Here is a 57,671-nt window from a genome sequence, read left to right on the forward strand (position 1 = left end):
CATTCACGTCGCGCCAGGTCGCTCCATCGATGCGCCGCCACCAATCTGCCCCCTGAACCCCTTCGGTGGCGCCAAGTTCATCGGGAACCTGCGCAAAGAAGACAAAGGACCACCCCCAGCGCTCCGCCTCTGTTCGGTAACCGGTCTGGTCAACGAATTCGGCGAACTGGGCGTTTGTCACCGCGGTCCGCCCGATCCGAAATGGGTTTACCCTTTGTCGGCGCAAGGGACCTTCCCCATCCATGGGCAGCTCGGGGGTATTCGTTCCCACGAACGCTCTGCCGCCCGGTATCTCGACCGCATCCACCGCCTGTACTGGCTTGGTAGCAGGCGTTTTCACAGCAGATCTGCCCTGATTACGCGGCGGGGTCTGGCAGCATGATTTGGTGTCGTGGGTCATCGCCGCGCAGGCTAGACGGGTTGCGCCCCTGCGTCGAGCGGCTACGGTGGATGCATGCAAAAAGATCAAGCCGGACCTGCGGTTGGAACGAACCCGCCAGTTTGATGTTGGAAGAATCGAAGGCCTCCGCTAAGGCGGCGGCGCTGGTCGACGGGACCTGACACGACCTGACCCTGGGGGACGCCTGTTTGAAACACTCATCCGACGCGCCGCACGCCATTTATGGTGTCGAGAAATGGGGCAAGGGCCTCATCGAGGTAACCGGCGGAGGCGAAATCGGGCTGCGAAACCCACGCGCGCCCGAGGCTGCGGCCATCAGCCTTCCGGGCATCCTGAAGGACCTCGAGGAACGTGGAATCCGTTCGCCAATGGTCCTGCGTGTGGCTTCCTATCTCGAAAGCGAAATCAAGAACATCAACGAAAGCTTCGCATCTGCAATCAAGCGAACGAGCTACCGGGGCAAGTATCGTGGCGTTTTCCCGATCAAGGTGAACCAGCAAGCGCAAGTGATCGACCGCATCGTGGAGTTTGGCAAACCCTACTCCTGCGGTCTTGAAGCAGGGTCCAAGCCCGAGCTCGTCATTGCGCTGGCACATCGCCTGCCACCGGATGCCTTGATTGTCTGCAACGGGGTGAAGGATGCCGAGTTCATCCGGCTTGCCACCCTGTCGCGCAAGCTGGGCTTCAACACCGTTATCGTGCTGGAGAGCCCTAAGGAGGCCGATACCGTAATCGAGGTTTACAAGGAGCTGGGGATCGAGCCGCTCATCGGTGTTCGGGTGAAGCTGACCAACCAGATCAGCGGCAAGTGGGAAGAAAGCTCAGGCGATCGTTCCTCCTTTGGCATGAATACGGACCAGCTGATCCGCGTGGTGGACAAACTGCGCGACGCAGGACTGATTCACTGTCTGAAACTCCAGCATTCGCATCTGGGAAGCCAAGTACCCGATGTGAACGACGTGCGCCGCGCTGTTGGCGAAGCCTGCCGGTATTTCACCGAACTGACGCGCGAAGGCGTCCCCCTTACGCATCTAGATCTCGGTGGCGGCATGGGTGTCGATTACACCGGCGAAAAGAAGGCGACCGAAAATTCGATCAACTACTCGGTTGGAGAATACTGCGACAACGTCGTCGAAACGGTTGCCTACGCGATGGACGAAGCCGGGATGGACCACCCCACCATCGTCACCGAGAGCGGACGGGCCGTCGTCGCCACTTCGTCGATGCTGGTATTCAACGTGCTGGAAAGCACGCTGTACGATGCACCGGATGCTCCCGAGGTAGAGCCGGACGATCACCACATGGTCTCGGACCTTGCCGCCGTGGAAGGCTACCTGACGCCCGCCCGTTTGCAGGAATGCTGGAACGACGCCACTTTCTACCGCAACGAGTTGCGCGCCCTGTTCCGTCGTGGCTATGTCGACCTACGACAGATGGCCCGGGCCGAACGCATTTACCTGCGACTGATGGCGCGGATAAAGGCGCTGGTCGCGGCCGAGGACGAAATCACCGATCTCGACGACCAACTCGAAAAGCTAGCCGACATCTATCATTGCAACTTCTCGCTGTTCCAGTCGCTCCCCGATGTCTGGGCCATCGACCAGCTACATCCGATCGTGCCCTTGCAAATGCTCGATCAGGCCCCCGACCGCCGGGCTGTTCTTTCCGACATCACCTGCGACAGTGACGGAAAGATCGACCGCTTCATCCTTGCCGATGGTACGTCGCCCTCTCTGCCGGTGCATACGCTTCCGGAAGAGGATGAATACTATATGGGGGTCTTCTTTGTCGGCGCCTATCAGGAAACGCTTGGCGACCTGCATAACCTCTTCGGTGACACCAACGTCGTAACCATCGACCTCAAGCCGGATGGCGGGTTCGAGTTGTTGCATGAGCAGGAAGGAGACACCATCTCCGAGGTCATGGCATATGTCGAGTTCGATCCAACCGATTGCGTCGCCGCATTCCGCAAGATGGTGGACGAAGCCATCGCAGGCGGCAGCCTCAAGGCGAACGACCGCAAGACGTTGATGAGCGCGTATCGCGACTCCATCAACGGATACACCTATTACGAATGACCACCCCGACAGGAGGACACCCCATGGGCAAGACACTGGTTGTCGGCGCGGGCGGCGTAAGCCACGCCGCCGTGCACAAGATGGCGATGAACCCCGAAATCTTTACCGAGATCACGCTCGCCAGCCGCACAAAGGCGAAATGCGACGCTATCGCGAAATCGGTCAAGGAACGCGTCGGCGTGGATATCAAAACCGCTGCGCTCGATGCCTATGACGTGGCCGACACGGTCAAGCTCATCAAGGAGACCGGGGCAGAGATCCTCGTGAACCTTGCCCTGCCCTATCAGGACCTCGTGCTGATGGATGCCTGCCTCGAGGCTGGCTGCCACTACCTCGACACCGCGAATTACGAACCCGAGGACGAAGCCAAATTCGAATATCACTGGCAATGGGCTTACCAGGACAAGTTCAAAAAGGCCGGGCTGACCGCGATCCTCGGCTCGGGCTTCGACCCGGGTGTGACCAGTGTGTTCGCCAAATGGCTCAAGAAACACAAGCTGGACACGATCCGTCAGATCGACGTGCTGGACGCAAACGGCGGCTCGAATGACCAAGAATTCGCGACCAACTTCAACCCCGAGATCAACCTGCGCGAAGTGCTGGCCGAAGTGCGCCACTGGGAAAACGGTGAGTGGAAACACTCCCCCGCCATGACCCACAAGGTGGAATTCGATTTCCCCGCCATCGGCCCCAAGAACATGTACCTGATGTATCACGAGGAACTGGAGTCGCTCTCCACCCACTTCCCCGAGATTGAACGCGCGCGGTTCTGGATGACCTTTGGCGACGCCTACATCACCCACGCCAAGGTGCTGGAGAATGTCGGCATGACCCGCATCGACCCGGTAATGCATGACGGTAAAGAGATCATCCCGATCCAGTTTCTGAAAACGCTGCTGCCCGACCCCGGCGATCTGGGCGCGGAAACGAAGGGCAAGGCCTGCATCGGCGACATCGCCACGGGTCAGGCCAAGGACGGCTCGGGCGAGAAGACATACTACATCTACAACATCTGCGACCACGAGGAATGCTATCGCGAGGTCGGCAGCCAGGCCGTCAGCTATACCACTGGCGTGCCCGCCATGATCGGCGCAGCACAAGTGCTGAAGGGCAATTGGACCGAACCGGGCGTCTGGAACATGGAGCAGCTGGACCCCGATGATTTCATGGACATGCTCAACAATCAGGGCCTGCCCTGGCAGGTCCACGAGCTTGACGGCCCGGTAACGTTCTGACGGCGCCAGCCCCCTTCCTCTTGCTCGAAATATCCCGGGGGGTCCGGGGGGCAGCGCCCCCCGGCCTTTCCACCAAACGGAGACCTCTCCAATGGCAGACATGATGGCAACCCAGGCCGGTGATCCCGGCGCGTTCCGCGATTTCGATCTGACGCGCGTTCCGTCCCCGTGTTTCGTCGTGGATGAGAAGGCCGTGGAACGGAACCTGTCCATCCTCAAGGGCATCTCCGATCGCTCGGGCGCACATGTGCTCGCCGCGCTCAAGGCATTCTCGATGTTCTCTGTCGCACCGCTGGTCCGACGGTATCTTGGCGGCACATGCGCAAGCGGAATATTCGAGGCACGCCTTGCGCGAGAAGAATATGGCGGAGAAGTCGCTACCTTCTGCGCCGCCTACAAGGAAAGCGAGATTGACGAGATCGCGGCACTGTCCGACCACGTCATCTTCAACAGTCCCGCTCAAAAAGATCGGTTCGCCCCGCGCGTTCGGTTCGCCGGAAAACAGGTTGGGCTAAGGATCAATCCCGAACATTCGGAAGGGGAAGTCGCGAAATACGATCCCTGTGCTCCCTGCTCGCGACTTGGCACACCCGTGAGCCAACTCGACCGCCATGCGATTGCAGGTGTCGACGGGTTGCACATGCACACGTTGTGCGAACAAGGGCTCGATCCTCTCCTGCGAACATGGGACGCACTGGAACCAAAGATCGCCCCTTACCTGCCGCAGTTGAAATGGATGAACTTCGGCGGAGGTCACCATATCACCCGCGATGACTATGATCGGGACGGTTTGGTCGCGTTCATCAGGCAGGTCCGGGAAAAGTATGGCGTCGATGTTTATCTGGAACCTGGTGAGGCGGTTGCTCTGGATGCCGGTATCCTTGTGGGTGAAGTGCTCGATACTACGCATAACGGGCAGGATCTGGCGATCGTCGATATATCTGCGACATGCCACATGCCGGACGTGATCGAAGCCCCTTACCGACCGGCGATGCTGGGCGAACCGGAGTCGGGCCATACCTATCGCCTCGGCGGGCCGTCCTGCCTCGCCGGTGACGTGATTGGTGATTATGCTTTTCTTCGGCCGCTGACCCCCGGCCAGCGTTTTGCATTTCTCGACCAAGCGCATTACTCGATGGTGAAGACGAATACGTTTAACGGCGTCCCGCTCCCTGCCATCGCGCTTTGGAACAGTGAAACCGACGAACTGAAAATCATTCGTTCGTTCGGGTATGAGGATTTCAAGGAACGTCTCTCATGAACATCTTTCTCGACAGCGAGTTGACCGAAGCAGAACGCGGCCAAGATGCGCTGTTTCGCGTGATCCCCGTACCGCTGGAACGTACCGTTTCTTATGGCTCGGGCACCGCTAAAGGCGCCGAGGCAATCATCGCGGCGTCGAACGAGTTGGAGAGGGGCACAAATGGTGACGAACCTTGCGCCCGGGGCATTCTGACCGAAGCACCAATCGATTGTTCCGGCCCGATGCCGGAGGTGATGGAACGTCTCGCCGCACGCACGGAGGCAGCGGTTCGTGCCGGCCGGGTTCCTGTCACGCTAGGGGGTGAACACTCTTTGAGCTATGGCGCGGTCATCGGTGTGTCGCGAGCCTTGGGTCACCCCGTTGGTATCGTCCAGATCGACGCCCATGCCGATCTGCGCGTGGCCTATCAGGGTGAAAAGCACTCTCACGCTTCGGTCATGCACCTGTTGACACAGGATGGGCACAGGCTCGCACAATTCGGGGTCCGGGCACTGTCGTCAGACGAGTCGGAAAGCCGGGTTCGAAACGAAGTCTTTTTTCGCGACGCCGAAGAGTTGGTGACTGGCAATATTCTGGAAGTGGATTTGCCTGAAGACTTCCCCGAACACGTCTATGTCAGCTTCGATGTCGACGGTTTGGACCCAAGCCAGATGCCAGCGACCGGAACACCCGTGCCGGGCGGCCTCGGCTATTATCAAGCTCTCAGGCTTGTCGAGCACGCGCTCAAAGGGCGCAAGTGCGTTGGTCTGGACGTGGTCGAACTGGCTCCCGATGGCAACGCGGCGTGGGATTTCACCGCGGCGCAGATCACCTACAGGCTGATGGCTGCCTGCCTTTAGGGCTCTATCTCCCCTTTTGACGGGCGATCTCCTGTTCGATCAGGTCCTTGTAAAGACGGCGGATCCGCCGCATCACAGGGCGATCGCCACTACCGATCTGCTTTCCGTCGATCTCGGCCACCGGAGTCTGAGCCCCGAATGTGCCGGTCAGAAAAGCTTCGTCCGCGCCATAGGCTTCGTACAAGCTGAAGTTTTTCTCGTGGACCGGGATGCCGTTGTCGCGGCAGATGTCGATCACCTTTTGCCGCGTGACACCGTTCATGCAATAGTCGCCGGTCGAGGTCCAAACCTCTCCGCGTCGTACGATAAAGAAGTTGCAGGCGTTGGTGGTGTTCACGAACCCATGCGGATCCAGCATCAGTCCTTCGTCCGCCCCGGCCTGTTCGGCCTGCAAACAGGCGATCACACAGTTGAGTTTCGAGTGACTGTTGTACTTTGCGTCTTGGCTCATCGGCAATCCGCGTACCTGCGGTACGGTGGCCAAACGGATCCCTTTCGATTGCAGGACATCTGCCGGCTTTGAATGCTCCATGATAATCACCATGGTCGGGCCCGATTGGCTGAGCTTTGGATGCTGAAACGGCTTAACCTTGACCCCCCGGGTCAACATCAAGCGACAGTGGACGTCAGTCACCATGCCATTGGCCTCAGCGGTGCGGGTCAGAGCCTCCATGATCCCGGCCCGGTCCGTCCCGACATCAAGGCTAACCGCCCGACATGAGTCGAAAAACCGGTCCATATGTTCGTCGAAGAAGGCCCAGACGCCGTCATACAGGCGCATCCCTTCCCACATTCCGTCGCCCAGCATGAACCCGGAATCATAGACCGACACCTTAGCCTCGTCGCGATGCAACAGGTCTCCATTGACGTAGATCAGGATGTCGCGGTTGCGGACATCCTCTTCGGCGTCGTGGGTACTCGGGGCGTTTTGGGGCGTCATTCAGGTCTCCGTACGTGCCGACTGGCCATAGTCCAACTTGGCCGAGAGTCCCCTTTTGAGCGCGAATGTCAAACGACGAATGGCTTAGCCATTCAACCTGTCCAATCGCGCGCGCACCGACAGGCCATGTGCCTCGAGACTCTCGGAACGCGCCAGGGTTTCCGCGGACGGGCCGATGGCACGCAGAGCCTCGGGCGTCATCCGGGCTACGGTCGTGCGTTTGAGGAAATCCATCACCGAAAGCCCCGATGAGAAGCGCGCGGATCGTGCCGTGGGCAGCACATGGTTCGGCCCGCCCACGTAATCGCCGATGGCCTCGGGCGTGTACTGACCCAGGAAAATTGCGCCCGCATGAGTGGTCTTGCGGCTCAGCCCGTCCGGATCGGCAACGCAAAGCTCCAAGTGCTCGGGCGCGATCCGATTTGAAAGCACTGCGGCCTCGTCGAGATCGCGAACGACGATCACGGCTCCAAAATCACGCCAGGACGCGCCGGCGATTTCGCGTCGTTCCAAGGTCTGCAAGCGCGCCTCGACCGCGTCGGCCACTGCGCGCCCAAAATCGGCATCGTCGGTGATGAGGATCGACTGCGCGCTTTCGTCATGTTCGGCCTGGCTCAACAAATCCAATGCGATCCAGTCCGGCTCGTTATCCTTGTCCGCGATCACAAGGATTTCGGACGGGCCAGCGATCATGTCGATGCCGACCTTGCCGAACACACGACGCTTTGCCGCTGCGACGAACGCGTTGCCAGGGCCGGTGATCTTGTCCACTGGCGCGATACTTTCGGTGCCGTAGGCCAAGGCAGCGATGGCCTGCGCGCCGCCAATGCGATAGATCTCGTCCACACCGGCCAGACGTGCAGCCAACAGGACCAAAGGGTTCACAACCCCGTCCGGGGTCGGCACCGCTATGGCAAGCCTGCCAACTCCGGCGACCTTGGCCGGAACCGCGTTCATGAGTACGGAAGACGGGTAAGACGCCAGCCCGCCCGGAACGTAAAGCCCGGCCGCCGCCACTGCCGACCAACGCCAACCAAGGGTCGCGCCTGTCACGTCTGTCCATTCGTCATCCGCAGGCATTTGCCGCTCATGGTAGGCACGAATGCGCTCGGCCGCCAATTCGAGCGCTTGCCGCTCGGCTGCCGGTACTCTGTCAATCGCTTCGTCCACCTCGGAAGGGGAAAACCGCAACCCATCGGGCGTCAACGCGATCCGGTCGAAACGCTCGGTCAGTTCGATCACCGCCACGTCGCCCCGGGTACGGACGTCGGCGATGATAGCGGCGACGACCTCGTCCACGTCAGGACTATCCTCGCGCTTCGCGCTCAACAGCGCCAAAAACGCCTGTTCGAATTCGTGCGCGGTCGTGTCCAGAAACTGCGGCATCCATTGTCCTCCGGAACCTTTTGGCGGGACATAGCCCTAGCACTGTCCGGCCTCAAGCAATCAGTCAGGGTGATGCGGCGTCTTGCCCGACGGCGCGCGGTAAGGGCGCGTAACGTCCTTCAGCCGTGCCTCGATCGCCTCGACCGACAAGCGGATCACGCCGTCACCGGCAAGAACCAGGTGAATGCTGCCGGCCCCTTCCTCATCCGGATCGAAACCGATCGAGAGGAGTGACAGGATCAAGTCCTTGTCAGCCCGGTCAATCCCTTGGCTGGCCACAGCCAGGACGTTGTCGAACACGAGAAGGGATTGCACGCGTTCAGGATCACGAGTACCCCGCTCGGCCGCGGGCAAGTCTTCCCACCGGAAGCGGTTCAGAAGCAAGGCAAACCGCCTCCGGGCCGGCTGCCAAGCGATTTCGGTCACGGGAAAAACCGAATCCTGAACCAATGACGATACGACCTCGAGGTCTTCGGCATCTTCGGCGCCAAGATTTAGTGGCGTTTCCCTTGCGTCTTCGAATTTCGCGTCCGCCATCAGTCCCGTATCCGTTCTATCTTGGCTCCAACGGCCGACAGTTTCTCGACCACGTTCTCGTACCCCCGGTCAAGGTGATAGACGCGGTTCACCCGGGTCTCTCCTTCTGCCGCCATGCCGGCAAGAATAAGCGAGACGCTGGCCCGCAGATCAGTTGCCATGACTGGTGCGCCACGCAATTGCTCGACCCCGGTTACCTTCGCGGTCCCACCATGTACGTCGATTTGTGCACCCATGCGCATCAGTTCAGGGGCATGCATGAACCGATTCTCGAAAATCTTCTCTTCGAGAACCGACGTGCCCTCGGCTGTGCACATCAGCGCCATCATCTGCGCTTGCAAATCCGTGGGGAAGCCGGGAAACGGTTCCGTCACAACGTCGACCGCGCTGACCCGCCCGTTGCGCGGACGGACCTTCAACCCTGCCTCGGTCTCGCTGACTTCGACGCCTGCCTCATCCAGCTTTTCGATGAATGCTTTCAGCAAGTTCATACGCCCACCGATCAATTCGACCTCACCGCCGCAGATCACCGGAGCCAGCATGTAAGTGCCCAGTTCGATCCGGTCAGTGACAACCTGATGCGTTGCACCATGCAGGCGATCCACGCCCTCTACCGTTATCTCCGAGGTTCCATCACCCTCGATCCGTGCACCCATCTTGCGCAGACATTCAGCCAGATCGACAATCTCGGGCTCGCGTGCCGCATTGCGGATGACAGTTGTGCCCTTGGCCAAGGTAGCGGCCATCAACGCATTCTCGGTGGCACCGACGGACACCAAGGGGAACTCGATGACCCCGCCTTTCAATCCGCTTGGAGCCTTGGCATGCACATAACCATCTCGCAGGTCCATCTCCGCTCCCAGTGCCTCGAGCGCGCGCAGATGCAGGTCAACCGGCCTGGCTCCGATGGCACAGCCGCCGGGAAGTGACACGACAGCCTCGCCCGCCCGCGCAAGCAGCGGCCCCAGCACCAGGATAGACGCCCGCATCTTGCGGACGATGTCATAATCGGCCCGCAGATTATTCAAGTCGTGGCTCGACATCGCCAGAACCTTGCCGTCCTGCAGGGCAGACACCTCGGCCCCCAGCGACTGCAACAGGGTCGACATCGTGCGGATGTCGCTGAGCCGTGGTGCGTTGGTCAACGTGAGCGGTTCATCGCTCAAAAGCGTTGCCGGCATCAGCGTCAGGCAGGCGTTTTTAGCCCCGGCAATCGGGATCTGCCCGCTTACAGGCCCATTGCCCGTCACAAGAATCGAATCCATCTGCTCAGCCCTCGTCTTTCTCTTTGTTTTCTTCCGCGGCCGCCCGCGCACGCGCCTGCCCCTTGCGTCTCGCAAGGTTGGCCTTCAATGCCGCCTTTAGACGATCCTCGCGTGTTTGCTCTGCGTTTCCGGATTTCTTCCGGCCTGTGTGCTCTACCATGTCCTTTCTCTACAGGAGGGCAAAAAAAGCGTCCAGATAGGCCTTGCACGCGGATTCGTTTGCGTCTAATCACCCGCCCACGATGCTGCTGTAGCTCAGAGGTAGAGCACTCCCTTGGTAAGGGAGAGGTCGAGAGTTCAATTCTCTCCAGCAGCACCATCCAATCATGAAAACCCCATTGTTCGGCAAGCCATGAAGTGGATGCCTACCTAACAGAGTTGGCGCCGGCGATCATGCCAGCAGGTCAAAGACCTGGCCTGCGGCGATGACATTCAGTTGCGCTTGGGTGTCACCATCCACCAACGCCCAAAGCAGATTGCCTGATGGTACATGCGTGACGAAAACCTCGGCGATCGCGGGATCTCCGGCGTTCGCAGTTACCGCACGCTGGACGAGGAAGTCGTTCTTCGTGGCCGAACCTCCGCCGTAATTCAACAAATCGCCTTCGGCGGCGTCATAGTCCTGGATCCAATCCGAGCCGTGATTGGCGATCCCGAGATGGAAGAAACGGTCCGCCCCGTCCCCACCGTTGAGACGGTCAAAGCCGAATCCTCCGTTGATGAAATCGTCGCCCGCTCCTCCGAAAATGAGGTCGGAGAGCGCTTCACCGGTGATCACGTCGTCTCCGTCACCGCCGAATACACTGTCAGAGCCGAAACCGCCGGTGACAGTGTCGTTACCGGCATCCCCGCGCAATTCGTCATTGCCCAAACCACCGTCTATGAAGTCGTTCCCGTCACCGCCGAAAATTGCATCCCGCTGGTCGGCCTGCGTCAGTGTGAAAGCGGCCGTACTGCCATAGAGGAAATCGTCGCCTTCGCCGCCAATCACGGTGTCAGTGCCACTTCCGGCTTGGATATCGTCATTTCCCGGACCACCCAGAAGGACATCTGCACCGTCGCCACCGGATATGGTGTCGGCACCGTCAAACCCTTCGATCCTGTCATCGCCATCCCTTCCACCGAACCCGTTGTCGGCATCATCCCCGAAAAGCAGATCTGAAAAGGATGTCCCGATCATGCCTTCCATGTTCACAAGGCGATCGGTGGTGGCGGCAACACCGTTACGCAAGTCGGCCACGACTGCAGCACCTTCGCGTTCGTAATCGGCAGTGTCGAAACCGGGGCCGCCATCGAGGAAGTCGAACCCGTCCAGCCCCGACAACAGATCATTGCCCTCGCCGCCGATCAGCCAGTCGGTCGCAGCACTACCCGAAATCGTGTCGTTTCCGCTCAATCCGTCGACGACAGTTCGACCGGGCGCGGCAGAAAGGGAATCATCCTGCCTGGTCCCGTACACATCGACGACCTGTCGCGTCTGGCGAAAAACCTCGAAACTGCTGCTATTCACGTCAGAGGTCCAACCGACGAGAACCTCGTTCCCCCGCGCGGCAAGCGATACATCGAATTGCTCACCATCGAAATCACGATTGACTTGGCGTTCGGGGCCTACGCGGCTGTCGTCGGACGCAAAGCGCTGACCAAAAAGACCGCGCCCGTCGCCATCTCGCGTCCCCTCCGTCCACGCGATATAGTATCCTCCATCGGGAAGCGCCGTTATTGCCGGCTCACGTTGATCTCCCACCGTAGAGGCATTCACGACAAATTCGGTGCCCGGTGCTCCCATAGCGGAATAATGACGGGCAAAGATACCACCCTGATCTCCGTCACGCCCATGCCAGACGACGACAAAGCTACCATCGGTCAGTGTCGCCACGTCGGGCGTAATCTGGTTGCCCTGCGGGCTTGCGTCATTCACGTGGAATTCCGCCCCGGATGCGCGCCCGCTTGCGTCGAATATTCGCCCGTAAATGCCATAGAAATCGCCGTCTTGGCGAAACGACTCCCAGACCACCACGAACCCGCCGCCGGGCAAGGCCGCAATCTCGGGATCCTCTTGACCAAAGGTCGCGTCCTGTTCGACTTCGAATTCGGGTCCGAGTTTCTGGCCGGTCGTATCAAACATCTGCGCAGCGATGCCAAAACCAGCAGGTCCGCCCCGGTCACTGTCGAGCCATGCAACCACGTGACCACCGCCTTCCAGCAACGCGATGGCCGGGTCGCGCTGAACCGTATTGGTCTGAGTGTTTATTCGGAACTCGCCAAGACCGGCACCCGATGCATCAAACCGTTGGCCATAGATGCCCCACTCGGAACCATCCTGCTCAAAGGAAGCCCACGCCGCGAAAAAGCCCCCGTTCGTGTCGGGCGCCACGACCACCTCTTCCTGACTATTGACAGTTTCCACATTGAGCCGCCGCTCGCCCCCGACGGTCGATCCGGCAGAGTCGTAACGTTGCATGTAGGCGCCAAACCCGCTTCCATCCTGGCCTTCGGAGGCCCACACGTAAACGCTGTCCCCATTGCTCAACACTGCGATATCGGTATCGACCTGATCACGAGAGCGTTCGGAATTGACCAAGAGGTCCTGTGTCAATGGGACAGTCATGATTGTGCTCCGGGGTCCTGAAGAAAGAAGCGGCACCTTCAGGCTGGTCCGGAGAGTGCCGCCGCGTCAAGTTTCTCTTTACGCTCTCTTCCGGCTCTATGTTGCACCGGGCTTCTCGCGAACAAACACAAGGACCGGCGGTCAAATCGAGACGAAAAAGGCCAGCGGCGGGATACAGCGCTGGCCAGACAGTTTTCACGACTTCAGCAGATGTCCTAGACGCCCGGCGAGAGCGTGCCCTCGGGTGATTTCATCGGACCTCTGAACCGATGTTCGATCGACCGCATGATCACGTAGAACGCAGGCGTGAACAGCAAGCCGAATACCGTCACTCCCAACATCCCCGAGAACACCGAGACACCCAGAGCCTGGCGCATTTCAGCACCAGCACCGGTCGCCAGCATCAGGGGAACCACACCGAGGATAAAGGCAAGCGACGTCATGACGATCGGACGCAAGCGGGTTCGAGCGGCCTGAACGGCTGCCTGCCAACGGTCGGCGCCCTGTTCTTCTGCCTGTTTCGCGAACTCCACAATCAGGATGGCGTTCTTGGAAGCCAATGCCACCAAAACGACGAAACCGATCTGGACGAGGATGTTGTTGTCCAAGCCGGCGATCCAGACCCCTGTGATCGCGGACAGCAGCACCATCGGAACGATCAGGATGACCGCAGCAGGCAAGGCCCAGCTTTCGTACTGTGCCGCCAGCACGAGGAAGACGAACAACACGGCAAACGCGAAAACCAGTGCCGCAGTGTCATCAGTGTTCTTCTCCTGATAGCTGAGCTCCGTCCATTCATATCCGATCCCTTGCGGCAGGACTTCCGCGGCAATGGCTTCCATGCGCTCCAAGGCCTCGGCAGACGAGACGCCCGGCATGGTTTGCCCCTGTACCGCCGCCGATTGATAAAGGTTGTAGCGCGGCTGGCGCAGCGGCCCCGTCGTATCAGAGAACCTGGTGACAGCGCCCAAGGGAACCATGGCCCCGCTATCAGACCGCACGCGCAGACGCGCAACGTCTTCGGCAGTTTCGCGGAACCGCGCATCGGCCTGTGCGACCACGTTATAGGTACGGCCCAGCAGGTTGAAGTCATTCACGTAAGCCGAACCCAGATAGACCTCCAGCGCTTCGTTGATCCGCGCCACAGGAACGTTCAGCATCTCGGCCTTCTCCCGGTCGATCTCGGCCCAAATCCGCGGGGTAGCGGTGTTGTACTGGGTAAAGACGGCGACGAGACCCGGATCGGCATTCGCTGCCGCGGCCACGGCTTGTGCCGCTTGCTCCAGCGCGACCACGCCCAGATCGCCTCGGTCCTGCAACACCATCTTGAAACCGCCACCCGTGCCGATGCCGGGTACCGGCGGGGGACCGATGACAAAGATCGCGGCCTCGGGGATCGCGGCCATCCGGCTGCGCGCCTCGTCCAGAACCTCGTCGGCATGAATGCCCTTCTCTTCCCGCTCGTGAAAGCCGGTCAGCGTCAGGAAGATCACGCCCATATTGCTTTCGGTCGTTAGCGTCGCGCCGTTGAGCCCCGAAAACACGGCAGTGTTCTCGACACCTTCGATGTCGAGCAAACTGCGCGTTGCTTTGCGGATAACCGCATCCGTTCGGTCAAGCGACGCACCCGAGGGCAGTTGGACGACGGCGATGTAATATCCCTGGTCCTGTTGCGGGATGAACCCTCCCGGAACCTTGGCGAACTGCCTTTCAGACAGCACCATGAGGCCGGCAAAAATCGTCAGCATCACCAGGGGCATCCGCACGAGGCGTTTGGTCAGGGCACCATACCCGTCCGAGGCCCGATCGAACCCGCGGTTGAACTTGCCCAGGGCCCAGACCGCCGGACGCGCCAGCAGGCCGGGTTTGGACGCTCCGTGTGGCTTGAGAAGCATGGCCGCCAGCGCTGGCGTCAGCGTCAGGGAAACCAGAAGCGAAATCGCGGTTGAGGCGGTGATGGTCAGCGCGAACTGACGATAAAACAGCCCCGAGATACCCGCCACCGACGCGGTCGGAATGAACACGGCGGCGAGAACAAGCGCGACGGCCACCAAGGCGCCCGAGACCTCTTCCATCGTTTTTCGAGCCGCGTCACGAGGGGCAAGACCGTTGCGGATGTGTTTCTCGATCCCTTCGACAACGATGATGGCGTCATCGACCACGATGCCGATGGCCAGCACCAAGCCGAACAGAGACAAGTTGTTGATCGAAAATCCCAGGGCCGCCATGATTGCAAAGGTCCCGATCAGGGAGACCGGGATCGCGAGGATCGGGGTGACTGCCGCGCGCCACGTCCCGAGGAACAGCATCACCACCACGATGACCAGAACGACGGCCTCGATCATCGTATGGGCAACAGCATCCACGGATTCCTGGATAAATCCTGTCGGGTTGTAGATCACGTCATGTTCCAAACCCTCGGGGAAATCCTGCGACAGCTCATCCATCAGGGTCAGGATGGCCTCCGCGGTTGCGAGCGCGTTGCTTCCCGGACGCTGCGTGATGCCCAGGGCCACGGCACTGTTCGTGTCGAGATAGGCCCGCGTGCTGTAGTCGGCCGCGCCCAGCTCGACCCGCGCAACATCCTCGAGCCGCACGATGCGGCCCTCATCCGCGCGTTTGACGATGATACGGCCAAACTCGTCCGGTTGAACAAGGCGGCCCGTGGTCTGCACGGCAACTTCGAAAGCGGCCTCGGACGGCATCGGTTGCTGGTTGAGCGTACCCGAAGCGATCTGGACGTTTTGCGAACGCATGGCAGCAAGCACTTCGCCCGGCGTCATGTCCAGCGCCGCGATCCGTTCCGGATCCAGCCAGACGCGCATCGCGTAGTCGCGCGCGCCAAACACCGACACGGTGCCCACGCCGTCCAGTCGGATCAACTCATCTCGAACCTGTTGCGCGACACCGGTGATGTACAGATCGTCGCGGGTTCCATCCGGCGAGAAAAGGTGCGTGACCAGCAACAGGTCTGGTGATGCCTTCTGGGTGGTCACACCCAGACGTCGCACCGGTTCGGGCAGGCGGGGTTCGGCAATGGCAACACGGTTCTGTACGCGCACCTGTGCAGCATCCAGATCCGACCCGACCTCGAAGGTCGCGGTAATCGTCAGGTTGCCGTTGCCGGTAGCCTGGCTCGAAAGGTACAGCATGCCTTCGACGCCGTTGATCTGTTGCTCAAGCGGCGTCGCAACTGTCCGGGCAATAGTCTCTGCCGAGGCACCGGGGTAGCGGGCCGTGACCTGCACGGTCGGCGGCACAACTTGCGGGTACTGCGCCACGGGAAGGTTCAGGGCGGCCAAGCCGCCAACAATGGTGATGAAAACCGAGATCACGATCGCAAAGATCGGTCGGTTGATGAAAAACTGGGAAAAACGCATTTTCTGTTCCTTGGGAAACATGCGGAACGCCGCGTGGCGGCCTGCCTATCGCAGGGCCGCCGTCTGTTTGGCGCCACCGACAAGCCGCGCGGCGACCTGTGCGCCCGGCGCCATCATGTGAAGGTTCTCGACCGCAACCTGCTCGCCTTCCTGCAGGCCGGTGACGATGCGCTCACCGTCGCGAAGTTCGCCAAGTTTCACGGCACGCCGGCTGACCTGACCGTTCTCGCCAACGACCCAGACGAATTTCTCGACCTGGTCCGACCCGATTGCGTGTTCGGGTACGAGGACACGCTGAACGTTCTCGGCCGTTGTCATGCGCAGACGCCCGAACATGCCCGGTGTCAGGACGCCATCTGGATTGGCCAGAACGGCACGGCCACGGATGGTGCCGCTGGCACGGTCGAGGGCATTGTCGAGGAAGTCGATCCTGCCCACGTGCTCGAACGCGTCTTCGTCGATCAGTTTGACGGCTACGGTCTTGCTTTGGGTGGCCTGACGGGCATCCCCGTTTTCGGCCTCGCGCTGGTATTTCAGGAATTGCCGCTCCGTCGCATCGAATTCGAAATGTATCGGGTCGATCGATACGATGGTGGTCAGCGGCTGGCTGGACGCCCCCGCCGTGATCAGGTTACCGGCACTTATGGCGTCATCCGAAATCCGACCCGTGATAGGGGCATGGATACGCGTGAACTCGAGGTCCAGACGCGCGCGCTCGACAGCGGCTTCGGCACCGGCGATGGACGCACGCGCCGCTTCGGCAGCCTCTTGCACAGCTTCCAGCGTAGATTGCGCCGCGTGACCGCGAGAAGTCAGGGCCTGTTGTCGGGCCAGATCGCTCTCGGCAAGCCGCAGCGCGGCACGGGCCTCGGTCACACGCGCTTCGGCTTCGGCCAGGGTTGCTTCGAACGGGCGTGGATCGATGGTGAACAGCAAGTCACCTTTCTGAACGATCTGGCCCGGACGGAAATGGATGGCCTCCAACTGGCCCGATACGCGCGGCTGGATCGCGACCTCGTCGGCGGCAGTAAATCGACCAGCGAATTCGTCGTATTCGGAAACGGTTTGGATTGTGGCACGAATAACGCCGACTTGCGGCAGCGGCGCCGGAGCCGCCGAAACGGCTGCCTCGGCCTGCGGTACGAAATGCGAAAGGCCCGGTTGGCCGACACCAACCCAAACAGATGCAGCACCAACGACAAGCGCGGCTGCTCCGGCATAATGTAGCGGTTTCAGTTTCACGACCTGCTCCTGGGAGGTTTGTTTGTACAGAAGGGGCAGATGGTCGTGCTGACCCAAGGTCATTAGGCCATTCTTGGGACAGTCAGTTTTTCCCGTCAGGACATAATTACTTGATCCCACCCTGCTCCGGGACTTCGGGCACCGTCGGGGGATCGGCGATCAGGAAATCGGCAAATGCCCGCACGCGAGGAGGGACAAGGCGCCGTTCCGGGTAAACGATGAAATTACGAAAAAGCGGAGAACGGAACTCGGACAGAACCTCGACGAGGCGGCCTTCGCAGATCGACCTGCGCGCAATGAAACCAGGAAGTTGCACCAAACCCAGACCAGCCGCGCCTGCCTGTTCGAGCGTATGGATACTGTTCGCGACAAGAACCGTTTCGATGGATTTGGGAACGGATTCGTCGCCAACCTTGAACCGGAACGGGATCAATCGGCCCGTATTCTGGTTGCGATAGTAAACGGCGCGAAACCTGTCGAGATCCTTGAGTGTCTGCGGCACGCCGGTTTTTTCCAGGTAGGCAGGCGCGGCACAGGTGTGGATCTTGTCGTCGAAAAAACGCCTCGCGATCAGATTGGGACTGTTGCCGAGGGAGCCTGTACGAATGGCCAGATCGATGCCCTCGGTCACCAGATCTACGATCCGGTCATCGAATTGCAGTTCGATCTCGACATTTTCATGCCGCGCCATGAAGGCCAGAACCCGCTCGGTCATCCACGCCCGGCCAAAGGCCTCGGGCGCCGAGATCACGAGCTTGCCACGGGGATCCTCAGCGCTGTCATTGAAGGCGCTTTCAACCGCGTCCACCTCGTCAAGGATCAGGCGTGCGCTGGCGACAAGCCGCTCCCCCTCGCTCGTCCGCGAGAGCGACCGGGTCGTTCGGCTCAGGAGTTTGACGCCCAGCTTTTCTTCCAGGCGGCGGACCGCCTTGGAGATCGAGGACGTGGATTGCCCTGTCAGACGAGCAGCCTCGGCGAAACTCCCGGACTCCGCCACGCGGAGAAAGGCGCGCAATTCGTTCAGATCGTCCATCGGCCCACCTTGTGGTCACTGCTTCGCCGGAAACAGATAAGGACGATCAATACCGTTAAACAGTGGCGACTGGGCAGTTGGTCGTCATCGATCAACCGCAATCGAAAATGACCGGGCGGCAGCTTTGCCGCGCCCGGTCAATGTGTGCAAAGGCTCAACCTGCAAGCGCGTTCAAAAGCGCGTCCGGAGTGATCGGCAGGCTACGCATCCTGACGCCAACCGCCTCTTCGATCGCATTAGCAACGGCAGGCGCGATGACAGTGGTCGCAGGTTCACCAAGCCCGACCGGAGCCTCCTGGCTATCGACGAACTCGATTTCAAGCTCGGGCACATCTTCCAGTCGCAGCGGCGAATAGGTGTCAAGGTTCACGTCCGCGACCGCACCGTTGTCAAAGCGCGTTCCCTCGTGCAAGGCCATCGACAGCCCCCAAAGCGCGGCACCTTCGCATTGCGCGCGTGCCCCGTCAGGGTCGACCACGATACCGCAATCGACGGCCAGCCAGATCTTGTCGACCTTGACCGTGCCATCCTCGCGATCGACGCTCAGCTTGACTGCACCACCGATCCAGGTCGGCATGCTGCGCGACTGGCCAAAGGTCGTGGCAATGCCGATTGCCGTGCCTTCGGGCAACTCGGTTTTGCCATAGCCCGACATTTCGGCAACGCGGGACAGGACATTGGCCTGGCGGTCGGCGCCGCCGACTGCATAAGGCGCGGATCCTGCATTCAGACCCTCGGCCTTGAGGTGGTCGAGACGGAATTGCACAGGATCCTTGCCGAGTTTGCGCGCCGCTTCATCCATGAAGCTTTCCACCGCCCAGAACGTCCAGCCAGGTCCCACCGAGCGTAACCAGCCCGGACGGAACGTGTCGTTCGCAAGATCGTTCGAGATCGCTCTAACCTTGTGCGCGCCAACGCTGTACCAGTGATCGGCACCATCGATTGCGAACGGATCATACGGTTCGCCATTTGCACCCTCCGGCATGAAGCTGGGCGCAAGGATCTGCGTCGGCCATCCGGCGGCGGCGTGATGTTCCATTGCCGTCACGGCGCCTTCGTTATCGAACGCCATGCGCAGTTTTTGAACCGAGGCCGATCGCGGGCTATCGAACCGAGCATCCTGTTCCCGGCTCAGAACCAGCTTGACCGGTTTACCGTCCAAAGCCTTGGAAGCCAGCAGCGCGGGAACGTTGTAATCGCCATTCAGACGACGCCCGAAACCGCCACCCAACATGTAGCTGCGCAATATGACTTCGTTCTCGCCAACTCCGACGGCCTTTGCCAGGACGGGCAGTGTAAGCGATTGCCACTGGTTGCCGCTGTGAACCTCCCAGATGCCATCCGCATTGCGGAATGCTGTCGCGTTGGTCGGCTCCATCTGGAAATGAAGCACGGTAGAGGTCGTGTATTCAGCTTCGAACAGTTCTGCTGCTGCATCCAACGCGGGCGCGGTTTCATGGTCTTCCGTGTGAAGGATCGATCCGACCTCGCCAGCGTCGATCAGATCGCGCGCATGGTTCAGGATGTCTTCTTCGGACACGTCCACGGAGGGACCGGTCGACCATTCAACCTTAATCGCATCGGCAGCCTGTCGTGCAGCAAAGAGCGTATCGCCAATCACCACGACCCAGCCGGGTGCGGTACCAGAGGGATCTTCGATAACGACGGCCTGCTGGTAGCCCTTGACGGATTTCGCCTCGCTATCATCCAGATTGGTCACCGTACAGCCATAGCGCGTCGGCGGAAGGATCGGTGCGCCGTAAACCATGCCATCAATCTCGGCATCGAGACCGTAGATCGCTTCGCCCGTGGTCTTGGTGGCGATGTCGAGTTGCTGAACATCCTTGCCGACCATCGTGAGTTCCGACAGCGGCTTCAAGGGAAGCTCCTTCAACTCCTCTTCGGTAAAGCTCCGCTCAAGGCCATTCGCCACGAGCTCGCCAAAGCTGATCGAACGGTCGCCCGCGCGCACCATACCATCACGGGCTTCGCATTCGGACGGGTCAATGCCCCATTCTCCCGCGGCGGCTTCGATCAGGGCAATGCGACCGGCAGCACCGGCCTGGCGGTAGACCGGCCAGCTTTGCCAGACGGACCAGCTGCCGCCCGTGACCATGAAGCCCCACTTCGCATCGGTATCGACATGGGTGATCCGGACGTCATCCCAGTTCGCGCCCAGCTCATCAGCCAGAATGCGTGCGATCGCCGTACCGACGTGCTGCCCCATCTCGGCGCGAATAATGTTCACGTTGACGGTGCCGTCGGCATCGATCCAGTACCACAGGCTCGGCTCGAAACGGTTGCCCGTGGCAGTGACCGGCGCCCCGTCATCTGCGGCAGGATCCATGCCCGCACGACCGATCGCCGGGAAACCAAAGGTGGCGCCGGCTGCGGTCATCGCGATCAGAAAGCCGCGACGCGTCATCTGCGATGCGGCCTTCGCGGCCAGTGTACGCTGAAACTCACCCATTGTTCGCGTCTCCCTGCATGGCGTTGGCAGCTTCGCGCACGGCCTGACGGATGCGCGGATAGGTCATGCAGCGGCACAGGTTGCCTGTCATGACCGAGTCGATCTCTTCATCGGTGGGGTTGGGCGTTTCGGCCAGCATCGATGCCGCCTGCATGATTTGCCCCGACTGGCAGTAGCCGCATTGGGGGACGCGGAGGTTGCGCCATGCTTCCTGTACCGGATGGGCGCCCTCGGGGTCGAGGCCTTCGATTGTCGTGATTTCAGAGCCTTCTGCCACCGAAATCGGCGTTACGCATGAACGGGTGGCGTATCCGTCCATATGCACCGTGCATGCGCCACACATGCCGATACCGCAACCGAACTTGGTGCCTTTGAGGCCGACTTCGTCGCGAATAGCCCACAAAAGTGGAGTGTCGGGATCAACGTCTAGGGCAACGTCCTTCCCGTTCAGAGTGAACTTTATCATCGTCTATCCTTGGCTGGCTGATTTGGCTGAAACTAGGTTCGGAGGGAAAATTCAGGTCCGCGAAAGCGTAACCACCGGCTTGCCGGAAAAGTTCCGGTTCTTTAGCGCATCAAGATGCTCGGGCAGCTTATCGAACGGGCGCGAAACGGTTTTTTCCGGTTGCAGCGTGCCCGTAGCGAGATCGCTCAGAATGGCCTCGCCTTGGCGAACGAGGCTCTGCCAGTCTTCGTCGTCGCCGTGTGCATGCATCGCACCAAGCGCAACTTCGTGCAGAGACCTGCATTCGCTGAACGGATCGTTGATCCAACCGTCTACGCGGCCCTGGATCGTGACCAGGTGACCGTTGGCCTTCAATGCCTGCGCCAATCCGGCAGCTTGATCTGCGGACGTCATGTCGATCACGGCATGGAAGTGTCCCACGTCAGGCGACGCATCATTGGGAATGTTCGTCGCGCCGAAGCCGGAAAGCTTCTCATGATGTCGCGTATTCGACCGAGCGGTAACAGACCATCCTGCGGCGGCGGCCATCTGCACCAGGAAATGCCCGACGCTGCCGCCAGCGCCGGATACGAACAGACGACCCTTCGCAAGCGCAGGCAGTTTGTTCAGTGCAAGTTGCGCGGTCAGGCCCGGACAGGGCATCGCAGCGGCGGTCACGAAATCCACTTGCGGCGGAACACGAAGCAGCACGCGGGCCGGCAATGGAGTGTATTCGGCGTAGCTTCCATGCGCGGGGATATTGCTGTGATACGCTACCCTCTCGCCGATCCATGCAACGGGCACGCCCTGCCCCACGGCAACCACCATACCCGCGCCATCGACACCGGCCACGTTGCCGGGTTCGATCCCCGGACTGCCAAGAACCTTCCAATCCACGGGGTTCAACCCGATGACGTGGTTCCTGACCAGTACTTCTCCAGGCCCGGGACGTGGCAATGGACGTGTTTCAGATCGCAACTCCAGCGGGTCGTTTCCTTCCCGCCAGGCCCAGACGCGATAGTTATCGGGAAGATCGGTTCCGTCTCGCACGGTTTTCTATCCTTGAATGCAGACTGTCGAAATCAAGTTGGAGACACGAGATTGGGCCGCCGGGAAAATGCCCGGCGACCCAGTTCGCTTAGCTGGCCTTCGCAAAGGGAAAGGGCAGCCAATCGGTATGACCACGCTCGTCCCCACCATAGAAGGTGTCGAAGTCCGGCGGTGTGAGTGGCCAGCCGTGCCGAAAGCGTTCAACAAGATCCGGGTTGGCGATGAAGGGCACCCCGAAACCGGCGATATCGATCGTCCCTTGATCCAGCAGCGTTTTGGCCTGTTCCTTGTCCAGCCCGCCCGCAAGAATGAGGATGCCATCGTAAGCTGCGCGAAACTTCGCCAGAAACCCTTCTGGCATCGCCTTGGCGCCCCGGCTCGACTGATCCATCAAGTGGACGTAAGCCAGTTGCCTTTTTCCAAGCTCGGCGGCCAAGGTCAGGATAGTTTCCTCCTCACCGTCGAAGTCGCCCAGATCATGCAGACGGCCAAAGGGTGACAGTCGGATTGCCACACGATCCGCTCCGATGCGGGCAACGCAGGCATCGACGATCTCAAGCGCCAGCCGGATCCTGCTTTCTACCGCCTGACCGCCATACTCGTCGGTGCGGTCGTTGACAGCGCCGTTGATGAACTGCTCGATCAGGTATCCGTTCGCACCGTGGATTTCGACGCCATCAAAACCGGCATCGACCGCGTTCTCGGCGGCCTTGGCGAAATCCTCGACGATGCGCGGGATTTCGGATGTCTCCAAGGCCCTCGGTTCGGATGCCTGGATCAACGCGGCGGTACCATCTTCGCGGTAGGCAAAGGCCGCAGAGTTCGCCGCAGGCCGGGCGGTGGAACTTACCGGCGCCCGGCCTCCAGGCTGCAGGCTGACATGGCTCATGCGACCGACGTGCCAGATCTGGGTAAAGATAGCCGCGCCTTGGTCGTGCGCGGCCTGTACGACGGGCTTCCACGCCTTCACCTGGACATCGTTCCAGATACCGGGGCAATCGGCAAACCCGGATCCTTCAGCCGATACCACGGTACCCTCGGTCACGATCAGACCCGCCCCTGCACGCTGGCCGTAGTAGCGGGCCATTTCAGCCGTTGGCGCATTTCCCGGCGCACGAGCACGCGTCATCGGCGCCATCGCAAATCGGTTCTTAAGGGTTCGCTTTCCCACCTGAACAGGATCGAAAACTGTTGTCATGTCGCTTCCCATCATTCGTGTTCGACACGGGTCGAGTGCCTTGGAGCATTGCAGTGCGCCCGTTGGCGCTTGGCGAAAAGGTGGGAAGCCTGAAACCGAATAAAAACGCAGCCCGGCGTCACATTACTTGTGAACCGTTTTCCAAGATCCCGATGCGCGATGAGGGTCGGCTTCAGTGAGGTCAACACCTGCCGATCAGGCAGCCGCGCCCCCTTTTGCAGCGGCCATGCCGATTACCGAGCGGTGTGCCCCCGCACAGGTGCATTCCTTGACCTCTGAAAAAAGGCGTTCTGGACGAGCTGATTCAAGACGGCTCGGACAGCGACTGACCGATCCAGTCCCTGAACTGCTCGGAACCTGGTTTCTCTTCCCCTTGCGGCGTGATCGAACAGAAATACCCGCGCGTCGTCGTGCATTGATGATGGCACGCCCGGACCAGCGTGCGGTTCGCAAGGTATTCGCTCATCATGGGCTGCCAGCCGATACCAATACCCAGCCCGTTCTGGATGGCCCGCAGATAGACCATGTAGCTGACATAGCCGTCATGTGCGGGCGGCGTCGGCACGGTGATACCGGCCTTGGCGAAATAGCGGTTCCAATCACCCCGGTGATCCGGGCTGGTCAGGTTCAGCAATTTCCGTTCGGCAAGTTCCGCAAGCTCGAAGGGGGTTCTGTCCGGCAAAAGATCGGGGTGGCAGACTGCAATCATCGTCTCCCTGAAAACCAAACGGCTGTCCGTGCCGGATAGCCCACCCTCGCCGAACAGGATAACGACATCACAGGAATGCACATCGAAATCCTCGTTCTGGTCCCGCGTCATGACCTGCAGCTTGATCTCGGGAAAAGCCGCTTGGAACTCCGCCAGACGCGGCAGCAGGTACAAGCTGGTGAAACCGATGCTGGCGCTGACCATGACGGTGTCGTCCTCCTGCCGGGCCTGCAACGCCGCGAACGCCTCGCGGATCGTCTCGAATCCTGCATTGACCGCCTTGGCCAAAAGCCTGCCATCCTCGGTCAAGGTCAGGCTGGGTTTGGACCTGAGGAAAAGCCGCGTTCCCAGCTCCGCCTCCAGCGCCGCAACCTGGCGGCTGATCGCCGGTTGCTGCACGTTGAGTTCCCGTGCCGCGCGCGAAAAACTCAACCACCGCGCCGCCGCGTCGAACGCCCTGATCTGCTGAAGGGGTAAGGGACGGGCCATTATCATTCTCTGGGTGAATGTTCTTCATTCACCTTTTCCGCCTTTTTCCAAATTTTCAACTGCGGAATGATGCTTCGACCAACGTGAAGGGAATGATGGTTGGAAAAGCGGCTTCTGGCACTTGGCGGAGACGGGATAGGGCCCGAAATCCCGAGTTACGGATTGCGGGTGACAGAGCATCTGGCCGCGCGATCGGGTATAGAGCTGTCGATCACCCAAGGCCTGCTTCACGGCGCCGCGTGGGAGGCACATGGCACCTTTTGCACGTCGGATGTCCTGCAACAGGCACGCGCATCGGACGCAATCCCCGTGGGGGCAGCTGGCGGACCGAAATGGGATCATATTCGTGTCCCCGACGGCGTGAGATGCCAAGACGGGTTGATGTATCTGCGCCGTCACCTGCAGACCTATCTGGGTTTGCGCCCTGCCTGTGCGTGGCCCGCACTTCTTGATCGTACGCCGTTCCGGACCGGCGCGGCGGCCCACGCCGACATCCTGACCCTGCGCGAGATGTGCGGCGGCGGGATCTTCGCGACCGAACGTGGCCGACGCAGGGTCGGCGGTCTGCGGCAGGGTTACGACATGACAGCCTATGACAAAGCCGAGGTATCGCGGTTCTCGCATGGGGCCTTTGAACTTGCGAAAAGACGCCGCGGCAGACTCGTCAGTTGCGACAAGTCGAACGTGATGGAAAGCTACAAGCTCTGGCGGGAAGTCGTGACCAAGGTGGCACAGGACTATCCCGAGATCGCGTTTCAGAACATGTTCGCCGACAATTGCGCCTATCAACTGATGATGCGGCCGCATGATTTCGACGTGGTCATCGGGTGCAACCAGATGGGCGACGTACTCAGCGATCTGACAGCCGTCTTCGCAGGTTCGCTGGGCATGTTGCCTTCGGCCTGTCTCGCCGCCAATCCCGACAGCGGATCAGCCTTGGGCATCTATGAACGCGCGGCCGGATCGGGCCCCGACATCACCGGCCTCGGGATCGCCAACCCGGTCGGCACGATCCTCTCGGTCGGCATGATGTTCACTTACAGTTTCGCAATGCACGAGGTCGAAAGCCGGATCCAGACAGCGGTGGCCGCGACACTGCAAGACGGAATCATGACGCCCGACCTCGGGGATTCGGCAAGCGGGGCCGAGATGACGGAGGCCATCATCGACAGGCTTGGACCATGAAGGCGTTCGATTACGTCATCGCTGGTGGCGGTTCGGCCGGTTGCGCGTTGGCAGCCCGGCTGGCCGAGGATCGACACGTGTCCGTTTGCGTGATCGAGGCAGGCGGCAAGGGACGCGACCTGTTCATTCGGATGCCTGCCGGAAACGGTTTCGTGTTCGGCAACCCCAGGCTCGACTGGAGCTACAGTTCAGTGCCGCAACCGGGCCTGAACAACCGGTCGATCTACTATCCGCGCGGTAAGGCGCTTGGCGGATCCTCCATCGTCAATGGCATGATCTACATGCGCGGCGTGCCCGGCGACTACGACGCATGGCAACAACCCGGTTGGCGTTACGCAGACGTGCTGCCCTATTTTCTTCGCTCCGAAGGCTCACGCGACAGGCGCGATGCGTGGCATGGCGCGGACGGCCCCCTCAAGACCGAACCGGCGCGAAACTTTGGCGAGATCGAGCAGGCCTTCATCGACGCCGCGGTAATGGCGGGACACAAAAGGATCGATGACTTCAACGGCCCCGAACGCACCGGCGTGGCTCGGAATGACAGTACCGTTTCAAAAGGTGTCCGGCAGTCGGCGGCCATCGCCTACCTTGCATCCAAGCCTGCCAACCTGACGATCCTCACCGGAACCCTGATCACCCGGATCGTTTTTGAAAGGGGCCGCGCGGTCGGCGTCCAGACACTCTCGGGCGACGTGATACGCGCAGAACGCGAGGTGATCTGTTGCCAAGGCGCCTTTGGCAGCCCGCATCTCCTCTTGCTTTCGGGGATCGGCCCCGCAGACCACCTGCGCGAGCATGGAATCGATGTCACGACGAACTTGCCCTCGGTCGGGGCACATTTGTCGGATCATCCCGATGTCTCGATGCAGTGGGGCTCGGACCGGATGGACCTGAGCCATGCAAGGCATCAGCGCCTGGATCGCGCCGCCTGCCTCATGGGGCGCTGGCTGTTGAACGGCGGCGGCGCAGGGGGCGGGCCGTTCTTCTCCACGGTGCTCTTTCACGCTTTCGAGGACGCGGCGCTGCCGGAACTGGAGGTCTTCATGACCCCCATGGTGGTTGAGGAAAACCTCGGCAACTGTGCGGCTGAGCAGATTCCACTGCTGCAACGATTGGGCCGCAAACTTCTGGTGCGCGGGCGCAAGATGGCGCGGCCGGGCGTTCAGATCGATATAAACCTCGAACGCCCGAAATCCGAAGGCACCGTGCGCCTGGCAAGTGCAGATCCCCGCGCGCACCCCTTGATCGATCCGAACTATTTCGCCGATCCGAATGACATCGAGATGTTGAAGTGCGGCGTGCATGTCATGCGAGAGGTCATGGCGCAAAGCCCGATCGCCGCACTGGTCACAGGCGAGATCGGCGCGTGGAAGAATGCCCGGCACGACGCCGAAATCGAGCAGGCCATCAGGATGACGGCCTATACCGGCCATCATCCCGCCTGCACGGCCCGCATGGGCGATGTTCTGGATGCCGATCTGCGGGTCCGCGGTGTCGAAGGGCTGCGCGTATGCGACGCCTCGGCCATGCCGAAACAGATCACCGGCAATCTCTATGCCACGGTCATCATGATGGCAGAGAAGGCGGCGGACATGATCCTTGGCCGGCCGCCCCTGCCCGCCGAATACCCGATGGAGCACACCTTGTGAGCAAGATCCGAACCTACACGTTCTTTGCCGTGAACGCCTGGCACGTACCTGCCGCAGGCAGCTACATCGACGATTTCACCGACAGGCTCGTCCAGACCGCTCGAAAAGCCCGCGTCGGCGACCCGCTCGATCCGGAAGCGAAAACCGGTCTGATCGCCAATTGCGCCCATTATGACAGCGTTCTGACACAAATAGCGGCTGCGGAAACTGCCGGGCACCGGCTGCTGCTCGACGGCCGAACCCATTGCCGGGATCAGGGCTACTACATCGCTCCGACGATCTTTGCCGACGTGCCGAACACATCCGGGCTCCCCCAAACCAAGGTCTTCGGCCCGCGGACAGTACCGAGGCATCGCAAAACCAAGATAACGTCGCCAGGACCGCAAACGATACGGCCTACGGAGTGGCTTCCCGGATCTGGACCCGCGAAGAGGCAAGGGCCTTGCGTTTGGCCGACCGCTTCGAAGCGGGCACCGTCTACATCCAACACTATTTCAACGCAGCCACCCAATCCCCGGTCGGCAGATACAACACTCCGCCTACGGGCGCGAAAACGGCTGGGAAGGGATGAGGTGCCACCTTCAGACAAAATCCGTCTGGCTGTCCACGAACCCGCATCAGCCCGATCCATTCACCTGACACAAGGGAGGTCCCCATGAGCGCACCGAACAAGCAATGGAACCATCACCCGGATCTGCCGATTTCCGTGTCTCCGATCCTGTCCTGGCCGCCGCGCCCGCTGTCCTGGCTCAAGTGGATAGCACGGTACTGGCTTGCCCTGTCCTCGGTTCTGCTGGAATTCATCCTCGCATGGGCGGTCTATGCCTGGCTCATGCCAAGCTGGGCGCAAATGCGGACGCTAAGTCTCGATTGGGCGGTGATGATTTGGTTGCGCAACCTTGTCACGCTGGGGATCGTCGCAGGCGGGCTTCACCTGTGGTTCTACACCTTCACCGCGCAGGGCAAGAAGCTCAAGTTCGACGCGCGCGATCTGGCCCGCGACAATGGCAGCTACACGTTCCGCAACCAGGTGCTGGACAACATGGTCTGGAGCCTTGCAAGCGGCGTGACCTTCTGGACTGCCTACGAAGTTCTTTATTTCTGGGCCGCCGCGAACGGCTACGCGCCACAGATCGCCTTTGCCTCGAACCCGATCTGGTTCGCCCTCTGGATCGTGTTGATCCCGATCTGGGCCAGTTTCCATTTCTACTGGGTCCACCGGACGCTGCATTGGCCGCCACTCTACAGGCTGGCGCACAGCCTGCATCACCGCAATGTCAATATCGGTCCTTGGACGGGGCTGTCGATGCACCCGGTCGAACATGCGATGTATTTCAGCTCACTGCTGATCCACGTCATCGTGCCCTCGCACCCGGTCCATGTTCTGTTTCACTTCTACAACCTCGCACTCAATCCTGCCTTTTCCCATGCCGGGTTCGAGGCGGTCGTCGCCGGCAACAAGCGCCGGATGAATGCCGGAGATTTCTTTCACCAGCTCCATCACAAGTATTTCGAGTGCAATTACGGAACCGCCGAGATGCCGTGGGACGTCGTTTTCGGATCCTTTCACGATGGCCGCGAAGAGGCCACGAGGGAAACCCGAGCACGCAAGAAGCGCATGCATGAACGCAAACCGACAGAGGCAAGAAGGGTTGATGGTCATGACCGCGATTGAACGCCTCGCACGGTTCGTAACCACTGCGGCGCCGGATCCCGGCCTGGTTACGGTGATCGCCCCGGCCATCGCCGATTGCTTTGGCTGTATCCTCGCAGGGGCGTCGAGCGACGTTGCCGAACGGGTCGCGGCCGCATCGGCCGTGTTCGGGCCCGGCCCCGCGCCGCGTTTCGGCACGGACATGGGAATGCCCATACCGCTCGCCGCGCAACTCAACGCGGTTGCCGGTCACGCGTGGGATCTCGACGATTGGGAAGAACCGGCAAACACGCACCCGACCGTGGTGCTGCTTCCGGCCCTTCTGGCGGCCGCCGCCCTGCGCAAGACCAGCGGCGCGGAGTTGATGGCCGCCTATGCAGTCGGCGCCGAGATCATCATGCGCCTTGGCGAGGCGGTCACGCTGGATCACTATTCCCGCGGCTTTCATTCGACGGCCACCTTGGGAACCATCGGCGTCGCCGGGGCCGCTGCGCGATTGATGCGCCTGTCGGCGGGTCAGACGGCACAGGCCATTGCCCTCTCCGTGTCGCAGGCATCGGGCTACACGCTGCAATTCGGCTCGCACGCGAAACCGCTTCAGGCCGGCTGGGCCGCACGAAACGGGCTGGAGGCCGCCCTGCTGGCCGCGCAAGGCGTCACAGGTCAGTCCCACGTTCTCGACCATCCGCGCGGCTTTGCCGGGTTGATGGGGACATTCGATCCGGACCGGTTTGCGCTTATCCTGAACAAGTTGGGCCAGCCTTGGGCGTTGCGCGAATACGGGCTCGTCCTCAAGCCCTGGCCATCCTGCGGCTATACGCACCGGCTGATGACCGCCGCGCTCTCGCTTCGCCCAAAGGTGGCAAGCCGCCTGCCGGAAATTGCCGCGATCCACGCAAGCCTGCCGGACTTCCACGCCGAGATCCTGCCATTTCACCGGCCCGCCTCACGTGGCGAAGCGCTGTTCTCGATCCCGGCCTGCGTGGCGCAGACCCTGACTGCAGGCACCCTGACCCTGACCGACAGCGCCAACGGCTTCTGGGAACGGCCCGCGGTTGCCGCGCTGATAGAGGTTACCCGAGTCTCACCGGAACCCGCCCGGCGGCCTGACCTGAACTATGACCCGAACCAGCCCGACCGGCTGCGCATCGCATTCGGCGATGGGGACGTGATCGCGGCCTCCTGCGCCTATCCACTCGGGGCCGCGCAGCAGCCGATGACCGCCGCGCAATTGGCCGCGAAGTATTCCGACATTACCGCGCAGCCTGAGACCGCCTTTCGCGATCTGCTCGGCTGGCAAGCAGCCGACGACATTTCCGCCTTTTTCAAGGAACACTCCCATGCAGCAGCGTAAACGATCCGGGGGCCGCGCAGCGCGGCGGCAATCCCGCGGCGATGGGGCCGGCTCGGGGCCCACGGCGGCCATCTGGCCCGGCATCAAGGGTGGCCGTTATGCCCCGCTGTCACAAGTCGAGATCGGGATGATCGACCGAACCGCCATGCGCATTCTCGAAGAGATCGGCATTAAGCGCGCGACGCCCCACTGTATTCAGACGATCTGCGCGGCGGGCGGGTCACTGACGGATGACGGGCGCCTGCTGATGCCGGAAACGCTGGTCCGAGACGTGTTGCAGACCGCCGGGCGCGGTTTCTCCCTGTGCGGTCTGGATCCGGTCCATGACATCGATCCGTCTTCGTCACGCACCCATTTCGGAACCTCCGGCGCCGCCGTCCACATCATCGACAGCCTGACCGGGCAGATCCGTGACACCACGCTGCGCGACCTCTACGACATGGCCCGCCTCGCGCAGCAACTGCCGAACATCCACATGTTCCAACGCACGGTCGTTGCACGTGACATTGCCGACCCGCGCGAAATGGACCTCAACACGCTGTATGCCTGCCTCAAAGGGACCAGCAAGCCCACAGGCACCTCGTTCGGTGCGCCTGAAACCATGGAAGAAGCGGTGCAGATGCTGACCATGATCGCTGGCGGCCCGGACGCGTTGCGCGCAAGGCCACCGGTCTGCGTATCGACCTGTTTTATCGTGCCGCCCCTCACCTTCGCCGAAGAGGCGCTCGGCGTGATCGAATGCGCCGCGAAACACGGTATCCCGCTCAAGCTCGTCTCGGCAGGTCAGGCGGGCGCGACCAGCCCCGCGCCGCTTGCGGGCGCCGTGGCCCAGCAAACGGCCGAGGTTCTGGCCGGAATCGTCTATGTCAACCTCCTGAACCCTGGCCATCCGGCGACCTTCGGGGCATTACCCTTTGTCAGCGACCTGCGCACGGGCGCCATGTCGGGCGGGTCCGCCGAACAGGGTTTGCTGATGGCCGCATGCGCGCAGATGGCGCGGTTCTACGACATTCCCTGCGCCGTCAGCGCCGGCATGACCGACAGCAAGCTTCCCGATTTCCAGGCCGGCTACGAAAAGGGCTACACCGAACTTCTGGCATCGCTCGCCGGGGCCAACCTGATCTACGAGGCTGCCGGGATGTATGGCTCGCTTCTGGGCGCTTCGCTGGAAAGCTTCGTGCTCGACAATGACCTGATCGGCTCGGTCATGCGCGCCACGCGAGGGTTCGAGGTCACCGAGGAGACGCTGTCACTCGAGACCATCCGCGACGTCTGTGTCGGAGGGGCCGGGCATTACCTTGGTCATGTCCAGACGATCACTCGCATGGAAAGCGACTATTTCTACCCCGCTCTTGCCGATCGCCGCCCCCCGCAGGAATGGTCTGCCGCGACGGACAAGGATCTTCTCGAACGGGCAAGGCTACGAACGCGCGAACTGCTGGCGCGGCCGGGTCCCGACCACATCCCTAGCGATCTGGACAGGGCCATCCGCGAGCGGTTTCCGATCAGGTCGCTGTGATCAGCGCAACGCACACCCCGACCGGACGCGATCAGAAGAACGGCAGGTCGCAGAGCGTTCCACTGTCGGTGTACCCGCCGCGCAGGACTTCCACCCTGTCGCCGGACCGTACGTCAGTGCGTACCAGGACGAACCCCAGCGTGGTCTTCGCGCGCGGCGACCATGCGCCGTTCGTCATGTGCCCGATCTCCTCGCCATCCCTGCGCACCCGGTACCAGATCGCATGCCCCGCGCGACGTTCCTGCGCGCCGAGCACGATGCCCAGCTGGTGCCGCCGGATGCCTTCGGCCTTGATCCGACGCAAGGACGTGATGCCGACGACCTCGTCGTCGAGGTCCAGATCGACGTATTTCCCCAGCCTCACCTCGAACGGGTTGGTCCGGTCATCCGTATCGCCGCCATAGGACAACAGCCCACTCTCGATCCTTTCGGCCGGGTTCGGATAGCCCGGCCCGATCCCCCAGGGCTGACCGGCTTCCCTGACGATGCTCCAGAGCTCGCTGCCACGGCTCCCGTCACAGAGGTAAAGCTCGAAACCGCCCTGTTTGGAATAGCCCGACCGCTGGATCACCAACGGTATTCCGTTCACTTCAGCCGGGGCGAACCAGAAGTACTTCAGCGCGCGCACCCAATCCCCGAAGATCGAGGCCACGACATCCTCGGCCCTGGGCCCCTGCACTGCCATGGGCGAAACATCGGGCTCGCATATCGCGACATCCAGCTTGCGCTCGGCGGCAATCGCCCGCGCCCACATCAGGATGTTGTTGTCACCGATGGACAGCCAGAATGTGCCGTCCTCATGCCTCAGAACCACCGGGTCGTTAACCAGCACACCCCGGTGATCGCACATCGGCACGTACTTCCCCTTGCCGACCTCGATCCCGGACAGGTCGCGCACGGACAGCAATTGCACCAGCCGCGCGGCATCGGGTCCCTTGATCTCCACCTGCCGCTCGACGCTGACATCCCACTGCGACACGCCGTTCAGCAGCCGGTCATACTCTGCGTCGCTGTCGCCATAGGACACCGGCATCAGCATGCTGTTATACGGTGAAAAGGCTGTGACGCCCTCCTGCACCGTCGCTTCGTAAAAGGGGGATACGCGCAACCGCGTGTTCGGTCCGATCTCGGCCATGGGTCTGCCTCGCGCTGTGATGGTCCGGTGGTGTCATTCGTCCAGTGTCGCCGCATGCAGCGCGGCTTTCTTCATGATCCGGGCCAGCGTGCTGCGTTCTTCGGCGGTCAGACCGGCCAGCACCTCGTCCTGCCTGCGCGTCAGGTAGCCCACGATCCTGCGGTGCATCGCGCGCCCCTCGGGCGTGATGCGCAACCGTGCCTGACGCCCGTCCTCGGGATCGGGAGAGCGTAAAAGGTACCCTTCGGCCAACATCCGGTGCACGGCGCGGCTGATCGTGTTGCGCGGGCGGCGCGCGATCCGCGCGACCTCCTGCGCGGTGAGTTCGTCGAAATGCGACAGGCAGACCAGCAGGATGTACTCTGCGCGAACCAGCCCGAAATCCCGTTTGATCGCACCGTAGGCGGGAAAGACGATCGCATTCGCGAGGTAGGTGATCCGATAGGCTTCGGGGTATTCGATCGTGTCGAAGATCCCGGTCAGATCCTTTGTCCCTGCCTTGTCAGCGTGTTGATCCATGATGCTCCCCTCGCATGGTGGGACGCCAAAAGACCCTTGCCAGCAAGGGCCAGTGTAGCGCATATTGTTCCAAATGGAACAAGATTCTTGTTCGGTGGAGGGGCCAGCGTGACGCAGACGACAGCCAAGCTCACCATTCCCGATCTCGCGGCAAAGAAGGCCGCGGGTGAACGGCTTGTCATGGTTGCCGTCGGTGAGGTGCTGACCGCGACATGGGCCGCGCGTGCCGGCATCGACATCATCGGCGTGGGCGACAGCCTTGGCATGACGCTACATGGGCATGAAAACACGCTCGCCATGACCGTCGATCAGATGATCATGCACACGCAGGCGGTGCGGCGCGGGGCGCCCGATACGCTATGTCTCGTCTCGATGCCCTACGGCTCCTACGCCACGCCCGACATGGCCGTGACGAACGCGGTTCGGATGATGAAGGAAAGCGGCGCGGACGCGGTCAAGCTCCAGCTCGGTCGCGAAGGGGCGCATATCATCCGCGCGGTCGCCGATGCCGGCGTTCCGGTGATGAGCCATGTCGGTCTTCTGCCGCATCGCGTGCACATGCTCGGCGGGTTCAAGACCCAAGGCCGCACCGCCGAAGCCGCACTGGACCTGATCCGGGACGCGCGCGCGATCGAGGATGCCGGCGCCATCGGTCTCGAGATTGAGGCGATGCCCTACGAAGTCGGCAAAGCCGTGGACAAGGCGGTGTCTATCTTCACCTTTTCAATCGGCGCGGGTGCGGCCGGCACCTGCCAGCTGCTGAACGGCTACGACCTGCTCGGGGCCTTCGACACGTTCAAACCCAAGTTCGCCAAGCGTTACGCGAACATCGCCGAAACCGCGACGCAGGCCTTCACCGCCTATGCCGAGGACGTACGCGCCGGCACCTTTCCCGACGACGATCACAGCTATCGCATGAAGCCCGAAGAGGCAGAGCGCCTCGCCCAACTGCTTGCTGAGGAGGACAGCACATGACACCCGAAGAGATCCTGGCCGAACCCCCGCGCGTCCTGACGCAGGCCCAGCGCGAACATTACTTCGAACATGGCTATGTCGGTGTCGAAAGCTTCGTGCCCGCCGACACGCTGGCAGAGCTCATCGCCGTGACCGATGCGTTCGTGGACCAAAGCCGCACCGAAACGCATTCCGGCAGCGTGTTCGACATCGGACCGGGACACAGCGCCGACACCCCCGTCCTGCGCCGCTTGAAAAGCCCCGACGACCAGAGCGCCACATACTGGGCCTTCGCCAAGGGGCTGATGGCCGATGTCGCCGCCGACCTGGTCGGTCCAAACGTGGTGTTTCATCACTCCAAGCTGAACTTCAAATGGTTCGACGAAAGCGACACGGTGAAGTGGCACCAGGACATCCAGTTCTTCCCGCACACCAATTACAACGTGCTCACCATCGGCTGCTACCTCGCCGATACGGACATGACCAACGGCCCGCTGGCGGTGAAACCTGGTTCGCACAATCGCGACCTCTACGATCAGTATGGTGCGGACGGGAAATGGACGGGGCAGCTAAGCGATGCCGACGCCGCCGCGATCGACGCGTCGGACGTGGATTACCTGACCGGACCCGCCGGTTCGATCACGATCCACAATGCCCGCGCACTGCATTACTCGCCCTCCAGCAAGTCCGCGCGTCCGCGCCCGCTTCTGCTCAACTGCTATTCCTCGGCAGATGCCAAACCCTATACTCCGCACCCGGATCCGTCGTCGCATGCCTACCACGTCGTACGCGGCCATCCCGTTCGCTGGGCGCATCACGATCCGCGCCCCTGCCAGATCCCGCCGGACTGGTCCGGCGGGTACAGTTCGATCTATGCCGCACAGTCCGGCGAGGACGCCAAGACCGGGCAGGGAGCGATGTGATGAGCGACGACATCCCCGGCGCCAACGGGCAGACCATCCCCAACGGAATGCTGCAGGACAACTACCCGCGCAACATGTGGTGGGTCGCCGCGCATCGCGACGAGGTGACGACAAAACCGATGATGCGCTGGCTTCTGGAAACGCCGGTTGTGCTCTACCGGCATGAGGATGGCACCCCGGCCGCGCTCTACGACCGCTGCCCGCATCGCTGGGCGCCCCTGTCCGAGGGGCATGTCGCGGGCGACAAGATCGTCTGCCCCTATCACGGGATGGAGTTCGACAGATCCGGCACCTGCACCAAGGCTCCGACACAGCACATGAAGCCGAAAACCGCGACCATCCCGTCCTTCGCGGTGAAAGAGGCCGGGGCTTATATCTGGGTCTGGATGGGCGATCAGGACGCGATCGACTGCGACCCGCCCGAGGTCGGCTACCAGGTCGATCCGAACTGGACCCCCGTGAACGGCTATTACGAGGTGGCGGCCAACTGGGTGCTGATCCGCGAAAACGTGCTCGACCTCACGCATATCGCCTTCCTGCACAAGAACACGTTCAAACAGGATGACTGGATCACCGCGCCTGACACCTACATGGATGGCGAAACGGTCTGCTACGAGCAGGAATTCGACCTCGCCCCGCTGTCGCCGCTCTTTTGCGCTGGCATGGGCCTGCCCGAGGACAAGCCGATCAAGCGTGTGCAGAAGGGGCGCATGCCCAGCCTGGCGATCTCGTTCTCGGACTGGAACGTGCATGACCCGAACCCCGAACCCGGTCGCCGTTCGGATTTCATCGTGCGCGGATGCCATATCGTGACACCCGCCCAGCGCGGCAGGACCCACTATTTCTGGATGGCGGCTTTTGACGTGCCGGAACTGACCGACGAGGTCGCCGAGAAGACCCGAAAAAGCGTCACAGCGGCCTTCGACGAAGACAAGCACCTACTCGAAAAGCTGCAGGCCAATGTCGAGGCCGACCCGCGGGGGCTCGATTTCCTCGAAGTCACCCTCGGGGCCGATGGCGCGGGGATTCGCGTCCGGCAGATTCTGAACAAGAAGCTGAAGGCCGAAGGGCGCGCTCTCTAGCCCCCGACCTAACCCTCAGACGGATACCAGCACGCCGCTGCTGGCATCCGCGCCGACACGTTTCTAGACGGGAAAGAAGATCACGCCGATCCCCGCCGCGCACAGGCCGATGGTGGCAAGCGGCGCACGCATCGCAATCAGGCCATAAGAGATCAGCCCGAGGCCAAGCGCCGTGCGCAGAAAGGCGATCAGCGCCATCAGGGGCGCCTCCTGCATGCGGATCAGATCGGGATTGGCGATCATGCCCAAGGGGATCACGTAAAGGCCCACGCCCAGCGCCATCGCCGTGCCAGCCACCCGCAGCCAGTTTTCCTGCACCATGCCCGACGCGATGAACACCGCGCCACAGACCGGCGGCGTGATCGTCGACAACAGCGCGTACCAGAACACGAAAAGATGCGCCTGCAACGGCTCCAGCCCAAGCTGGATCAGGGCAGGACCGGCAACCGAAACGCATATGACATAGGCCGCCGTGGTCGGCACCTCCATCCCGAGCACCAGACAGGCCAGTGCGGTCAGCAGCAGCGCGGGCCACAGCATGCCCCCCGCACCGGACAGGATCAGCGAGGTGATCTTGACGCCAAGCCCCGTGACCGACAGCACCCCGATGATGATCGAGGCGCACAGGATGATTGACGCGATCAGCGCCACCTGCCGCGCAGAGGTCAAAAGAGCCTGTTCGATCCTGCCCCATGCCTCGGCCGGTTTCACGCTCAGCCGGCGGTCGAACAGCAGCAGCACCGCACCGGCGCCGATGGCAAGGCAGGCCGCGTATTGCGGCGTTACCGCAAGGCCGAACATGCCCCAAAGAAGCACGCCGAACGGAACCAGGAAAAAGGCCGAGGTGATGGCCACGTCCTTCATCCCCGGCCGGTCCGCGGCGTCGATCGATTTCAGGTCGGTGTGGCTGGCATAGGCGTTGATGCCGATCCAGACCGCAAGAAAATAGAGCAGCGCAGGCAGGGCCGCCGCCGCCATGATCCCGGTATAGGGAACGCCTGTCAGCTCCACCATGACAAAGGCCCCCGCCCCCATCAGCGGCGGCATGATCTGCCCGCCCGAAGAGGCCACCGCCTCGACCGCGCCGGCCAGTCGTTTCGGATAGCCCAGCTTCGTCATGGCAGGTAACGTGATCGCGCCTGTCGAGGCGACATTGGCCGAGGCCGAGCCCGAGATGGACCCGAACAGCGCCGACGAGATCACCGACACCTTGGCCGCGCCCCCTTTCAGCCGACCCGCCGCAGCGGACGCGACGTTCATGAACCCCTGCCCGGCCTCGCCCGCGTTCAGAACCGCGCCAAAAATGACAAAGATGGCGACAACGCCCACCGACACGGCGGTCAGCGTGCCCCAGATACCGCCCTCAGCAATGGTCATCGTGCCCAGAAAGCTCTTGAGAGGCGTGCCGGAATGCCCGAACTCTCCCGGGATCAGGTGGCCCAGCAGCGCATAAGCCAGCGCCAGCGCGGCCACCACCGGCAGCGGCCAACCGATGGCACGCCGCGCAGCCTCCAGCACGCAGACCAGCAGGGTAACCGCAACCGCGATCTGGAAGTTGTTCTCAAGAAACCCGTACTGGTCGCCCAGCGCCGCGTGGTTCCATGCGATCCAGACCGACGCCGCGATACCCAGCACGGCAAACACGATGCCCGAGACAAGCTGCACCCGCCCGCGCGCGGCAAAGACAAAGATCCACGGCAGCACCAGCGCCATGTGCAAAGGCCGCGACACGAGGTTCGGCACCAGCCCCCAAAAGATCAGCCCGATGTGAAAGGCCACCAGGACCACCGCCAACAGCAGCCAAACGGGTTTCCAAAGTATGGGGTGGTCATCCTGCAGCATATTGCCTGCTCCCAAAAGAAAGGCCGGGCACGATGACCCGGCCATGACGCGATGTCGGAACGCTTACATCTGTGCGTCGGTCAAGGCCATCCCGGCTTCCTTGTAATAACGGATCGCGCCGGGGTGGATCTTGCCCGCGATATTGCCCATCAGGCTTTCATCCACACCGTTCCACCACGGGGCGGCGGCACCCATGCTTTCCTTGCCCTCCCAGAAGGTCTTGGTCAGCTGATACGCGGTCTCGTCATCCATCTTGGTGGTGGTATAGGCGACCACCGGCAGCGACGTGGTGACGATGTCAGCCTCTTGACCGGCATAGGTGCCCGCCGGGATGACAAGGCGCGCGCGCTTGGTCGCGGCGATCTGCTCGTCATCGAGTGACAGTACCGACACGCCGGTCGATGCCGCCGCCTCGACCACGTTGGGCGCCGGATAGGACCCGGCCGTCACAAAGGCGTCGATCTGCCCGTTCTTCAGCGCGGGCACCGCGTTCGACAGCTCCACCTCGGCCAGCTTGACCTTGCCTTCGAGGCCGAAAAGCTTGAGGTATTTTTCGCCCTCTCGCGCCCCGAACGACCCCTTGCCCAGTAGAACCGTCTTGCCCTCGAGATCGGCAAAGCTGTTGATGCCCGCATCCGCGCGCGCAACGAAATGCATGGTCAGCGACGGGATCGGAAACAGCGCGCGGATCTCGTCAAAGGCCGGGTCGCCCTTGCCCTCGAACATGGCCTTGCCGCCCTGCGCCAGCCCGACAAGCGCCGGCGGGGTGGTAAAGAAGTAATCCCCACCGCGGGCCTTCACTTCCATCACGTTCTGGACCGAGCCCTGGCTTTCCTCGACCGTCACGATGATGTCCGAGCCCGCCTTCATCGCCTCGGCGATCTGCACGCCCATCTGGTAATAGGACGAGGTCGACTTGGCCGACTTGTACGTCACGCGCGTCTCGGCAACGGCCATCGTGGCAGTGACGGCAAGTGCGGCCACGGCACCGGCCAGAAGATTGAAGGGTTTCATGTGTTCCTCCCTGAGGTTTGGCAACGATGTGCCGTTCCGGATAAGCGGTCGCGACGGATCACGCCGGATCACCGCCCCGCTTCGACGTGTCGTAGTGTTCCGACGTTTCGTAATACGCGTCAAACCCGATCCGCCGCCGGAGTTCAACGAAATCCATGCGCCCAGGCCGGTCGTCGCTGCGCATGCCGCGCAGCGTGGTGACCATGGCCTGCATCGCCGCCGCCATCAGAGACAGCGGATAAGCGGCAATCGAGAAACCGATATCGTGCAGAACGGCATTGGGCAGGTCGGGCGTATCGCCGCCCTCGACGATATTGGCCATTTTCGGACCCGGCAGCGCGCTGCACACCTCGCGCATCTCCGCCTCGGTACGAGGGGCCTCGACGAACAGGATGTCGGCCCCAAGCTCGGCAAACCGACCGGCCCGCGCGATGGCCTCTCCCAGCCCGTGCTCGTGGCGCGCATCGGTGCGGGCCAGGATCAGGATATCGCCACCCGCGGCGCGAAGCTCCTCCCGTGCGTCGACAGCCGCCCGGATCCGGTCAAAGGCTTCGTCGCGCCCCACAACGGCCTTGCCCGGCGTGTGGCCGCAGCGCTTCGGGGCCAGCTGATCCTCGATCATGACGGCAGCGCAGCCGGCCCTTGCGAACCCCGTCACCGTACGCCGTACGTTCATCGCGTTTCCGTACCCCGTATCCCCATCACCGATCAGCGGCATGCTGACCGCCTCGGTGATGTTGCGGGCCTGGTCGACCACCTCGCCATAGCTCATCAACCCCAGGTCCGGCGCCCCGATCCGGCTGGCCGAGGCGGCAAAACCCGACATGAAGGTCAGGTCATACCCCTCCTGTTCTATCAGCTTCGCGGACAGCGCGTCGAAACAGCAGGGCATAATATGGCAGCGATCCTGCGCCAGCAGTTCCCGCAGCTTTTCGGCTTGGGTCATCGGGTCACCATTTGAACGGGATGTAGAGGGCCAGGTCAGGCCAGAGGAACAGGATCACAGCCGTCAGCAGCAATAGGCCGAGGAAGGGCAGAACGCCGCGCGCCACCTCGCCCAGCGACGCCCGCGCCACCGCCTGTATGACATAAAGGTTCAGGCCGACCGGCGGCGTGATCAGGGCGCATTCGACCATGATCACCATGAAGATCCCGAACCAGATCGGATCAAAGCCAAGCGCCATTGCCGCGGGCAGCAGCACCGGCGTCATGATCAGGATCATCGACAGGGCCTCGAACACCAGCCCCATCAGCAGCAACACGACCGAGACCAGCAGGATGAAGATGACCGCACCGTCGATATTGGCCGCGATGAAGGCCGAGATTTCCTGCGGAATGCGATACAGCGCGATCGCCTTGCCAAAGATCTTGGCCCCCGCGATGATCAGCAGGATGGCGGTGGTTGTCACCGCACTGTCGCGGATCGCCTCCCACAGCCCCGCCCAGGTCAGCGTGCGCAGGATCAGGGCGGTAATCACCAGCGCGGCGGCAAAGCCCACGGCCGCAGCCTCGGTCGGGGTGAAGGCACCCGAGTAAAGCCCCGCCACGATCAGCAGCGCCAGCGCAAGCGACGGCAAGGCCCGCAGCGTCGCCGATATCCGCTCGCTCCCTCCGGCCTTGGGCATCGGTGTGTAACTGTCGGAAAATCGCGCATGCACCATCGCAAAGCCGATGAACAGCCCGACCAGCAGGATGCCGGGGCCGATCCCGGCAAGAAACAGCGCGATCACGGATTCCTCGGCGACGAAGCCGAAGACGATCATGGGAATCGAAGGCGGGATCAGGATGCCCAGCGTTCCGCCCGCCGCCAGCAGCCCGAACACGAACCGCCGGTCATAGCCGCGGCTGACCATCTCGGGAATGGCCACCGTGCCTATGGTCGCCGCCGTCGCCACCGAAGAGCCCGAAATGGCCGCGAACAGTCCGCAGCTCAGGATCGTCGCCACCGCAAGACCGCCAGGCCAGTGCCCGACCCAGGCCTGCACCGCCGCGAACAGATCGCGCCCCACTCCGCCTTTCAACAGAACGTTGGACATCAGCAGGAACAGCGGCACCGCCAGCAGGATGAACCCGTCCAGCGTCGACAGGATCGCCTGCGGCGCCATCAGCGGTGAAAACCCGCCCACGATCAGCATGCCCAGCCCAAGCCCGCCAAGCGCAAAGGCCACGGGAACGCCAACCAGCAACAGCGCGAACAGGCAGGCGAGGATGAGGATGATCGTCATTCGTGGCTGCTCCCCAACGTTGTCAGATCCTGCGAGCGAAGCCCGACCAGCTCCACCACCGCCTGCGCCGTCAGCAGCGCAAAGCCTACCGGCACCGACAATTCGCTGATCCAGATCGGCAGGTTCAGCAGTGACCCGGTGGTCCGCCCCCGAACAAAACTGTCGTGGAAAATCTCCCAGCCCCAGATCGTCACGATCACGGAAAACACGATGATCGCAATAAGAGAGAACGCCACGCATCCCTGCTGAACGCGTTTCGGCAACAGGTTGGTCACGGCATTCACGGTGATGTGCCGCCGCGTATTCAGAACCCAGGCCATCGCCAGCAGGCAGCCCCACATCAGGCAAAGCTGGCTCAACTCGGCGGCCCATGTCGTGGGCCGGATGAAGAAATAGCGCGCGACGACCTCATAGGTCAGCATCGCGCCGGTCGCCGCCAGCAGGCACGCGCCCAGAATACCCGCCCAGCGGGAAAGAGTTGTCACAAACATCATCGGAACGGTGTCGGGCGGCCAGGCTGGCCGCCCCTCCAATTCACGCTGTCAGATCATTGGCTGGCCGCGTCGAGCACGGCCTTGCCAGCGTCGCCCGCCGCCTCAAGGTAGGCGTCGTAGACGGGCTGGGCCACCGCCTTCCACGCCGCCAGGTCCTCGTCGGACAGCTCGACGATGGTCATGCCATTTTCCTTGGCCGCCGCATAGGCATCGGCCTCGATCTGGGCCATGCGGTCGCGCACGTCGGCCTGCGCCACGACGGCAGCCTCCGTGATATGGCCGCGGATCTCGTCGGACAGGCCGTTCCACCAGTCCGAGTTCACGACGACCACGAACTCGATATCTGCATGATTGGTCACGGTGATCGTATCCATCACCTCCCACAGCTTGCGCGATTTCACGCCCGAAACGCCCGTCATGCCGACGTCGACCGTACCCCGCTGATACGCAAGGTATTGCTCGGAACCCGAGATCAGCGTCGGCGCGCCGCCCGCGGCGCTGACGAAATCACCCAGCGTCTTGCCAAAGACGCGGACCTTCTTGCCCTTCATGTCCTCGGGGGTTTTGATCGGCCCGCCATTCGACAGCATGATCGCCCCGCCATAGGCCTGCCAATACAGGATCTGGCCACCGGTCTTGGCGACCTCTTCCTCGATCGCCATGCGTACCGGGCTGCCTTCGGCCACGGCAGCGCGAACCTTGTCCTCGGAATTCAGCAGGAACGGCATGTAGAACACGTCCACCACCGGGGCGTCACCGACATAGCGGGTCAACGAGGCAACGCCGGCCTCGATCGCGCCCGAGCCGACAGCAGCGGGAACTTCCTTGTCCTTGTAAAGCGTCGCGCTGTCATAGATCTCGACATCGATCGCGCCACCGGTGCGCTCTTCCACCTCTTTCTCGAACATCAACAGGTTCTGGCCCAGGTGGCTCTTCAGCGGAAGCTGCAGCGAAATCCGCATCTTCTCCGCCGCTTGCGCCGCACCCCCAATCATAGCAAGGCCAAGCGCGGCCCCAACCATATGCTTGAGCATGTTCTCTCCTCCCTTGAACGTGCCGGCCGAGCTTAGCCACAAGGTCGCTTGACGCAAGTGTCTTGACCGTCCGGCCCAACGAAACACGCCCCGGGCAATCGGAACCCGGCAGAGACAAAACCGCCCCTGCCCGAAACATCCGGACAGGGGCGGCAGAGTGCGCGGGAGGACCCCGGCCCGGACGGGCCGGGACCATCTGCGGTCCTCGTCAAACGACGAGGAAATCATTGTTGTCGATGCTCGGTGCCCCGGTCAGGACCGCGAACAGGACCGCCGCCGTGCCGTTCAGCCCGTCCGCATCATAGAACACCTCGCCCGTATTGGTGTTGTAGACGATGCGATCGGCACTCGCCTCGGCAAGCCCGGTGGTATTGGCCCTGAACTCCGAGGCCAACAAGTTTCCGCTGGACGACAGGGCTGTGAATATCGTCGTTTCCAGAAGCATGTAATCGCCCTCGGACGGGTCGAAATCTTCGATACGGTCGACATTGCCGGCACCGAGCGCGGTGTCGAAAGCGAAGGCATCACCGTCATTCCCGCCGATCAGCGTGTCATTGCCATCTCCACCATACAGCGCATCCGATCCGTCGCGTCCGCTCAGCAGGTTGTCGATACCATCCCCGGTCAGCAGGTCGGCGAAGCTCGACCCCCAGACCGTCTCGAAGCCCGAGATCACGTCGCCCGCCGCATCCCCGCCCGAGGCCGACTGGAACCCGCCGCCCGCATCGTTCAGGTCGATCGTGACGCCGCCGGACGACGAGATGTAGCTCAGCACATCCCGTCCATCACCGCCGGACAGGCTGTCGGCATCGCCGCCGCCCCCGCCGCCGATCGTGTCGTTGCCGTCACCGCCCACGATGGTGTCCGCCCCGTCGCGCCCAAAGAGCACGTTGTTGTTGGCATCACCGGTCAGCGTGTCGCCGAAATCCGATCCCCAGACACGTTCGAAGCCCGAGATCACGTCGCCCGCCGCGTCCCCGCCCGAGGCCGACTGGAGCCCGCCGCCCGCATCGTTCAGGTCGATCGTCACCGCCCCGGCCGAGCCCGTATAGCTGAGAACGTCGCCGGTCCCGTCGCCACCGGACAGGCTGTCGGCATCGCCGCCGCCGCCGCCGCCGATCGTGTCGTTTCCGTCGCCGCCCGCGATGGTGTCAGCCCCGTCGCGTCCGTAGAACAGGTTGTTGTTTGCATCACCCGTCAGCATGTCGCCGAAATCGGATCCCCAGACACGTTCGAAGCCCGAGATCACGTCGCCTGCCGCGTCCCCGCCCGCGGCCGACTGGAACCCGCCGCCCGCATCGTTCAGGTCGATCGTCACCGCCCCGGCCGAACTGACATAGGTCAGAAGGTCGATACCGTCACCGCCGGACAGGCTGTCGGCATCTCCGCCGCTCCCGCCACCGATCGTGTCGTTGCCGTCGCCGCCCGCGATGGTGTCAGCCCCGTCGCGGCCATAGAACAGGTTGTTCATGGCATCACCCGTCAGGGTGTCGTCAAAATCCGATCCCCAGACACGCTTGATGCCTGACAGCACGTCGCCCGCGGCATCCCCGCCCGAGGCCGTCTGGAATCCGCCGCCCGCATCGTTCAGGTCGATGCTGACCGCCGCCGAGGATCCGGTATAGCTGGCGACATCGTTGCCGTCGCCGCCTTCCAGCGTGTCAGCGCCGCTGCCACCGCCCAGCGTATCCCGGCCATCGCCGCCGACCAGCGAGTCATCGCCACCGAAGCCGAACAGGGCGTCAGCCCCGCCAAGCCCGATCAGGATGTCCTGGCCTGCATCCCCGACAAGGACATTGGCCGTGTTGTCGCCGGTCTGGGTATCGACCGCATCCGCGATATCGACATTGATCGTTCCCAATAGCGGATCGACCGTGCCGTCATCGACATTGACGGCAATCGTCGCCGCATCCTCGCCAAAGACGTTGCTTGCGCCGGTGTAGTTCACCGCGCTGGCAGTGGCGAGATAGGTGTTGATGCTCGCCACAGTCCCCTGCAGCGTCAGCGTTCCGGTTCCGTCGCCATTGACAGTGACACCGCCGCCCGAGCTGGCATTGAGAACACCGGCCGACGCGGTCAGCGTCACGGTCAGCGCGTCCCCGTCGACATCGGCGAATGTCGCGCCGGACAGATCGACATTGCCCGGCGTGTCCTCGGTCACCGAGATGTCGGAGGGCAGGCCGCTCACCGTCGGAGCGTCATTCGCCGGCGTGATGTCGACATTGACGGTACCCAGCGCGACATCGCCAGATCCGGCGCCGTCATTCGCGGTGACCGAGATCGTCGCCGCGTTGTCCCCCGACGCGTTCAGCGCGGGCGTGTACTGGATGTTCGAAGCGGTATCGAGATAGGTGTTGATGTCACCCGGCGCACCGGCAAGCGTGATCGTCGTCGCGTTCACCAGCGTCTCGGCCACACCGCCGCCGACACCAGACCCGTCCGCCGGCGTCGCGAATATGCCCGCGCTCGCCGTCAGCGTGACGGTGATGTTATCGCCATCGACATCGGCAAAGGACGCCGCGCTCAGGTCGACATTGCTCTGCGTATCCTCGGCCACGGTCACATCGCCCGGCAGGCCGCTCACCCCCGGATCGTCGTTCGCCGCGGTGATGTCGATGTTCACCGTGCCAAGGTTCACGCTGCCCGAACCGTCGCCGTCATTCGCCGCAAGGCTCAGCGTGGCAGTATCGTTGCCATTGTCGTTAAGCGCGCCGGTGTAGCGGATGTTCGACGCCGTATCGAGATAGGTGTTTATGTTCGCCGCCGTACCCGACAGCGTGATCGTGGTTGCGTCCACCAGCGTCTCGGTCACGCTCAGCGCGGAACCGTCGGCGGGCGTAGCGAAGGTCCCTTCGGACACGCTCAGCGTCAGGGTGATCGGGTCGCTGTCGTCATCCGTCAGCGTGACCGCGGACAGGTCGACATCGCCCTGCGTATCCTCGGTAAAGCTCAGGTCCGTCGGCACGCCCGAGGCCACGGGGGCGTCGTTGAACGCGGTGATGTTCAGCGTGATCTGCTGCGTCGCCGAGGTTCCGCCGGAGCCGTCCGTAAGCACAACGTCGATCGTGCGGGCCAGGGTCGTCGGTGCATCGCCGCCGTTGTTGGTGTACTGAATGTTGCGCAGCAGGGTCTGCACGTTCGCCGGCGTCGCATTCGAGTTCAGCGTGATCACGAGGGCCGAGCCCGAGGTTCCGCCGCTGAACGTCCCGATCTGCGCGGCATCCGAGAACACGAGGTTTCCGGCAATGGCCGTCAGCCCGGCGCCATTGCCGGTATTGGCGATCCCCAGCGCATCTTCGCTCTGCCCGTTCGCACTGAAAGAGATCGTCAGCGTCCCGCCCGAGAAATTCGCATTGTCGGCATCGGACACGGTCGCATTGGCGAACTGGTCCATGGTGGTCGGGTTGACGCCCTCGAAATAGGTGATCGTGTCGCCACCCAGATTGCCGATGACCGGCGCGTCGTTGATTGGGATGATCGTGAAATTGAAGGTCTGGTTATCAATCGGGTTGCTGCCGTCCGAAACATCGAACTGGAAACTGTCCGACGTCGTCTCGCCCCCGTTATGGGCATAACGCAGGTTGCCGGCATTGATATTGGCCTGGGTAAAGGTGCTGCCAACGCCCAGATCGGTATCGCCCGCGTTGAACGTGTTCGAATTGTCATTGTCCAGATAAAGCGTGCCATTGGCCACGTCCGTATCCAGCGAATAGGTCAGGTCGCTGTCGCCGGTATCCGTGTCATTGGTGTCCAGCTCAGCCGAGGATACCTCGTCATCGCTTCCCTCGTTCAGCGTCGAACCCGTGTTCGTATCAACCGTCGGCGCAGCACCGGGCGCAAGGACGGTGAACGCGCTCAGCGAAGTAAACGGATTACCTCCCGGAGTACTGGTGAAAGGCGAGCTCTGCGATGTCCAGTTCGCGCTGTTGGCGATGGCGGTCTGCAATTCGGCAGCGCTTCCGGTGGTCGTGCCACTGTAGTAAAGGTTTCCGTTGCCGGATCCGCCCACTTCTATATAGGCGGGCGAAAACGCGGTGTTCAGATCGGAGTTGCTGGGGCGAGTAGAGTTGGTGCCCGAGGTCCCGGCCGCGATATTCGCCCACGCACCTTCGGATGCGGAGTCGTCGAAATCCGTTCCCCAGATCAGGCTTGGCGAAGCAATCGAACCCTGCAGCACGAACAGCTGGTCACCACCACTGGCAGTGGACCAGAAGTTTTCGCCGGAGCCTACGCGCGTAGCATTGACGGAACTACTGGACGAGCCGTTGATGTAGACGCTCATCACGCCTTCATTCACCGTGGTCGACCCGTTGAAGAACCCGTTATCCGAGAAAGTGACGATGGTTCCCGCCGTCAGATTGCTCGGTGGTGTCCAGGTAATCTGTCCTTCGCCGCTGGCAAAGTTGTTACCGTCGGTCCAGCTTTGTTCGGTGAAGATGATCGGGTCATTGGTGTCCACATCGACCAGAAACACGACGCTGAATGCGTCTACCGTATCCGGTTGCCAGCCTACGACGGCCACATCACCCTGGTTCAAAATTGTCATCCCGATCCCTCCTCAACGCAAAATACGATAAACGACAAATCTCTTCGCCGACCACAAACGGTCGGCGATTTCGGGCAACCGTACCGGGTCGCTGAATCATGTCACGTCAATAATTTGTCTGCGCTCAACCAAGGGTCGACCTGAGACCGAAACAACGCAGTCAAAGGTAGACAGAACCTTCGTCGTCTTTCCGCGTGATGCTACGAGCCCGCCGGTCGCGGTGCTCACCAGTTGCCTTGGCTTATACGCCAAACACCACATCCCACGCAACGCTTGACGCAGATCAAGGATTGCCCTGCCGGACCGTCTCAAGATGCTTGCCGCCGGGGCGGTCTGACAGCTCGCACCGGTCGCTCGCAGGGATAATGAGAGGGGATCGAGCAATGTCATTCACGCCAACACCCACCGGCGATCCGGTTCAGGTCAATTCACCGGGCTTTGCAAACCAATACCGGCTCGAGACCGCGCCGCTCGACAATGGCGGCTATTTCGCGGTCTGGGAAACTGCCGACGGATCCTACCTGCCCGGCGGCTGGGACCGTGACGTGACCAGCATCTGGGGCCGCCTCTTTGCCGCCGATGGCACGGCGCTCGGCTCCGACTTCTACGTCAACACCGACCGGCAATACACGCAGCGGATGCCCTCGATCACCAAGCTGTCGGATGGCGGTTTTCTCGTCACCTTCGGCTCGATCGCGGATTCGCTCGGCAACTTCCCCTACGAGGTCATCGCCGCACGGCGGTTCGACGCGCAGGGTGCGGCAATCGGCGATGAATACCTGCTGCAAAGCACGACCGGCGTGTACAGCGAGAATGCCGACCTCACCACCCTCGGCAACGGCACCGTGGTGGTGATCTGGATGCAGGGACCCAGCTATGGCCCCTACACGCTCGAGGGTGAGCTGCTGTCGGCCACAGGCGCGCCCACCGGCACCACGTTCCAGATCTCTACCGGGCTCGACGACTACTTCAACCGCGACGAACAGTCGCCGCAGATCAAGGCCCTGACCGGCGGCGGCTTCGTCGTGGCCTGGATGAAGGACGGCATCGACGGGGAGGATGTCTATGTCCGCCAGTACAGCGCTACCGGCACCGCGGTGACCTCGGAAACGCTGGTAAACACCACGACCGCTGGCACGCAGCGGATGCCGGACGTGATCCCCATGTCCGATGGCGGCTATCTCGTCGCCTGGGGGTCGGGTGGTCAGGAGCCCTCGGGCTATAACGTCTACGCGCGCCGCTTCGACGCGTCGGGCAACGCAACGACCGGCGAGGTGCGGCTCAACACCACCACCACCTCGGACGAGGACCACGTCTCGCTCGTCGCGCTGCCCGATGGCGGCTTCGTCGCGGCGTGGACGCGCGGCTGGATCGGGATCGATTACTATTTCGACATCGTGGCGCAGCGCTTCGACTCCGAGGGCGCCAAGGTCGGCGAGGAGTTCGTCGTCAACACGGCGACGCAGGTGGCCTGCCAGTTGTCCTATCTTACGGTACTCGACAGTGGCGAGCTGCTGGTCGGCTGGAAACAGGACGGCAACCTCTACACCCGCAGCTACGATGTGCACACCGTGGGCACCAGCGCCGACGAGACACTGACCGGCACCAGCGGAAACGACGTGATCGCGGGCCAGGGCGGCGACGACAGCATCACCGGCCTCGCCGGTCTCGACACGCTTTCAGGCGGCGATGACGACGACACGATCGAGGGCGGCCCGGGCGAGGACAGCCTGTCGGGAGACAGCGGCGATGACCTGATCCGCGGCGGCAGCTATGCCGACACGATCACCGGCAGCTTCGGCAACGACACGGTCTATGGAGATGACGGGCGCGACGTGGTCGATCTCGGCGATGGCAACGACGTCTTCCACGACAACGCCCAGACCGGCTGGTTCGGCGCGGATATCGTCAATGGCGGGCTCGGGCTCGACACGATCAACGGCGGCGGCGGCAACGATACCCTGGGTGGCGCCGAGGGCGAGGACAGCATTTCGGGCGGCGACGGCGACGATTTCATCCATGGCGGCAGCTACGCCGACCGGATCGACGCAGGCAACGGCAACGACACGGTTTATGGCGATGACGGGCGCGACGTGGTCGCCCTCGGCGCAGGCAACGATACGTTCTTCGACAATTCCCAGGCCGGCTGGTTCGGCGCGGACTCGGTCGATGGCGGTACCGGACTTGACACGATCATCGGCATGGGCGGCAACGACACGCTGCTCGGCGGCGCAGGCGAGGACTATATCGAGGGCGGCGACGGCGACGACCTGATCGAGGATGGCAGCTATGCCGACCGGGTCGTGGCGGGCGCGGACAACGACACGGTCAATGGCGGCGACGGCCGCGACGTGTTCGATCTCGGCACAGGCAACGACACGTTCCAGGACAATGCCCAGACCGGTTGGTATGGCGCCGACAGCGTGCTTGGCGGCGACGGAAACGACCTCCTCCGCGCCAGTGGCGGCAACGACACCGTCGAAGGCGGCGCCGGGCTCGACACGATCGAGGGCGGCGAAGGGAATGACAGCCTGCTCGGCGGCACCGGCGAGGACAGCATCCTCGGCGGTGAAGGCGACGACATGATCGAGGGCGGCACCTATGCCGACTACATCGATGCCGGAACGGGTCACGACACCGTGCGCGGCGATGACGGGCGCGACGAGGTGCATCTCGGCAGCGGCGACGACCTCTACGAGGACAACGCCCAGACCGGCTGGTACGGCGCGGACGAGATCAATGGCGATCTGGGTCAGGATACCATCCGCGGGGCCGGCGGCAACGACACGATCCGTGGCGGCGCGGGCGAGGACAGCCTCGAAGGCGGCTCGGACAACGACTGGATCGATGGCGGCACCTATGCAGACGTGATCATTGCCGGAGACGGTGACGACACCGTGTTCGGCGGCGACGGACGCGACCAGGTCTCTCTCAACACAGGTCACGACCTGTTCGAGGACAACGCGCAAACCGGCTGGTACGGCGCCGACAGCGTCGAAGGCGGATATGGCAACGACACGATGAACGGCGGCGGCGGCAACGACACGCTCAAGGGCCAATGGGGCAATGACGTACTGCGCGGCGGCAACGGCAACGACTCTCTGGACGGCGGCATCGGCAACGATACGATGACCGGCGGTCTGGGCGCGGACGATTTCGTGTTCAACACGCTTTACGCGACCGGCACGGACGAGATCACCGGTTGGGGCGACGGGTTCGACCGCATCGTGATCGCGGGTCCGGTCGAACAGCCGGACGTCACGCTGACCTCGAATGCGCTCGGCACGCTCGCGGCGTGGACGGACGGGTCGGTGCAGATCATGCATGGCACGCCGGGGCTCATCACCTTCGACGATTTCGAGTTCATCTAGGACGCGTGCCCACCTACCGCGCCAGTCCCCGCTCGGCGGCCCATGAGCGGGTGCCTGCATGGACCGCGTCGTAAACCGCCCGGCCGATGGCCTCGCCGATCTCGGTATGCAAACCGCTAAAGGCGACGGTGCCGGCCGGCGCGGCCAGCGCGACGCAATCTGTACCGGTCCCGGTGGCAGTTCCCGTGGGCAGGGCAAACCCGATATCCATGACCGCCGCAGTGCGCGCCTGAACGGCGATGCTCATCGCCTCGAGCATCCCCGCCGTGTCAAGCCCGCCATCCGGCCCTGCATCCAGCCGCACCGCAACGTTGATCGTACCCCAGTCGGCGTCCCAGTTACGGCCCGAGTAGTCCACCCGGCTGCCCACCCGCTCGCCATTCGACAGGCCCACGGTTGCCACCGCGTGGGCCTCCACTCCTCCGACCCGCGTGCGGCGTTCCTCGAAGGTGGTCACATCGCGCGAGGTCAGGAACAGCACGGCCCCCTCCTCGCCCCGGTCGCGCAAGGCACTCTCTGCCCAGTCGCGCACATCCAGGTCCGGCGGCAGGTCCGCGTTGCGCAATTCGCGCCACAGGATCCGCCGCGCACGGACCTGGCCGGGCCGGTTGATCGACCAGCTCAGCACCTCCATCTCCGCGCCCAGGTCGAAACTCAGCCAGGGCGCGTCCAGCACCACGCGGCTCACTCGACCACCTCGAGCGGTTGGAAGACCGGGCCATGCTCGGTCTCCTGGTGCCAGACCGAAACGCCAAAGGCGCGCGCCATGCGCCCGGGTGACAGCACCTCGCCCGGTGGTCCGTCGGCCATCACACCGCCCCCCGCCATCAGGATCAGCCGCGTGCAATGCCGCGCGGCAAGCCCGAGATCGTGCAGCGAGACCATCACCGCCCGCCCCTCGCCCGCCAGATCGCGAAAGATCCGCATGGCCGAGATCTGGTGCGCCGGGTCCAGCCCCGCGATGGGTTCATCCGCCATCAGGACAGGCGTGTCCTGCGCCAGCGCCCTCGCGATCAGCGCCCGCGCCTGTTCACCCCCCGACAGGCGCGAGGAGGCCCGATGCCGCAATCCCTGCAGGTCCAGCCGCGCCAGCGCGCGGTCGACATGGGCCCGGTCCGCCTCCGGCAGGCCGCCCCGCGCCGGCAGATAGGGTAGACGTCCAAGTGCCACCAGCCGCTCCACCGGAACCGGCCACGCGATCTCGCGCGCCTGCGGCATCCACGCGACCGTTTTCGCCCGGGCCGCGGGCGACAGCCCCGCCAGCGAGCTTTCGCCCTCGCAGGGGATCAACCCCAGCGCCGCGCGCATCAACGAGGTCTTGCCCGCCCCGTTCGGCCCGATCAGACCGACCATCTCGCCCGGCCGCACCGACAGGGTGACATCGGAAAAGACCGGCCTGCCCCGCAGGCTGACGCCCAGCCCCCGCAGATCGAACCCCGCGCTCATCCCAGGTCCCTCCGCGTGCGATAGATCAGGTGCAGGAACAGCGGCGCACCCACCAGGGCGGTCACGACGCCCAGCTTCAGGTCGCGCTCGGGTAGGACCACGCGCACCGCGATATCCGCCAGTTGCAACATCACCGCCCCGCCCAGCGCCGAGGACCACAGCAGCCGCGCCGGATCGGCACCCACCAGCGGGCGCAGGATATGCGGCACCACGAGGCCGACGAACCCGATCGCCCCCGCCACCGCCGTGCCGCCCCCGACGATCGCGGCGGTCCCCAGCACCAGAAGCAGCCGCAGCCTCGACAGGTTGATGCCCATGGTCTCGGCGGCGTCCTCGCCCAGGGTCAGCGCACTGATGCCGCGCGCGGTGCTCGCCAGCAGCAGCATGCCCAGCAGGATGAAAGGCAAGGCAAGCCACAGATGCAGCATCGACCGATCCGCCAGCGAGCCCATCATCCAGAACACGATCTCGTTCGCCGCAAAGGGGTTCGGCGACAGGTTCAGCACCAGCGAGGTCAGCGCGCTCGCAAGGGCCGAGATCGCGATACCGGCCAGGATCAGCGTCAGCGACCCGCCGCGCGGCCCGGCCAGCGCCATGACCAGCCCGACGCAGACCAGCGCGCCCGCCAGCGCGGAAAAGGGCAGCGACAGCGCACTCGCCGCGGCCAGCCCGGTGTGGATCGCCAGCACCGCGCCAAAGGCCGCCGACCCGGACACGCCGATCAGCCCCGGCTCGGCCAGCGGGTTGCGCAGGTAACCCTGCATCGCCGCACCCGCCATGCCCAGACCGGCGCCGATCAACACACCCAGCAGCGCCCTTGGCAGACGGATTTCCTGCATCACCAGCGACAGCGGGCCATAGTCGTCGGAAAACAGCGCGGCCAGGCTTTCGCCCGCCGGAACCTCCGCCGGCCCGATGGTCAGGGACAGGATGAACAGCGCCAGCACCACCAGCGCCAACAGGGGCTCCAGCGCCCTCACCGCGCCACCTGCCCGCGGATGGCCGCCAGCCGCTCGATCGCGCCCAGGACATGCGGTGTCCCGCAGACCCAGTCGCGGTCGGACATCACGGCTTGGCCTGCGCGCGCGCGCAAGTAGTCGATCACCGGATGGTCCATCGTCTCCTTGGCGCGGCCATGCCCCGGCGAGGGGCGCGCGGTGATCACCACGTCCGGATCGATCATCGCCAGCCGCTCAAGTGGCAGAACCCCACCCCAGTCATAGCCCAGCTCGGCCGCGATATTGCGAAACCCGGCGGCGCGCAGGATCTGCCCGGCAAGGCTACGCTCGCCCTGCGTCCAGCCACGCAGCGCGTATATGGCGGCGCGCGGCCCGTTCTCGTCGGCACTGACCTGCAAGGCCGCAAGACCCGCATCATAGCGGGCCACCATCGCCTCGGCCGCGTCTTGCCGGCCCAGCAGTTCGCCCATGCGCAGGATATTGGCGCGCACATCCTCAAGCGAGCGGGCCGGGTCGAACACCTCGACCTCGATGCCCAGCCTGCGGATCATGTCCACCGTCGCATGACCCGAGAAGGAGCCCGAGATCACGAGGTCCGGCTGTTGTAGATAGATCTCCTCGGCCAGCCTGTGATTGACCTCGTAGGCCATCGCCTCCTCGGGCATGGCCGAGTAGCCGGGATCGCGCGCCAGGAACGTGACCGAGTGGAGCTGCCCCGGCGCGGCCAGCATCATCGCCAGCTGGTCGGTGCACAGGTTCATCGACACCACTCGCTGCGGCTGCGCCAAGGCCGCGCCGGCAAAGACCAGCGCGGCAAGGCAGGTTATGATCCTAGAACCGCGCACGGACACCGAAGTAAACCGCACGGTCGGACGCCGAGAAATTGGCCGAAGTCTGGTACTGCTCGTCGAACAGGTTCACCACCCGCATATATGCCTCGGTGCGATCGTTGATGTCATAGGCGACGCTGGCATTCACGACTGTGTAATCCGGCATCACCGTTCCGAACTCGTCGGGGCGGTCGGCCACGTGGTTCAACGTCACGGTTCCGGCCCAGCGCTCGCCCATTTCCGCCTCGAGCCCCAGAACGAAGTCATGCCCCGGTACGCGCAGCAACCGTGCGCCCGTCGCATCCTCGGCATCGGTATAGGTATAGGCCCCGATCAGCGCGAGCGTATCGGTGATCGCCCACAGGCCCGACAACTCTATGCCCTTCGAGGTCGAGGTACCCGGCGTCTGCTGGTACTGGCCCGTGAACGGCAAGGGAAAGCTGGTCAGCGTGACGAACTGGATCAGGTTGTCGATCTCGGTGTAAAAGCCCGTCGCCTTGACGAATGAACCGTTGCCGAACTGGTGCTCGACCCCCAGTTCGAAGCTCAGGCTTTCCTCGGGCTCCAGCGCCGCGTTGCCGTAAAGCGTGCTGTTCAGCTCGTAAAGCGATGGCGCCCGGAACCCGGTCGCTGCGACCGCGCGCAGGATCGTGCCCTCGCTCAGCCGGTAGGCCGCGGCCAGACGCCCCGACAGGTTGCCGCCGAATGTCGAATGGTCGTCGTAGCGCAGCGTAGCCGACAGGTCGAGGTCGGTGGTCGGCGCAAAGAGCAACTCGCCGAACACGCCGGTCGTCTGGACAGACCCGCTATCGGTGTTGGTGGCGAATTCCTCTTCCTCCCAATCGGCCCCGAAGCTGTAGCGCAACTGATCGCTGGCGCTGCCCTCGGCGACATAATCGACCCGCCGCCGCTCGCCGTCAAAGATCGAGTCGAACCCGTTGGACGAGCTTACGCGGTCACTGCGGAAGTAACTGGTCGACAGCCGATGCGTCAGCGCGCCGGTCTCGAAGGCGGCAAACGCCCGCAGGCCCAGGCTCTCGGTCGTGTTCCACTCGTCGAAGGGCGGCGCGCCATCGCCGCCGAACTCGTCGAAAGCGCCTTCGGCATCGAGGTAATAGCCCGACAGGCCCAGCGTCAGCATGTCGGTCGCCTGGAAATCGCCCGAGAAGTTGAAACGCGTCGCCCGGAACCCGTCATCCTCGGTATTGGCCGCCCCGTCACGAGACGAGAACCCGTCCGTGTCGACATGGTTGAAGGTGAACGCCGCGCCGCCGCGCTCGCCCTGCGTCGCCACGCCAAGCGTTCCCTGGTAGGTGTCGAAACTCCCCGCCTCCAGCGCGCCCGACACCACGGTCCCCGGCTCTTCGGGGCGCGCGGTGGTGATGTTGACGACGCCTGCAATGGCGCGCGATCCATAAATGGCCGAGCTCGAGCCTTTCAGCAGTTCGATCCGGCTGATGCCCGAAGTCGTCAGGTTGCCCCAGTTGAAACTCGTCTGCGGCGCGGCCGGGTCGGTCACGTCGATGCCGTCGATCAGGACCTTGATGTATTTACCGTCCAGCCCGCGCACGCGCAGCGTGGTATTGGCGCCCAGTCCGCCATTGGCGCTGACCGAAACGCCGGGCAGCTTGGCGAGATAATCCGCCACGCGGGTTTCGGGTGCGGCGCGGATCTCGTCCTCGGTCAGCACCTCGACGGTGGCGCCGGTGCGGTCCAGATCGATCTCGTTCTGTCCGACAGTCGAGAATATCTTGATCTGGCCAAGGTCGAACGCCTCCTGCGCGACGGCGGCAGGTGCCAGCCCAAGCGCAAGGATGGAGGCGGAAGTTAGCAGTTTTGTCATCGTTCAGGTCCTTTCCAGACCTTCGTGTTGCCGGGTGTCTGGAAAGGTCGTGCACCTTCCGCAAACGGTGAGAGCACCACCACTACGGAAAGGACCGTTGCCCACGACGCGCCCCGCGCCGGGTCAGGGTGATCGTTCTGGCAGGTCTCCTGACTTGCGGGTCTCGGCCTTGCCGGGCCTTCCCATCCGTGACCGGACAGTGGCATCTTCCGACAGTGCTCGCCGCTTACAGTTGCGGGGGCAGTCGAGGATTTGGCCGCAGGGAAACACTCCCGTTTGCCGCACCTCGTTCCCTATTATCCGGATGGCGTCACACCCGGACCAGAACATGGCGGAAATCGCAGATGCGCCCGGGCCTTGTCAATCGCGAAGTTCGACCTAATAGCGGATCAAGAAACCCGACTCTTTTACTTGACAATAATTTGAGACCAGCTTAGGCCGCGTGACCTGACCCAGCGCGCTGCCAGGCATTCCCAGAAAACCAAGAAACAAGGAACGGGACATGTCCTTACTGCGCGCGACGGCCTCCGTCTGCGCAATCGCCGCTGCCCTGCCGGCCTTTGCGCAAGAGGTGATCGAACTCAGGACCATCACCGTCGAAGGTCAGCAGACCGACGGCTTTTTCGGCGAATCCGTTGCCACCGGCAGCGGCACGATCACCAAGACCGGCGACCCGATCGCCGAAACGCCGCGCTCGGTCAGCGTCGTGACCACCCAGCAGATCGAACAACGCGGCGCGCGGTCGGTCGAAGAGGCGCTGAAATACACCGCGGGCGTGACCGCCGGGATCTGGGGCCTCGACGCGCGCTCGGACTGGACACTCGTCCGCGGGTTCAAACCCACCACCCTGCATGACGGCCTGCCGGCACGCTACGGCTACTACAACGACACCACGCCGGAACCCTTCATGCTCGACAGCGTCGCGGTGCTGCGCGGCCCCGCCTCGGGCCTGTATGGAAGCGGTTCGGTCGGCGGTGTGGTCAACACCACCTCCAAGACCGCAGCGCAGGACGCGCCGAACCTCTGGCAGTTGCAGGTCGGATCTTATGACCGGGTGCAGGGCGCCATCGATGTCAGCGGCGACCTGAACGAAACCGGCACGCTGCGGTACCGCCTCGTGGGCGTCGCCCGCGAGTCCGAGACGCAGGTGAATTACTCACAGGACGACGTGCTGTCGCTCGCCCCCTCGATCACTTGGCGACCAACCGAGGATACCGAGCTGACGGTGCTCGCCAACTACCAGGACAGCGACCGCAGCCCGCTCATCCAGTTCGCCTCGATCTACGGCACGCTGCTGCCCGCCACCGGTTTTGGCAATGGCGATTTCCTCGACGCCGATCTTTTCGTGGGCGAGCCGGGCTTCGACATGTTCGAAAGCGAACAGCGCAGCATCACAGCCATGTTCAGGCACCGCTTCAACACGGTCTGGAGCATGAATGCCAATTTCCGCTACCTCGAAGGCGAGGCCGAGTATCAGCACGCCTGGTGGGCCTTCGACAATTTCACCAACGGGCGCTACAACGCC

The 57,671-nt window shown here is 62.8% G+C and carries 43 protein-coding genes, 1 tRNA gene, 1 pseudogene and 1 riboswitch (2 of these 46 cut by a window edge); of the genes and pseudogenes, 17 read left to right on the forward strand and 28 right to left on the reverse strand.

Going from position 1 to position 57,671, the window contains the following annotated elements; translation table 11 throughout:
• On the reverse strand, positions 1-400 hold the beginning of the coding sequence (locus ACFORG_RS10205; RefSeq protein ID WP_386735321.1) for a formylglycine-generating enzyme family protein. 557 nt of this gene lie to the left of the window's left edge; 400 of the gene's 957 nt are visible here — the first part of the coding sequence; the start codon lies at positions 398-400; the stop codon falls past the left edge of the window.
• Between the two features lie 188 nt (positions 401-588).
• Between ACFORG_RS10205 and speA the strand changes: the two genes are divergently transcribed.
• From speA to speB, 4 genes are all read left to right on the forward strand, one after another.
• Positions 589-2,478 (forward strand): biosynthetic arginine decarboxylase, encoded by a 1,890-nt coding sequence (speA, locus tag ACFORG_RS10210; protein ID WP_386735322.1) that lies wholly within the window; start codon positions 589-591, stop codon positions 2,476-2,478.
• 23 nt (positions 2,479-2,501) lie between these two features.
• A complete protein-coding gene (locus ACFORG_RS10215; protein WP_386735323.1) occupies positions 2,502-3,713 on the forward strand; it encodes a saccharopine dehydrogenase family protein in 1,212 nt (403 codons plus the stop codon).
• Between the two features lie 91 nt (positions 3,714-3,804).
• A complete protein-coding gene (nspC, locus tag ACFORG_RS10220; RefSeq protein WP_386735324.1) occupies positions 3,805-4,974 on the forward strand; it encodes a carboxynorspermidine decarboxylase in 1,170 nt (389 codons plus the stop codon).
• Positions 4,971-5,816 carry an agmatinase gene (speB, locus tag ACFORG_RS10225; protein ID WP_386735325.1) on the forward strand — a complete coding sequence of 282 codons (846 nt, stop codon included), beginning with the start codon at positions 4,971-4,973 and terminating at the stop codon, positions 5,814-5,816. The genes nspC and speB overlap by 4 nt, the downstream gene beginning before the upstream one ends.
• 4 nt (positions 5,817-5,820) lie before the next feature.
• Here speB and ACFORG_RS10230 read toward each other — a convergent pair whose 3' ends face one another.
• From ACFORG_RS10230 to murA, 4 genes are all read right to left on the reverse strand, one after another.
• On the reverse strand, positions 5,821-6,756 hold the full coding sequence (locus tag ACFORG_RS10230) for an aminotransferase class IV (RefSeq protein WP_386735326.1): 936 nt from the start codon (positions 6,754-6,756) through the stop codon (positions 5,821-5,823).
• Between the two features lie 84 nt (positions 6,757-6,840).
• Positions 6,841-8,142, reverse strand: coding sequence for a histidinol dehydrogenase (gene hisD / locus ACFORG_RS10235; protein WP_386735328.1), 1,302 nt, complete (start codon positions 8,140-8,142; stop codon positions 6,841-6,843).
• A gap of 60 nt (positions 8,143-8,202) precedes the next feature.
• The gene (locus ACFORG_RS10240) at positions 8,203-8,679 is read right to left on the reverse strand and encodes a DUF2948 family protein (protein ID WP_386735329.1); all 477 of its coding nucleotides are present in this window, start codon (positions 8,677-8,679) and stop codon (positions 8,203-8,205) included.
• Positions 8,679-9,944 carry a UDP-N-acetylglucosamine 1-carboxyvinyltransferase gene (gene murA / locus ACFORG_RS10245; RefSeq protein WP_386735330.1) on the reverse strand — a complete coding sequence of 422 codons (1,266 nt, stop codon included), beginning with the start codon at positions 9,942-9,944 and terminating at the stop codon, positions 8,679-8,681. Before murA ends, ACFORG_RS10240 begins: the two co-directional genes overlap by 1 nt.
• Positions 9,945-10,188: 244 nt before the next feature.
• Here murA and ACFORG_RS10250 point away from each other — a divergent pair.
• Positions 10,189-10,263 (forward strand) — tRNA-Thr (locus tag ACFORG_RS10250).
• 72 nt (positions 10,264-10,335) lie between these two features.
• Here ACFORG_RS10250 and ACFORG_RS10255 read toward each other — a convergent pair.
• The 9 genes from ACFORG_RS10255 to ACFORG_RS10295 all read right to left on the reverse strand — a co-directional run bounded on the left by ACFORG_RS10255 (position 10,336) and on the right by ACFORG_RS10295 (position 24,568).
• A complete protein-coding gene (locus tag ACFORG_RS10255; protein WP_386735331.1) occupies positions 10,336-12,552 on the reverse strand; it encodes a calcium-binding protein in 2,217 nt (738 codons plus the stop codon).
• A 215-nt stretch (positions 12,553-12,767) separates the two neighbouring features.
• The gene (locus ACFORG_RS10260) at positions 12,768-15,932 is read right to left on the reverse strand and encodes an efflux RND transporter permease subunit (protein ID WP_386735332.1); all 3,165 of its coding nucleotides are present in this window, start codon (positions 15,930-15,932) and stop codon (positions 12,768-12,770) included.
• 45 nt (positions 15,933-15,977) lie between these two features.
• Positions 15,978-17,174, reverse strand: a complete 1,197-nt coding sequence (locus tag ACFORG_RS10265; RefSeq protein WP_386735333.1) for an efflux RND transporter periplasmic adaptor subunit — start codon at positions 17,172-17,174, stop codon at positions 15,978-15,980.
• Between the two features lie 106 nt (positions 17,175-17,280).
• Positions 17,281-18,207 carry a LysR family transcriptional regulator gene (locus ACFORG_RS10270; RefSeq protein ID WP_386735334.1) on the reverse strand — a complete coding sequence of 309 codons (927 nt, stop codon included), beginning with the start codon at positions 18,205-18,207 and terminating at the stop codon, positions 17,281-17,283.
• Between the two features lie 154 nt (positions 18,208-18,361).
• Positions 18,362-20,677 (reverse strand): xanthine dehydrogenase family protein molybdopterin-binding subunit, encoded by a 2,316-nt coding sequence (locus ACFORG_RS10275; protein ID WP_386735335.1) that lies wholly within the window; start codon positions 20,675-20,677, stop codon positions 18,362-18,364.
• Positions 20,670-21,143, reverse strand: coding sequence for a (2Fe-2S)-binding protein (locus tag ACFORG_RS10280; protein WP_386735336.1), 474 nt, complete (start codon positions 21,141-21,143; stop codon positions 20,670-20,672). Before ACFORG_RS10280 ends, ACFORG_RS10275 begins: the two co-directional genes overlap by 8 nt.
• Positions 21,144-21,194: 51 nt before the next feature.
• Positions 21,195-22,172: a zinc-binding dehydrogenase gene (locus ACFORG_RS10285; RefSeq protein WP_386735337.1), complete on the reverse strand. Its 978-nt coding sequence runs from the start codon at positions 22,170-22,172 to the stop codon at positions 21,195-21,197.
• An 88-nt stretch (positions 22,173-22,260) separates the two neighbouring features.
• Entirely contained in the window at positions 22,261-23,370 is a 1,110-nt protein-coding gene (locus tag ACFORG_RS10290) for an alkene reductase (RefSeq protein ID WP_386735338.1), read from the reverse strand.
• A gap of 304 nt (positions 23,371-23,674) precedes the next feature.
• Positions 23,675-24,568, reverse strand: coding sequence for a LysR substrate-binding domain-containing protein (locus ACFORG_RS10295; protein WP_386735339.1), 894 nt, complete (start codon positions 24,566-24,568; stop codon positions 23,675-23,677).
• A 99-nt stretch (positions 24,569-24,667) separates the two neighbouring features.
• On the opposite strand from ACFORG_RS10295, the gene ACFORG_RS10300 reads away from it, so the two are divergent.
• The 7 genes and pseudogenes from ACFORG_RS10300 to ACFORG_RS10330 all read left to right on the forward strand — a co-directional run bounded on the left by ACFORG_RS10300 (position 24,668) and on the right by ACFORG_RS10330 (position 31,929).
• A complete protein-coding gene (locus ACFORG_RS10300; RefSeq protein ID WP_386735340.1) occupies positions 24,668-25,753 on the forward strand; it encodes an isocitrate/isopropylmalate family dehydrogenase in 1,086 nt (361 codons plus the stop codon).
• On the forward strand, positions 25,750-27,402 hold the full coding sequence (locus tag ACFORG_RS10305; RefSeq protein ID WP_386735341.1) for a GMC family oxidoreductase: 1,653 nt from the start codon (positions 25,750-25,752) through the stop codon (positions 27,400-27,402). The genes ACFORG_RS10300 and ACFORG_RS10305 overlap by 4 nt, the downstream gene beginning before the upstream one ends.
• A 29-nt stretch (positions 27,403-27,431) precedes the next feature.
• Positions 27,432-27,725, forward strand: a pseudogene (locus ACFORG_RS10310) (aldehyde dehydrogenase family protein); the annotation flags it as partial.
• Positions 27,647-27,973: an aldehyde dehydrogenase family protein gene (locus tag ACFORG_RS10315; RefSeq protein ID WP_386735815.1), complete on the forward strand. Its 327-nt coding sequence runs from the start codon at positions 27,647-27,649 to the stop codon at positions 27,971-27,973. The pseudogene ACFORG_RS10310 and the gene ACFORG_RS10315, both read left to right, overlap by 79 nt.
• 84 nt (positions 27,974-28,057) lie before the next feature.
• On the forward strand, positions 28,058-29,077 hold the full coding sequence (locus ACFORG_RS10320) for a sterol desaturase family protein (RefSeq protein ID WP_386735342.1): 1,020 nt from the start codon (positions 28,058-28,060) through the stop codon (positions 29,075-29,077).
• Positions 29,064-30,410 carry an MmgE/PrpD family protein gene (locus ACFORG_RS10325; protein ID WP_386735343.1) on the forward strand — a complete coding sequence of 449 codons (1,347 nt, stop codon included), beginning with the start codon at positions 29,064-29,066 and terminating at the stop codon, positions 30,408-30,410. Before ACFORG_RS10320 ends, ACFORG_RS10325 begins: the two co-directional genes overlap by 14 nt.
• A complete protein-coding gene (locus ACFORG_RS10330) occupies positions 30,397-31,929 on the forward strand; it encodes a trimethylamine methyltransferase family protein (protein WP_386735344.1) in 1,533 nt (510 codons plus the stop codon). The genes ACFORG_RS10325 and ACFORG_RS10330 overlap by 14 nt, the downstream gene beginning before the upstream one ends.
• A 31-nt stretch (positions 31,930-31,960) precedes the next feature.
• Here ACFORG_RS10330 and ACFORG_RS10335 read toward each other — a convergent pair whose 3' ends face one another.
• Both ACFORG_RS10335 and ACFORG_RS10340 read right to left on the reverse strand, forming a co-directional pair.
• Positions 31,961-33,064: a glycine cleavage T C-terminal barrel domain-containing protein gene (locus ACFORG_RS10335; RefSeq protein ID WP_386735345.1), complete on the reverse strand. Its 1,104-nt coding sequence runs from the start codon at positions 33,062-33,064 to the stop codon at positions 31,961-31,963.
• A gap of 33 nt (positions 33,065-33,097) precedes the next feature.
• On the reverse strand, positions 33,098-33,583 hold the full coding sequence (locus tag ACFORG_RS10340) for a MarR family winged helix-turn-helix transcriptional regulator (RefSeq protein ID WP_386735346.1): 486 nt from the start codon (positions 33,581-33,583) through the stop codon (positions 33,098-33,100).
• 108 nt (positions 33,584-33,691) lie between these two features.
• Between ACFORG_RS10340 and panB the strand changes: the two genes are divergently transcribed.
• Genes panB through ACFORG_RS10355 form a run of 3 tightly spaced genes read left to right on the forward strand, consistent with a single transcriptional unit; the run spans position 33,692 to position 36,542 of the window.
• Positions 33,692-34,558, forward strand: coding sequence for a 3-methyl-2-oxobutanoate hydroxymethyltransferase (gene panB, locus ACFORG_RS10345; RefSeq protein WP_386735347.1), 867 nt, complete (start codon positions 33,692-33,694; stop codon positions 34,556-34,558).
• Positions 34,555-35,460: a phytanoyl-CoA dioxygenase family protein gene (locus tag ACFORG_RS10350; protein WP_386735348.1), complete on the forward strand. Its 906-nt coding sequence runs from the start codon at positions 34,555-34,557 to the stop codon at positions 35,458-35,460. The genes panB and ACFORG_RS10350 overlap by 4 nt, the downstream gene beginning before the upstream one ends.
• A complete protein-coding gene (locus ACFORG_RS10355; RefSeq protein ID WP_386735349.1) occupies positions 35,460-36,542 on the forward strand; it encodes a Rieske 2Fe-2S domain-containing protein in 1,083 nt (360 codons plus the stop codon). The genes ACFORG_RS10350 and ACFORG_RS10355 overlap by 1 nt, the downstream gene beginning before the upstream one ends.
• A gap of 63 nt (positions 36,543-36,605) precedes the next feature.
• Here ACFORG_RS10355 and ACFORG_RS10360 read toward each other — a convergent pair whose 3' ends face one another.
• The 7 genes from ACFORG_RS10360 to ACFORG_RS10390 all read right to left on the reverse strand — a co-directional run bounded on the left by ACFORG_RS10360 (position 36,606) and on the right by ACFORG_RS10390 (position 47,697).
• Positions 36,606-38,384, reverse strand: a complete 1,779-nt coding sequence (locus ACFORG_RS10360) for a TRAP transporter permease (protein WP_386735350.1) — start codon at positions 38,382-38,384, stop codon at positions 36,606-36,608.
• A 63-nt stretch (positions 38,385-38,447) separates the two neighbouring features.
• Positions 38,448-39,398 carry a TAXI family TRAP transporter solute-binding subunit gene (locus tag ACFORG_RS10365; RefSeq protein WP_386735351.1) on the reverse strand — a complete coding sequence of 317 codons (951 nt, stop codon included), beginning with the start codon at positions 39,396-39,398 and terminating at the stop codon, positions 38,448-38,450.
• A gap of 58 nt (positions 39,399-39,456) precedes the next feature.
• Positions 39,457-40,344 (reverse strand): isocitrate lyase/PEP mutase family protein, encoded by an 888-nt coding sequence (locus tag ACFORG_RS10370; RefSeq protein ID WP_386735352.1) that lies wholly within the window; start codon positions 40,342-40,344, stop codon positions 39,457-39,459.
• A 4-nt stretch (positions 40,345-40,348) separates the two neighbouring features.
• Entirely contained in the window at positions 40,349-41,623 is a 1,275-nt protein-coding gene (locus ACFORG_RS10375) for a TRAP transporter large permease (RefSeq protein WP_386735353.1), read from the reverse strand.
• Positions 41,620-42,114 (reverse strand): TRAP transporter small permease, encoded by a 495-nt coding sequence (locus ACFORG_RS10380; protein WP_386735816.1) that lies wholly within the window; start codon positions 42,112-42,114, stop codon positions 41,620-41,622. Before ACFORG_RS10380 ends, ACFORG_RS10375 begins: the two co-directional genes overlap by 4 nt.
• Before the next feature lie 56 nt (positions 42,115-42,170).
• On the reverse strand, positions 42,171-43,151 hold the full coding sequence (locus ACFORG_RS10385; RefSeq protein WP_386735354.1) for a TRAP transporter substrate-binding protein: 981 nt from the start codon (positions 43,149-43,151) through the stop codon (positions 42,171-42,173).
• A gap of 208 nt (positions 43,152-43,359) precedes the next feature.
• Positions 43,360-47,697 (reverse strand): beta strand repeat-containing protein, encoded by a 4,338-nt coding sequence (locus ACFORG_RS10390; RefSeq protein WP_386735356.1) that lies wholly within the window; start codon positions 47,695-47,697, stop codon positions 43,360-43,362.
• A 383-nt stretch (positions 47,698-48,080) separates the two neighbouring features.
• Here ACFORG_RS10390 and ACFORG_RS10395 point away from each other — a divergent pair, with 383 nt between their 5' ends.
• Positions 48,081-51,068 (forward strand): calcium-binding protein, encoded by a 2,988-nt coding sequence (locus tag ACFORG_RS10395; RefSeq protein ID WP_386735357.1) that lies wholly within the window; start codon positions 48,081-48,083, stop codon positions 51,066-51,068.
• Between the two features lie 13 nt (positions 51,069-51,081).
• Here ACFORG_RS10395 and ACFORG_RS10400 read toward each other — a convergent pair whose 3' ends face one another.
• From ACFORG_RS10400 to ACFORG_RS10420, 5 genes are read right to left on the reverse strand one after another with little or no spacing between them, the layout of a single operon-like run.
• Positions 51,082-51,756 carry an adenosylcobinamide amidohydrolase gene (locus tag ACFORG_RS10400; RefSeq protein WP_386735358.1) on the reverse strand — a complete coding sequence of 225 codons (675 nt, stop codon included), beginning with the start codon at positions 51,754-51,756 and terminating at the stop codon, positions 51,082-51,084.
• The gene (locus ACFORG_RS10405; protein ID WP_386735359.1) at positions 51,753-52,514 is read right to left on the reverse strand and encodes an ABC transporter ATP-binding protein; all 762 of its coding nucleotides are present in this window, start codon (positions 52,512-52,514) and stop codon (positions 51,753-51,755) included. The genes ACFORG_RS10400 and ACFORG_RS10405 overlap by 4 nt, the downstream gene beginning before the upstream one ends.
• A complete protein-coding gene (locus ACFORG_RS10410; RefSeq protein WP_386735817.1) occupies positions 52,511-53,476 on the reverse strand; it encodes a FecCD family ABC transporter permease in 966 nt (321 codons plus the stop codon). Before ACFORG_RS10410 ends, ACFORG_RS10405 begins: the two co-directional genes overlap by 4 nt.
• Before the next feature lie 14 nt (positions 53,477-53,490).
• Positions 53,491-54,339, reverse strand: coding sequence for an ABC transporter substrate-binding protein (locus ACFORG_RS10415; protein WP_386735360.1), 849 nt, complete (start codon positions 54,337-54,339; stop codon positions 53,491-53,493).
• A complete protein-coding gene (locus ACFORG_RS10420) occupies positions 54,305-56,146 on the reverse strand; it encodes a TonB-dependent receptor plug domain-containing protein (protein WP_386735361.1) in 1,842 nt (613 codons plus the stop codon). Before ACFORG_RS10420 ends, ACFORG_RS10415 begins: the two co-directional genes overlap by 35 nt.
• 122 nt (positions 56,147-56,268) lie before the next feature.
• Positions 56,269-56,487, reverse strand: a riboswitch (cobalamin riboswitch).
• A gap of 161 nt (positions 56,488-56,648) precedes the next feature.
• Here ACFORG_RS10420 and ACFORG_RS10425 point away from each other — a divergent pair.
• Positions 56,649-57,671, forward strand: partial view of a TonB-dependent siderophore receptor gene (locus ACFORG_RS10425; protein ID WP_386735362.1) — the beginning only. 1,071 nt of this gene lie beyond the right edge of the window; 1,023 of the gene's 2,094 nt are visible here — the first part of the coding sequence; its start codon is at positions 56,649-56,651; its stop codon lies off the right edge, out of view.

The organism is Lutimaribacter marinistellae, assembly GCF_042648365.1.
Classification (GTDB): domain Bacteria; phylum Pseudomonadota; class Alphaproteobacteria; order Rhodobacterales; family Rhodobacteraceae; genus Lutimaribacter_A; species Lutimaribacter_A marinistellae.

What these genes read in the sequence shown, in the direction of transcription:
- speB (WP_386735325.1), top strand. Translation starts at nt 4,971, where the DNA reads ATGAACATCTTTCTCGACAGCGAGTTGACCGAAGCAGAACGCGGCCAA.
- ACFORG_RS10385 (WP_386735354.1), bottom strand. Translation starts at nt 43,151, where the DNA reads ATGCTCAAGCATATGGTTGGGGCCGCGCTTGGCCTTGCTATGATTGGG.
- ACFORG_RS10325 (WP_386735343.1), top strand. Translation starts at nt 29,064, where the DNA reads ATGACCGCGATTGAACGCCTCGCACGGTTCGTAACCACTGCGGCGCCG.
- ACFORG_RS10340 (WP_386735346.1), bottom strand. Translation starts at nt 33,583, where the DNA reads ATGGATCAACACGCTGACAAGGCAGGGACAAAGGATCTGACCGGGATC.
- ACFORG_RS10295 (WP_386735339.1), bottom strand. Translation starts at nt 24,568, where the DNA reads ATGGCCCGTCCCTTACCCCTTCAGCAGATCAGGGCGTTCGACGCGGCG.
- ACFORG_RS10375 (WP_386735353.1), bottom strand. Translation starts at nt 41,623, where the DNA reads ATGACGATCATCCTCATCCTCGCCTGCCTGTTCGCGCTGTTGCTGGTT.
- ACFORG_RS10405 (WP_386735359.1), bottom strand. Translation starts at nt 52,514, where the DNA reads ATGAGCGCGGGGTTCGATCTGCGGGGGCTGGGCGTCAGCCTGCGGGGC.
- ACFORG_RS10275 (WP_386735335.1), bottom strand. Translation starts at nt 20,677, where the DNA reads ATGGGTGAGTTTCAGCGTACACTGGCCGCGAAGGCCGCATCGCAGATG.
- ACFORG_RS10290 (WP_386735338.1), bottom strand. Translation starts at nt 23,370, where the DNA reads ATGACAACAGTTTTCGATCCTGTTCAGGTGGGAAAGCGAACCCTTAAG.
- ACFORG_RS10390 (WP_386735356.1), bottom strand. Translation starts at nt 47,697, where the DNA reads ATGACAATTTTGAACCAGGGTGATGTGGCCGTCGTAGGCTGGCAACCG.
- ACFORG_RS10370 (WP_386735352.1), bottom strand. Translation starts at nt 40,344, where the DNA reads ATGACCCAAGCCGAAAAGCTGCGGGAACTGCTGGCGCAGGATCGCTGC.
- ACFORG_RS10350 (WP_386735348.1), top strand. Translation starts at nt 34,555, where the DNA reads ATGACACCCGAAGAGATCCTGGCCGAACCCCCGCGCGTCCTGACGCAG.
- ACFORG_RS10330 (WP_386735344.1), top strand. Translation starts at nt 30,397, where the DNA reads ATGCAGCAGCGTAAACGATCCGGGGGCCGCGCAGCGCGGCGGCAATCC.
- ACFORG_RS10320 (WP_386735342.1), top strand. Translation starts at nt 28,058, where the DNA reads ATGAGCGCACCGAACAAGCAATGGAACCATCACCCGGATCTGCCGATT.
- ACFORG_RS10270 (WP_386735334.1), bottom strand. Translation starts at nt 18,207, where the DNA reads ATGGACGATCTGAACGAATTGCGCGCCTTTCTCCGCGTGGCGGAGTCC.
- hisD (WP_386735328.1), bottom strand. Translation starts at nt 8,142, where the DNA reads ATGCCGCAGTTTCTGGACACGACCGCGCACGAATTCGAACAGGCGTTT.
- ACFORG_RS10240 (WP_386735329.1), bottom strand. Translation starts at nt 8,679, where the DNA reads ATGGCGGACGCGAAATTCGAAGACGCAAGGGAAACGCCACTAAATCTT.
- ACFORG_RS10395 (WP_386735357.1), top strand. Translation starts at nt 48,081, where the DNA reads ATGTCATTCACGCCAACACCCACCGGCGATCCGGTTCAGGTCAATTCA.
- ACFORG_RS10365 (WP_386735351.1), bottom strand. Translation starts at nt 39,398, where the DNA reads ATGAAACCCTTCAATCTTCTGGCCGGTGCCGTGGCCGCACTTGCCGTC.
- ACFORG_RS10420 (WP_386735361.1), bottom strand. Translation starts at nt 56,146, where the DNA reads ATGACAAAACTGCTAACTTCCGCCTCCATCCTTGCGCTTGGGCTGGCA.
- nspC (WP_386735324.1), top strand. Translation starts at nt 3,805, where the DNA reads ATGGCAGACATGATGGCAACCCAGGCCGGTGATCCCGGCGCGTTCCGC.
- ACFORG_RS10255 (WP_386735331.1), bottom strand. Translation starts at nt 12,552, where the DNA reads ATGACTGTCCCATTGACACAGGACCTCTTGGTCAATTCCGAACGCTCT.
- ACFORG_RS10280 (WP_386735336.1), bottom strand. Translation starts at nt 21,143, where the DNA reads ATGATAAAGTTCACTCTGAACGGGAAGGACGTTGCCCTAGACGTTGAT.
- ACFORG_RS10360 (WP_386735350.1), bottom strand. Translation starts at nt 38,384, where the DNA reads ATGCTGCAGGATGACCACCCCATACTTTGGAAACCCGTTTGGCTGCTG.
- ACFORG_RS10305 (WP_386735341.1), top strand. Translation starts at nt 25,750, where the DNA reads ATGAAGGCGTTCGATTACGTCATCGCTGGTGGCGGTTCGGCCGGTTGC.
- ACFORG_RS10215 (WP_386735323.1), top strand. Translation starts at nt 2,502, where the DNA reads ATGGGCAAGACACTGGTTGTCGGCGCGGGCGGCGTAAGCCACGCCGCC.
- ACFORG_RS10260 (WP_386735332.1), bottom strand. Translation starts at nt 15,932, where the DNA reads ATGCGTTTTTCCCAGTTTTTCATCAACCGACCGATCTTTGCGATCGTG.
- ACFORG_RS10355 (WP_386735349.1), top strand. Translation starts at nt 35,460, where the DNA reads ATGAGCGACGACATCCCCGGCGCCAACGGGCAGACCATCCCCAACGGA.
- ACFORG_RS10230 (WP_386735326.1), bottom strand. Translation starts at nt 6,756, where the DNA reads ATGACGCCCCAAAACGCCCCGAGTACCCACGACGCCGAAGAGGATGTC.
- ACFORG_RS10380 (WP_386735816.1), bottom strand. Translation starts at nt 42,114, where the DNA reads ATGTTTGTGACAACTCTTTCCCGCTGGGCGGGTATTCTGGGCGCGTGC.
- murA (WP_386735330.1), bottom strand. Translation starts at nt 9,944, where the DNA reads ATGGATTCGATTCTTGTGACGGGCAATGGGCCTGTAAGCGGGCAGATC.
- ACFORG_RS10335 (WP_386735345.1), bottom strand. Translation starts at nt 33,064, where the DNA reads ATGGCCGAGATCGGACCGAACACGCGGTTGCGCGTATCCCCCTTTTAC.